The organism is Streptomyces sp. MUSC 14, assembly GCF_001866675.1.
Taxonomy (GTDB): Bacteria; Actinomycetota; Actinomycetes; order Streptomycetales; family Streptomycetaceae; genus Streptomyces.
Window position 1 is genome coordinate 1 of the sequence record NZ_MLYN01000064.1, and the last position, 52454, is coordinate 52454.

The window sequence follows — 52454 nt, forward strand, 5'->3', positions numbered from 1 at the left end:
GCTTGTCCGGGCGAGGCGCTCGATCCCGGTGATCGTCTCGGCCAGGGCGTCCCGGGTCCAGGCATCCATGTGACCGAGGTTCGTGAGGTACGAGGTGGCGCAGGCGTCGAGGCGGGCGTGCAGGTCGGTCAGCTGCCGTACCTGGTCGTCATGGCAGAAGCGCTCGTCGGGGAAGGGGGAACGCCGGAACTCCGTGTGGCGGTTCGCGACGGCGGCGACGAGTCCGAGACGAGAAGGCCGTCCGGCTGGGCCGGCGAGGTCCCGGCGCGTGCGCCTCGTCGACCCGGCGCGGGGTCCGCCGGCCGGCCGCCTTCTCCGCGCGGCGCCGGACGGCGAAGGCGCCGGCCTCGTCGAGCCGGAGCGCCCGGCTGGCTTCCAACGTCTCCAGCGCGCGCAGCAGCGCCGCCGGATCTCCGCGGAGATCCGGGGACGGGCATGCCGTCGCGGCGAGATACGCCCAGGTCGCGTGGAACCCCAGCGGACAGTAGCGCCCGACGGCACACCTCAGGGCGGCGTACCGTCGGACGAGCGGCAACTGTGCGTCACGCACCCGGCGTGCGTAGCCCCTGAACCCCACCTGGCGCCCTCAGCTTTCGGCGTTCGCGACATGGACGGGGCAGGAGAGGCCGGCCGCTACGAGGGTGTACCCGTGTGACCCACGACGAACTCCGCGGCAGCGCACGGCACTTCGCGTACGACGCGAGCGGCGATCTACTGCCGGATCAGCCAGGACCGGGGCGGCCCCGGCCTCGGGCTCGCGCGTCAGGAAGAGGACTGCCGGGCATTGCACACTCGCTCGGATCGGGACGTCGTAGCCGTAGCCGTGTACCCGGACGACGACGTCAACGCCTACTCGGGGGCCCCGCGGCCGAAGTGGCAAGAGGTGCCGGCGGACATCCAGCGGGGCGAGGTTGACGCGATCGCGACTTGGCACGCGGACAGGCTGACACGATCACCGCGCGAGCTGGAAGACGTCATCGATCTCGCCGGCCGCCAGGGTGTCGAGCTCGCCACGAGGCGGAGCACAGGGCCGAGCGGCAGAAGAGGCAGCGGCGGCCGGCTGCCGACGCTCGCGCCCGCCCGGACCGACTCCGCCGCACGCATGGGGGGGATCGAAGGTCCCGTCTGCGCCGGCCTATCGAGGACCTCGGCTCGGGAAGCTGCGAGCATTCGGAAGCGGTTCGGGCGCTGAACTGGGTGAACGGGCGGTTCGTGACCGCGTCAGGCTGGGCCGCCTTCACCGTGGTTCCCCGCTGTGCCCCGCTCGATCTGGTGCGGTTGTGGTGCGACGTGCTCAACGACGGAGGTCGGGTGCCGGCTCGATGACGTCAGCCCAGACACGGTCGCTCCACGGGTTGCCTTCCACTCCGAGGCGTGCCGCGACGACGTCATCGAGGAAATATGCCCGAGCTGCCGTGACGGCTTCGTCGGGCCACCACAGGGAGTCGCACTCGGCGCACAACAGGAAGGACGTCCCGTCGGCCTTGAAACGGTACGGGCGGGCCCAGTCCTGTTCACAGCGGGGGCAGAGGAGTTGGGCTGGCATGACCAGCACAGTATCCCGGCACTGGGGCGGCTGCCGTCGACCACCGCTTCAGGAGTTCGATCCGGGTCCGCTCTGGCCGTCGTCGACTGGTGCGACAGCCGGACAGAGTCACTGGCGTCTGCCCCCGTCTGGCGTTGTTGATGTCAGCCGTGGATGTCAGAACCTTCTGGTCCGTAGCCCGACAGAGATCGGTCATTGAGGGTCACACAGGCTGCCGGGAAGCCCGTGGTGGCTGGCGTGGGGCGCTGCCGGCTGCTGGGGTGGCTGTACGTCGCTGCTGTACCGCAGACCTCGTGCTACACGCCCGAGCCAGCTGAACGGCTGGGATGCCGCAGTCCCACACGTTCAGCTGGCGACAAATCATCTGTGAACACACATACCGTCCTCTCAGAACGCGTCGGTCATCCCCGCAACTCCACCGACGAGCGCGCTGAGCAGCATCACAGCGCTCAGCGAGCCGAGCAGTACCAGCCGCGAGCGAGGTACTCGACGCTCACCGGCCTTGCTGCAGGCGGCCAGAATCCCTATGAGCAGCACCATCAGGCCGAGCAAGGAAATCGCCAGCCACCCGCACGAGGGCGCGATGCCTGTCTGCGCGTATCCGCCGGAGGCCGTCAGCTGCAACGCGACCGTGCTGCCGACGGGCAGGCGTGTGTCGATCGTGGCCTCAGGTTTCACGACGGTCCCGTCAGAGGAGCGGAAGATGCCGCTGCAGTGCGGATACCGGTGGCCCCCGACGTGCTCCCAGACGCATGCGTCGACCCGGAGATGACCCGGCGTGCCCGCCAGGCCCGTGGCGTAGGCAAGATGTGCTCCCGCGAACCAGGTCAGGGTGGCGCCTGCGGCAAGCAGACCGACGATCAGAAGCACCGGACGGCCTGCCCGGAGCCGACCGTAGCGATTCATCCGTTCCCCCCCCGAGCGAGTCCGACCAGGACACTAGCTCGGGTCCGGCGCAACATCACTCATGGTGCGGCAAAGGGCAGGGCCCGCTGCGCACCTTCCAGCGCACCCGGAGGGCCTTCGAGGTCCGCGGTCAGGGTGGGTGTAACGGTCCCCGGGAGCCACCCCGGGACTGTGTTTCAGGCCTCAGGCCCGCCCCCCTCTCCGCCACATACAGGGCGGCCGGGGCCGTGGCGGTGTACAGGGTGTTCTGGTGGTGAACCACGTGATGCACGTCGCTCAGCGCCCGCGACCGTACGCCCTCATCCACGTGGGTAAGCCCAGTCAGCATCTCGGGGACGTCGTCGGCCGGCCCATAGGCATGCTCCAGGGCACCCCAGTGCGTCGCGGCCAGTACTTCGGCGGGATCGATAGGCTCGGCGAGCTCCTGGTCGAGGGTCAGGCGGCTCGAAGCACCGGCCGCAGCCAACACCGCAGCCACCTCCTCCTCGCTCACCCCCGCCAGCGCCTCAATCAACCGATCGAGTGCCTCGCACACAACAGTGCGCGTGACCACTCGAAGCCGGCGCCGGACCTGCGTTCTTGACCGTCAGGGGCAACAACTTCTTGCCGGTCGGGCCGATTTGTATGGACGTGTCCATCTGCGGACAGGTCGCCACCCACACGTGCCCCGGGCCTGCTGCAGGGTTTGGTGACAGGCTGACCTGCCCCACCTCTCAAGTTCCAGTTCTGGTGGCCAACTTCGGTCAGGGGCAACGGTTCGACTGCTCCGCTCGAACGACTGGGCATGATCCTCTGCTCCTGTACCCTGACGGCCTGACTGATCCGCTTCTGGGAGACGTGCAGACGCCGGGCAGTGCGCCCGAAGCCCTGTTCCTCGGCCAACGCGAGAAAGTTCTCGATGCTCCTCAGCTCCAGGCACACCTCCCGGCGATCGGTGATACCGGACAGCTTGTCGATCCATGCGAACCTTGACCTTGATCACCAACTGTCATGCGGCCAAGGTGGGCTGGTCGATCGGCAAGTCGGTGACATCGCTCCAGGTGCGGGCCATGACGGACACCGGCGGCTTCAGGCACGAACATCTCGGTGCCGGGAAAGGACTTGGGGCGACGCGCAGCGCCGTGCGTGGGCCTGGGACTGTCCGGCGGATCAGGCCGGACTCGGTCGGCCGCACGTGATCGGTGCCGCTGAGCGGGGCCGGTGCGTCGAGAGGCGAGGCGGGGAAGGGCGTCAACGCGGAGCGTTGACAACCGACGACAACCCCGCAGGTCGGCGTGGCGGACCCCGCGACCCGACAAGATTCGCCGGACAGCCCCCAGCGGTGACGCCGGCTTGAGCGCGGCTACGACTCCGGCGTTTCGACCCCCGTAGCATCAAGCGATCTTGTTCGCACAGACAAGCACTGTTTATCAAGCTCACCAAAGGAAAGGCGATTCAAGTTGACCATCAGGAATCTCGGGCGTATTCGGCACCGTGCCACCGCGATCGCAGTGACGGGCTTGGGTGTCGCTGCCACGGTGCTTTTTTCGTCGGGGGCTGCGCAGGCTGCGACCCTGACGGAGCAGGCGTGGACCTCGACCAGCAAATGCCTGGCTAACCTCTACAACATCAACGGAAACTACATCGGCGAAACCAACAGCAATTACTACGCCCAGGCGGGTGTCTACCAAAGCACTCGCGATTCTGGTTACGGTTGTGAAGGCTGGCTGCAGCGGTCGACCGACGGCGGTGCAACCTGGAGCACGATATCCGGCAAAACCTTCACCACCGGCCCTGGAGACCAGAAATTCACCGGCTGGTACTACGACGGCCCGGGCTACAAGGCCAGGGCTTGCGCGTGGGATGCCGACACGGGCATCACAGCCTGCACAAAATCCTTCTAGTTCGTTGTGGGGCGGAGTTCCTGGAAGTGGAAACCCGCCCCATCTCGCCTGCGCTCATTGTGTGCGGACTACCCCTCGGTGACGTCCGGTGCCGGACCGATGCCCGTGGGGCAGGAGGCCCCAGTTCGTCTCGAACGGGGTACTCAGCTTGACGCCTGTCCCGGCGAGCCTGTGCTGCCGTGTGACCCGTGGGCCGGAGCCGGCAGCCGGGTGGACCGGCCCGTCATCCGCGGAGGTGGCCAAGGAGTTCGTCTTCGACGGGGTAGGGGCGTTCTCGGGGCAACAGCCGGGCGGCGGAGGCCAGATCGCCGCTGTTGACCAGGGCGTGGATCTCGTGGGCGAGTGGGGTCACGTCGCGGATGGCGACTGTCCACTCGTCCGCGTAGCGTCGTGCGGCCTCACCGCAGAGGCCGAGTTGCAGGGACCGGTGCGCCAGGGGTTGCAGGTGCAGATCCCGCTCGGGGTCCCACTGCACGCGAGCGGGCGCGCGTTTCAACTGGCGCTGCCATGCGGCCCGGTCCGGGTGTACTCCGCGAACGTAGCTCGACAGGCACGCGTGTCGCAGCGCCCACTCGAAGCCGTCACGGCTGATCTCGACCGCGAGAACGGTCTCCTGTCCTTCCTTGGCGCCCCAGCCGCATCGGTACATCATCCACAGGAACGACGGCTTGATCCACGTCATCCTGTCGCGCTTCCACGCGGCGGGGAAACGGCTTTCCTGGACGGCGGGCAGACCGATTTCCGGGGCGTACGCCTGGTAGACGGTGATCGTGGAGTCCGCGTAGGCCGCGCGGATCTCGCGTTGGGGTCGTGCCATGGCGTACAGCGTGGAGTCAGCCGGTTCAGGCGGCCACTGATTTTCGACTGCCGTTCACTGTGACGGAGAGCGTCGGCCGCAGCACCATGCCGAATCGCCGGTGGCACGGCGCCCGCTTCAGTGCCTGTCGCACTACCGGCTACTCGTCCGTGACCGCCGGCGCCGGAGCGACACCCGTCGGGCAGGACGCCCCCCAGTTCGTCTCGAAGGGGTCACTCAGCTTGACCCCCGTCCCGCCGAGCCCGCAGTAGCCGGCCGGGTTCTTGTCCAGGTACTGCTGGTGGTACGCCTCCGCCGGGTAGAAGGGGCGGCCTTCGGAGGGGAGGAGTTCCGTGGTGATCGTGCCGTGGCCGGAGGAGGAGAGGACCTTCTGGTAGGCGATGCGGGAGGCTTCGGCGGTGGTGGCCTGGTCGGGGGTGTGGGTGTAGATCGCCGAGCGGTACTGCGTGCCCACGTCGTTGCCCTGGCGGAAGCCCTGGGTCGGGTTGTGTGACTCCCAGAACGTCTTCAGCAGACGCTCGTAGGCCACGGCCTTCGGGTCGTAGACCACGCGGACCACCTCCGTGTGGCCGGTCAGGCCCGAGCAGACCTCCTCGTAGGTGGGGTACTCGGTGTAGCCGCCCTGATAGCCCACTAGTGTCGTGTACACGCCCGCCGGGAGCTGCCAGAACCTGCGCTCGGCACCCCAGAAGCAGCCCATCCCGAAGTCGGCGACCTCCAGACCCTCGGGGTAGGGACCGAGGAGCGGGGTGTCGAGGACGGTGTGGCGGTCGGGGACCGCGTAGGGGAGTGAGGGGCGGCCCGTGAGTGCCTGCTCGGGGGTGGGCAGCTGCGGGATGCGGCCGAAGAGCATGGGGTCTCCCTGTCGGTCGGGACGGGGCCGGCCCCGGTGAGCGGGCCGGCACGACGGAGGAACGTCCGGCGGCGTGGGTGCATTCCGGTCATGCCCTCGACGTCAGCGTTGCGTCATATCTCCCTCGGACCCGGCCCGTCCGCTCAGCCCGGCAGGCTCGCGGGGCTGCCGCCGTTGGCCTCGTACCCCGCCACCGCGAGTGCGCGGTAGACGGCGAACTCGGCGGCCGGGTCGGCGGACAGGGACCAGGGCAGCGCACCGACGTGCCCGTCGACGTGTATCAGCTGCTGCATGGCCTCGGCCCAGCGCTCCGCGCGCACCAGGAAGAAGATCAGCAGATGGCGGACGTGGGCCAGCATCGGGTCGTCGGAGCGGGCCGAGTGCACCGTGTGCAGGGCGCCGTGCATCGCCTTGGTGACGACCTCGCTCTGGTAGAAGCCCGCCACCAGGTTCACCTCGGGGAGGTGCTCGAAGACCGCGAAGAGCGGCAGCGCGGCGAGCAGCGAGCCCTGCGGGGCGCGGGCCGCCGCCGCCTCGGCGAAGGAGTACGCCAGCTGCCGCGAGCCGTGCCACTTCTCGCACCAGTAGTGCAGCGCCGCCAGATGCGCGCCCATGTGATGCGGCGCGCGGTCGAGGATCTTCAGCCAGAGCTGCTCGAACTCGGCCTGCGGACAGGCCAGTCCACGGGCGACGGACAGTTCGACGATGTACGGCACCGGGTCGCCGGGCGCCAGCAGCGCCGCCTGCCCGCACGCCTCCCGGGCCTCCTCCATGATGATCCGGAAGTCGTCGGTGCCCGGCGTCGACGTGCGCCACGCCTGCTGCACCAGGAACTCCGCGTGCACGGCGGCACCGCCCGCGTCCTTGGGCTGCTCGGCCCGCCACACCCGCAGCCACTGGCCGCCCGGCGTCTCGTGCACCCCGCCGGGCCGCTGCTGCAGCTCCAGTGCGGCGGCGCCCGCGAAGGCCTGCACCCGCTGCCAGCGCAGCTCGCCCTCCTTCTCGGTGCCGGCCAGCAGCTGGGCCGCCGCGCGGTAGTCCTGCGTGCGCTGCACCAGCTCCAGCACGTCCAGCAGGTCCTGGTCCGCGCCGGGCATCCGTATGTCCAGCTCCTCCTGGCGCACGAAGCCGTAGGCCGCCGGGTCGGCGGCGTCCGGGTGTTCCGGGGGGACCTGCTCGATCACTCCGCGCCTGCGCCGCATGAACGGGAGCAGGACGAAGCTCAGCATGAGCAGCGCCATCAGCAGCCAGAGAATCGCCATGCCTCAAGCGAACCAGACACCGCCGACAAAGTGCCAACCCCCGCCGCAAGCTGTGGATAACTCCCGTCGAGGGCATGACAGACGTGCGGCTGTCCGGCGGGGCCGCCGACACAGGGAAATCCCTTCTTCCCGCGCTCCTCGCACTGCTCCTCGGGCCCGGCGGGCGACGGCATCCGGTAAGGCGCATTACGCTCGGTGCACATGAGCGACAGGCACATCAGTCAGCACTTCGAGACCCTCGCGATCCACGCCGGCAACACCGCGGATCCCCTTACCGGCGCGGTCGTCCCGCCGATCTACCAGGTGTCGACCTACAAGCAGGACGGCGTCGGCGGGCTGCGCGGCGGCTACGAGTACAGCCGCAGCGCCAACCCCACCCGTACCGCCCTGGAGGAGAACCTCGCCGCGCTGGAGGGCGGTCGCCGCGGCCTCGCGTTCGCGTCCGGCCTCGCGGCCGAGGACACCCTGCTGCGCACGCTGCTCACCCCGGGCGACCACGTCGTCATTCCCAACGACGCCTACGGCGGCACCTTCCGGCTCTTCGCCAAGGTCGCCACCCGCTGGGGCGTGGAGTGGTCCGTCGCCGACACCAGCGACCCGGCCTCCGTGCGCGCCGCGATCACCCCGAAGACCAAGGCCGTCTGGGTGGAGACCCCCTCCAACCCGCTGCTCGGCATCACCGACATCGCCGCCGTGGCCCAGGTCGCCCACGACGCGGGCGCGAAGCTCGTCGTCGACAACACCTTCGCCACGCCGTACCTCCAGCAGCCGCTGGCGCTCGGGGCCGACGTCGTCGTGCACTCGCTCACCAAGTACATGGGCGGTCACTCGGACGTGGTCGGTGGCGCGCTGATCGTCTCGGACCAGGCGCTCGGTGAGGAACTGGCCTACCACCAGAACGCGATGGGCGCCGTCGCCGGCCCCTTCGACTCCTGGCTGGTGCTGCGCGGCACCAAGACCCTCGCGGTGCGCATGGACCGGCACAGCGAGAACGCCACGAAGATCGCCGACATGCTGACCCGGCACGCGCGCGTGACGCAGGTGCTGTACCCGGGCCTGCCCGAGCACCCCGGTCACGAGACCGCCGCCAAGCAGATGCGGGCGTTCGGCGGCATGGTGTCCTTCCGTGTCGAGGGCGGCGAGGAGGCCGCCGTCGAGGTGTGCAACCGTGCCAAGGTGTTCACCCTCGGCGAGTCCCTCGGTGGTGTGGAGTCCCTGATCGAGCACCCCGGCCGGATGACGCACGCCTCCGCGGCGGGCTCCGCGCTGGAGGTCCCCGCCGACCTGGTGCGTCTGTCGGTCGGCATCGAGAACGTCGACGACCTGCTCCAGGACCTTCAGCAGGCCCTGGGCTAGGCCGGATCCGCCCGGACCCGCACGCCCGTCCCGGCACCTGCGTCCCCGCACCTCCGCCGTACCCGCCCGGCACGCGTCCACGGACGCGTGCCCGGCGGCGGGCTCACCAGCCGGTGAGCGGCGGTGTCGTCCGGGAGGGCGGCTGCGTCCACGGGTGCACACGGGCCGCCCACACACTGAACGCGACGGCGGCGGCGCACGCCAGCAGCCACAGCACCCGGCGGACCACCTGCCTGCGCCGCAGCAGGCGCTCGCCGTGGCGCACCGCCTCCGCGCGCAGGTCCGGCGGCACCGGCGCCGAGGCCCGCTCCATGATCTGCCGTACGGCGGCCTCCCGCTCGGTCCGGTTCACGGTGCCCGCCACGCACGCGTGGGACCCACCGCGGCACCGTACGTCTCACGGCGAACGCCCCGCCTCATGACGGTGCCACCTTCGTGCCCACCGCGCGCGGGGCGGTCGGGCGGGCGGGGTGCAGCATGGTGGCCGTCGCGCGGTCGCAGACGGTGTGCACGCGCTCGATGGGCAGCCCCAGCAGGGCCGCCGTCTGCTGCTCGGCGACGCCTTCGTAGAGCCGCAGCACCAGGATCAGCCGTTCCTGCGGGGCGAGGGCGGCGAGCGGGCTGCGCGGATCCGTCCGGGCGCGGCCGAAGGCGCCGTACTGGTGCCAGGTCGCGCGCGCGAAGCGGCCGGCGAGGAACTGGCGGGCGCAGTCGTACGGGTCCTCGCCGTGCAGGCGGTCCCAGCGCGCGTAGGTATGGGCGAGCGCGTGCGTCAGCAGGCGCCGCGCGCGCGGGTTGGCGTCCGGCGCCTCCGCCGTGAGTAGCGTGGCGGCATGCAGCAGGCGCCCGGCGGCGCCCGCGACGAACGCCTCGAACTCCCGGGCCCGGCGGGCCTGTCGGGCCGCCAGCCGATCGGACACCGTTCCTCCCCCCAAAAAAACGAAGGGGCCCTGTCCGGTACGGGACAGGTGAACCGCGTACGACGCAGGACCCGGTCTCATATGAGGACAGCGGCGGCCCCCGGTCAAGAGGCCGGAACCGACCGGTGGTGCCGACGGCGGCCGGGCGTGCCCGCGGTCAGGAGGCCGGCGGCTGCTCCGCCGGTACGGACCCCGGGGTCATCCGCGCGGAGAGGGCGCGGTTGAAACGGGTGAGCAGCGTGCAGAACTGCTCGCGGTCCGCCGGCTCCCAGCCCTCGGTCAGCTCGGCCATCAGCTGACGCCTGGAGTCGCGCACCTCCTCCAGCCGGGCCGCCCCGCGCGGGGACAGCTGCAGCACCACGGCCCGCCCGTCCTCGGGGTGCGAGGTGCGCTTGACGAGCCCCGTGTCGACCAGCGGGGCCACCTGCCGGGTGACCGTGGAGGAGTCGATGCCCATGCTCGCCGCGAGCGCCTTGACGCCCATCGGGCCTTCCCGGTCAAGGCGGTTGAGCAGCAGGTACGCCGCGCGGTCCATGGTGTTGCGCACCTGCCCGACCCCTCCGAGCCGGGTCTGTTCGGCACGGCGCGCGAACACCGCCACCTCGTGCTGGAGGGTGTCGAGAAGACCGGTGTCACCGACGGTCGTCATGTCCATCGACATTTCAGGTGTTGTGGGCATGGCCGGAGGCTCGCTTCATGAAGGACTGCTGGGTTGGGGGACAGGGTACGCGGCCCGGGCACGGACCGTACCGGCGCTGCGCAAACCGGTCTCGGTGCTTGGTCACACCCGCCGGGTACGACCGTGAACTGCGATGCTGGAGTCATGAGCTACGGCACGGCTGACTCCTTGCGTTCCGTCACCCTCGACGACGTGCGCGGCGCCCAGAAGATGCTCTCGGGCGTGGCGCGGGTGACCGCGATGGAGGGCAGCCGGCATCTGTCGCAGCTGGTCGGTGCGCCGGTGCACCTCAAGTGCGAGAACCTCCAGCGGACCGGCTCGTTCAAGCTGCGCGGCGCCTACGTGCGGATCGCCGGGCTGCTGCCGGAGGAGCGGGCGGCCGGGGTGGTGGCCGCGAGCGCCGGGAACCACGCGCAGGGCGTCGCGCTGGCCTCCGCGCTGCTGGGCGTGCACGCCACGGTGTTCATGCCGAAGGGCGCGCCACTGCCGAAGATCAGCGCCACCCGGGAGTACGGCGCGGAGGTGCGTCTGCACGGTCAGGTGGTCGACGAGACGCTGGCCGCCGCCGAGGAGTACGCGGCGCAGACGGGCGCGGTGTTCATCCACCCCTTCGACCACCCGGACGTCATCGCCGGTCAGGGCACGGTCGGCCTGGAGATCCTGGAGCAGTGCCCGGAGGCGCGCACGATCGTCGTGGGCATGGGCGGCGGCGGGCTCGCGGCGGGCATCGCGGTCGCGGTGAAGGCGATACGGCCGGACGTCAGGATCGTCGGCGTGCAGGCTGCGGGCGCGGCGGCCTATCCGCCCTCGCTGGCCGCCGGGCACCCGGTGTCGGTGCGGAACCCGGCGACGATGGCCGACGGCATCAAGGTGGGGCGGCCGGGCGTGGTGCCGTTCGGGATCGTCAAGGACCTGGTCGACGAGGTGCGCACGGTCGGCGAGGACGACCTGTCGGCGGCCCTGCTGCTGTGCCTGGAGCGGGCCAAGCTGGTCGTGGAGCCGGCCGGGGCGAGCCCGGTGGCGGCGCTGCTGGCCGCGCCGGACACCTTCGAGGGCCCGGTCGTCGCGGTGCTCTCCGGTGGCAACGTCGACCCGGTGCTGATGCAGCGCGTACTGCGGCACGGCATGGCCGCGCAGGGCCGCTACCTGGCCGTTCGGCTGCGGCTTACGGACCGTCCGGGCGCTCTGGCCACGCTTCTCGGCGTGTTGTCGGCGGTCGACGCCAACGTCCTCGACGTGAGCCACGTCCGCACCGACCCCCGGCTCGGGCTCACCGAGGCAGAGGTCGAGTTGCACCTGGAGACGAAGGGCCCGGTGCACTGCGCCGAGGTCGGCCGGGCCCTGCGCGACGCGGGCTACACGGTCATGGACTGAAGCCCACCCCCCACGGTCACTCGTTCGAGTAAGCCCTCGCGAACCCTCTTGAGAGACGCGATACATCGCGATACGGTATGTCGTGCGGTCGCCGGACCGCCTGCCCCATCCCCGACGACGTGGAGACAGACATGCCAGGCGCCATCTATGCCGAAGGCCTGGTGAAGACCTTCGGCGACGTAAGGGCTCTGGACGGCGTCGACCTCGATGTGCCCGAGGGCACGGTGCTCGGCCTGCTCGGGCCGAACGGCGCCGGCAAGACGACGACCGTGCGCTGCCTGACGACCCTGCTGCGCCCCGACAGCGGCAAGGCGGTCGTCGCGGGTGTGGACGTGCTCAGGCACCCCGACACCGTGCGCCGCTCCATCGGCCTGTCCGGTCAGTTCGCGGCGGTCGACGAGTACCTGACCGGCCGGGAGAACCTCCAGATGGTCGGCCGGCTCTATCAGCTCCGGTCGAAGGCGGCCAAGGCGCGTGCGGCGGAGCTGCTGGAGCAGTTCCATCTCGCGGACGCCGCCGACCGGCCCGCCAAGACCTACTCCGGAGGCATGCGCCGCCGGCTCGACCTCGCCGCGGCCCTGGTGGTCTCACCGCCGGTGATGTTCATGGACGAGCCGACGACCGGCCTCGACCCGCGCAACCGCCAGCAGCTGTGGGAGGTCATCAAGCAACTCGTCTCGGGTGGTACGACCCTGCTGCTCACCACGCAGTATCTGGAGGAGGCCGACCATCTCGCGCACGACATCGCGGTGGTCGACCACGGCCGGGTCATCGCCCAGGGCACCTCCGACCAGCTCAAGGCCCGCACCGGCGGCGAGCGCGTCGAGGTCGTGGTGCACGAGCGCGAGCACATCGCGACCGCCGCGCAGGTGCTGCGGGGCCTCGGCAAGGGCGACACCACCGTCGAGGAGCACACCCGCAAGCTCACGGTCCCGGTCACCGGCGGCGCGAAGCTGCTCGCCGAGATCATCCGGGAGCTGGACGGCCGCGGGATCGAGATAGACGACATCGGGCTGCGCCGCCCCACTCTCGACGACGTCTTCCTGTCGCTGACGGGACACGTCGCCGAAGCGGCCGGCCCGGACGCCCGGGACGAGAACGAGGACGAGAGCCGCCCGCAGGGCGGCAAGGAGGCCGTGAAGTGAGTGCCGTCACCGATGCCGTGCGGGTGGCACCGCCGGGAAACCCCCTCATACAGTCCGTCCGCGACTCGATGGTCGTGGCGCAGCGGAACCTGATCCGCATGTCCAGGATCCCGGAGATGATCATCTACGGGCTGATCCAGCCGATCATGTTCGTGGTGCTGTTCACCTACGTCTTCGGCGGCTCCATGCAGATCGGCGGCAGCACCAGCGCCGTCGACTACAAGAACTTCCTCATGGCCGGCATCTTCGCGCAGACGGTCACCTTCGCGACGGCCAGCTCGGGCGCCGGTATCGCCGACGACATGCACAAGGGGCTCATCGACCGATTCCGCTCGCTGCCGATGGCGCGCGGCGCGGTGCTGACCGGGCGTACGCTCGCCGACCTGGTGCAGACGGCCGTCACCCTGGTCGTGCTCGCCGTGGTCGCCCTGCTGGTCGGCTGGCGCGTCGGGTCCCACGGCGACACCAATGTCGCCAAGGTCCTCGCCGCCTTCGGCCTGCTGCTCCTGCTCGGCTACGCGTTCACCTGGATCGGCGCGCTGATCGGCATGTCCGTCCGCACCCCCGAGGCGGCCACGTCCAGCGGACTGATCTGGCTCTTCCCGGTCACGTTCATCTCCAACGCCTTCGTGGACCCCGGGCACATGACCCCGTGGCTGCGGCACGTCGCCGAGTGGAACCCCTTCAGCGCCACCGCGCAGGCCTGCCGCGTGCTCTTCGCCGACCCCGGGCAGTCCACCTCGCACGCCTGGCCCATGGAGCACCCGGTCTGGGCCTCGCTGATCTACTCCATATTGATCATCGCCGTCTTCCGCACCCTCGCGGTCCGCAAGTACCGCTCGGCCACCGCCTGACGGCTCCGGGTACGGCGAAGCCCCCGGTGTCCACGGGATCCGGCGGACAGCGGGGGCTCGACGCCAGGAAGGGCCGGCTCGGTCAGCCCGAGTACGGCTCGGCCTTCAGGATGCGCACCGAGGCCTTCTTGCCGTTCGGCAGCTCGTACTCCGCGTCCTCGCCGACCTTGTGGCCGAGGACACCGGCGCCGAGCGGCGACTGCGGCGAGTACGTCTCGATGTCGGCGCTCGCGTACTCACGGGACGCGAGCAGGAACGCCAGAGTGTCGTCCTCGTCGCCGTCGAAGGCGATCGTGACGACCATGCCCGGCGCGACGGCGCCGTCGGCGGAGGTCTGGGCCTCGCCCACCTGAGCGCTCTCGAGAAGCTGGGTCAGCTGCCGCACACGCAGCTCCTGCTTGCCCTGCTCCTCCTTGGCCGCGTGGTACCCGCCGTTCTCGCGCAGGTCGCCCTCCTCGCGCGCGGCCGCGATCTTGGCGGCGATCTCCGTGCGCGCAGGACCAGTAAGGTACTCAAGCTCGGCCTTGAGCTTGTTGTACGCCTCCTGGGTCAGCCAGGTGACGTTCTCGCTGGTCTGGGTCACAGGGTGCTCCTCGTCGGTACTGGGAATACAAAGCATCGCCCTACCCAGAAGAATGTTCCCTCTTGGATGGGCGAAACCACGAGCCTAACAATTCACGGGCCAAAGGGGGAGGACATAAGCCATCAGAATCACATCAAAGCAGGTCAGCGTGTGCCTGCTCCGGGTTGGATCAACCCGTGTGACAGCCGAGCAGCTCGGCCGTGGTGCCCTTCGCCGTCGTACGGAGCGTGACGACCTTGTCGATCCGCGTGGCCTTGCCGTCGAAGCGGAAGTCCGCGCGCCCCACCTCGGAGCCGTCCGCCGCCTGGGAGCGCAGGGTGCAGTAGCCGTCGGTGCCGGAGTCCTTGTGGACCTCCAGATGGACCTGGACCGCGTTGCCGGAGGCCTCGAAGGTGATCACCTGGGCGCTGATCTTGGTCTCGACGACGTAGTGATAGGCGAAGTAGCCGACGAGGGAGAGCAGGAGGGCGCCCAGCACCACGGCGGCGACCCGGAGCTTGCGGTCGGCACGCTCGTCCGAGGAGCGGCCGTAGCGGCCCTCGGGCAGCCGCGCACTCGCCGTACTCATGATCGTCCTCTCCGCGGAATTATTCGCCCCCCGATTCGGTCACTATAGAAGCCGCCGAACGCACCCCAAGCCGCGGGGGCGCCGACTTAACCAAGGATTGAGTCTTGACTGACCAGCTGCGACTGATGGCCGTACACGCGCACCCCGACGACGAGTCCAGCAAGGGCGCGGCCACCATGGCGAAGTACGTGTCCGAAGGGGTGGACGTCCTGGTGGTGACCTGCACCGGGGGAGAGCGCGGGTCCATCCTCAACCCCAAGCTCCAGGGCGACGCGTACATCGAGGAGCACATCCACGAGGTGCGCAAGAAGGAGATGGACGAGGCCCGCGAGATCCTCGGCGTCGGGCAGGAGTGGCTCGGCTTCGTCGACTCCGGCCTGCCCGAGGGCGACCCGCTGCCCCCGCTGCCCGAGGGCTGCTTCGCCCTGGAGGACATCGACAAGGCGGCCGGCGAGCTGGTCCGTAAGATCCGCGCCTTCCGCCCGCAGGTGATCACCACCTACGACGAGAACGGCGGCTACCCGCACCCCGACCACATCATGACCCACAAGATCTCGATGGTGGCGTTCGAGGGCGCGGCGGACACCGAGAAGTACCCCGAGAGCGAGTACGGCCCGGCCCACCAGCCGCAGAAGCTCTACTACAACCAGGGCTTCAACCGCCCCCGCACCGAGGCGCTGCACCAGGCGATGCTCGACCGCGGCCTGGAGTCGCCGTACGGGGAGTGGCTCAAGCGCTGGAGCGAGATGGAGCGCGTCGAGCGCACGCTGACCACGCACATCCCGTGCGCGGAGTTCTTCGAGATCCGGGACAAGGCGCTGATCGCGCACGCCACGCAGATCGACCCGGACGGCGGCTGGTTCAAGGTGCCGATGGAGCTCCAGAAGGAGGTCTGGCCCACGGAGGAGTACGAGCTGGCGAAGTCCCTCGTCGATACGTCCCTCCCCGAGGACGACCTCTTCGCGGGCATCCGCGACAATGCCTGACATGAGCGCAAGCGTGAGCCTGGCAGTGACGCACCTCGTCCCCCTCGCCAAGGAGGTGGACGAGAACAAGGTCACCCCCGGTGTCCTCGGCTTCATCGTCTTCGCGGTGATGGCCCTGGCCGTATGGGGCCTGATGAAGTCGATGAGCAAGCACATGGGCAAGGTCGACTTCAAGGAGGCCTCCGACCCGAAGGCCGAGCAGAAGGCCGACCCCGCCGCACACCAGGGCTGACCCAGGGCGTCAGCGCCCGGCCGGAACCGCCACTCCCATCACCTCCCGGGCGTGGCGGTCCGGTGTCATGCGCAGACGCCATGCCTGCCAGCCCGCCTCCAGGCTGACGCCCCGCTCCAGCAGCACGGCGTACGCCGCGAGGCCCTCGGCCAGCTTCTCGTCCCGCAGGGGATGCGAGGCGCGGGCCAGCTGGGCCAGTTCCTCCTGGGCGACGGCCGTGCCCACCTCCATGCCGCCCGGTGCCGCGTACGGCAGCAGGGTGCAGCGCAGGAAGCGGGCCCAGTCCTCGCCGCGCAGGTCGCCGTAGGAGGCGAACAGGTCCCGCGCCTCGTCGCACAGGGCCAGCGCCGGTTGCGTGCGCGCGTTGCCCGCGTCGACCACGGCCAGTTCCAGGCAGGTCCACGCCTCGCCGTGGGCGACACCGATGCGCTGGAAGTCGGCGCGGGCGTCCACGAGGAGCTGGCGGGCGAAGCCGGAGTTGCGCAGCGAACCGGTCTGCGCCGCCCGCTGGTCCCGGGTGACCCGGGCCGAGTGGTGCCGGGCGCAGGCCAGGCCGTAGACGTCCCGCATGCGGGAGAACATGGTGCGGGACCGCTCCAGGTCGCGCACCGCCTGGTCCAGGTCGCCGGACTCCTCCAGCGCCTGGCCCAGGTAGTACAGCGTCCACGCCTCGCCGCGCGCGTCCTCGTTCTCCCGGTGCCGGGCGCCCGCCTGCCGCAGGCCCTCGACGGCCGGCGCGGCGTCGCCGTCCACCAGGCGGGCCCGGGCCAACTGGGTCAGCGCCCAGGCCTCGCCGCGCGCGTCGCGCGTCTGTCCGTAGCGCTCCAGAGCGGTGCGCAGCTCGGTCTCCGCACGCGGTACGTCCCCCATCCGCAGGGCCAGCTGGCCGAGCTGGAAGTGAGCCCAGGCCTCGCCGTGCACCGAGCCGCCCTCGCGGTGCAGGACCAGGGAGCGGGTGAGCAGCTCCAGCGCCTCCGACAGCCGGGCCCGGTCGCGCTGGACGGCCGCGAGGGCGTGCATCGTCCAGGCCCGGTCGGTCGCCAGCTCCGGCGCCGCCTGCAGGTCCAGCGCCTCCTGGAGCCTCGCGGCGGCCTCGGTGAGGTTGCCCTGGTGGTGCAGGGTGATGCCGAGCGAGCACAGGGCACGGGCCGCGCCGGCGTCGTGATGCGCCTCCCGGTACAGGTCGACCACCGAGGTGAGCGTCGTGCGCGCCTTGTCCAGCTCGCCCAGCTGCCGGGCCGCGATGCCGGTGCGCCACTGCACCGAGCGCATCAGCAGCCCCTCGTCCACGGCCTGCGCCAGCTCGCTGATCTCACCGAGCCGGTACAGGTCGCCGCGCAGCAGGCAGTAGTCGCACAGCGCGCCCAGCAGGTTCAGCACCGCGGCCTGGTTCACGCCCTCCGCCTGGCGCAACGCCGCCGTGATGAAGCTGGACTCGTCGTCCAGCCAGCGCAGCGCCTCGTCGAGCGAGGTGAAGCCGTGCGGGCCGAACTGGTGCGAGCGCGTCGACATGTTCCCGTCGACCAGGCGCAGCACCGAGTCCGCCAGCTCCGCGTAGTTCACGATCAGCCGTTCCTGCGCCGCCGTGCGCTCGGCCGGGTCCTCCTCGTCCAGCAGCCGGGCCTGGGCGAAGGCGCGCACCACGTCGTGCAGCCGGTAGCGGTCGCCCCGCACATGATCGAGCAGTCCGGCCCGGGCGAGGGCGGTGAGCCGGCGGGTGGCCTCGGCCCCGTCCGTGGCGAGCAGCGCGGCGGCCGCCGCGGCGCCGAGCGAGGCACGCCCCGCGAGCGCGAGCCGGCGCAGCAGCCGGCGCTCGGGATCCGGCTGGTCGGTGTAGCGCAGCCACAGGGCACGCTCCGCCGGCTCCACCGGGCCGTACGCGCTCAGGTCCGCCGCCAGTTGCCGGGGCGAGCGAGGGCCGAGCGCGGAGCCCGCGACGCGCAGCGCAAGCGGCAGACCGCCGGTCAGGTCCCGGATCCGGTCGGCGGAATCGGCGTCGTAGGGGCCCGACGCGTCCTCGGCGGCGGCGTTCAGCAACTCCTCGGCGCCCGCCGCGTCCAGTGCCTCGACCGGCAGGTGGTGCACCCAGGCCGGCAGGTCCGCGGGCAGCTCCAGGTCCGTGCGCGCGGTGACCAGGACCAGGCTGTCGGAGCGCTCCGGCACCAGGGCCCGCACCTGCTCCGGGTCGCGGGCGTCGTCCAGCACGATCGTCACCGGCAGGCCGGTCAGGTGCTGGTGGTACAGCTCGGCGAGCCGTTTGAGCTGCTGGTCGGGGGACGAGCGCTCCCGGAACAGCAGCTGTTCGCGGGGTGCGCCGAGCCGGTTGAGCAGGTGCAGCAGGGCGTCGCGGGTGGGCAGCGGCGCCTGCTCCTGGCCGCCGCCGCGCAGGTCCACGACCACGGCGCCGCGGAAGTGGTCCCGCAGATCGTGCGCCGCGCGCACCGCGAGCGTGGTCCGGCCGGAGCCGGGCTCGCCGTGCAGGACGACCACCGTCGGCCGGGTCTCGGTGGCCGCGCGGGCCGCCTGCGCCCACTGGCGGATCCGCCCCAGCTCCGCCCTGCGGCCCGCGAACCGGCCGTCCGGCTCGGGGAGTTGGCCGAACGACTGCTCCAGCACGGTGCGCCTGCGGGCCGCCGCGCTCTTGTCCGCGCCGCGCAGGGCGGGGCTCGTGGTCTTCTTCGGGCCCGTGGAGGCGCTGAGCATCCGCTGCTGGTCGAGGAACGGGCGGATGCCCCGCACCTCCAGCGCGGTCAGCCACTGCAACCGCAACTGCTCCGGCCCGCCCGGCTGCCCCGTCGCTCCGGCGTGGTGGTGGGCGGCCGGCAGATGGGAGCCTGCCACCTTCACCACGGAGGCGGCGGCACCGGCCACGCCCGCGGCGACGCCCGCGCCGACGGCCGTACCGGTGCCGGTGCCCAGGGACACGTCGGCCACCGCCGCGGCGACCGCGGCAACGGCCGCCACCAGTAAGGCGGTTCCGGCGCCCGCGCGGCCGTAGCGCTGGGCGAAGGTCAGCCGTCCGGCCTCGGCCTCGTCGAGCGCGTGGGTGTACGCCGCGTACTCCTCACCGGCCGCCCCCGCCATCGCCTCCAGCCCGCCGCGCGCCCGCGACAGCAGTACCGGCCCGTCGATCCGCCCGCCCGAGCGCCGTACCTCCTCCTCCACGGCCCGCACCAGCAGCCGTTCGGCCTCCGCCCGATGGTTCTCCCGCATGTTCCGTCCCCTCCGGCGGCAATGTCCTTGCCCACGAGTGTCCTTCGGGCGGGCCGCGATGGCGAGGGTGCGACGATCACCGGGAGGGTGAGGATTTCGTGCCGGCCGAGTCCGGCACCGCCCTCCACCGGCGCGCCCGGTGATGACGCGTCTCCACGCCCTCCCCGGGCCCGTGGGAGAGTGGAACGGTGAACCGACTGGCGCATGAGACCTCCCCGTATCTCCTCCAGCACGCCGACAACCCCGTCGACTGGTGGCCCTGGTCGGCCGAGGCCTTCGACGAGGCCCGCAAGACGAACAAACCCCTGCTGCTGAGCGTCGGATACAGCAGCTGCCACTGGTGTCACGTCATGGCCCACGAATCGTTCGAGGACCGGGCCACCGCCGAGTACCTCAACGAACACTTCGTCAGCGTCAAGGTCGACCGCGAGGAGCGGCCCGACGTCGACGCGGTCTACATGGAGGCCGTGCAGGCCGCCACCGGGCAGGGCGGCTGGCCCATGACCGTGTTCCTCACGCCGGACGCCGAACCCTTCTACTTCGGCACGTACTTCCCGCCCGCGCCCCGGCACGGCATGCCCTCCTTCCGGCAGGTGCTGGAAGGGGTCCGGCAGGCCTGGGACACGCGCAGGGACGAGGTCGGCGAGATCGCCGGGAAGATCGTGCGCGACCTCGCCCAGCGGGAGATCAGCCACCAGGGCGACCGGGTGCCCGGCGAGGAGGAGCTGGCGCAGGCGCTGCTCGGGCTGACCCGGGAGTACGACCCGCAGCGCGGCGGATTCGGCGGGGCGCCGAAGTTCCCGCCGTCCATGGTGCTGGAGTTCCTGCTGCGCCACCACGCGCGGACCGGCGCCGAGGGTGCGCTGCAGATGGCGCAGGACACCTGCGAGCGCATGGCCCGGGGCGGGATCTACGACCAGTTGGGCGGCGGCTTCGCGCGGTACTCCGTCGACCGCGACTGGGTCGTGCCCCACTTCGAGAAGATGCTCTACGACAACGCGCTGCTCTGCCGCGTGTACGCGCACCTGTGGCGGGCCACGGGCTCGGACCTCGCCCGGCGGGTCGCCCTGGAGACCGCCGACTTCATCGTCCGTGAACTGCGCACCGAGCAGGGCGGGTTCGCCTCGGCGCTCGACGCCGACAGCGACGACGGCAGCGGACGGCACGTCGAGGGGGCGTACTACGTCTGGACGCCGGAGCGGCTGCGCGCCGTCCTCGGGGACGCGGACGGCGACCTCGCCGCCCAGTACTTCGGCGTGACCGAGGAGGGCACCTTCGAGCACGGGCAGTCCGTCCTCCAGCTTCCCGAGCAGGACACCCTCGTCGACGCCGGGAAGATCGCCTCCGTCAGGGAACGGCTGCTGGACGAGCGTCGCCGGCGGCCCGCGCCCGGCCGGGACGACAAGGTCGTCGCCGCCTGGAACGGGCTCGCGATCGCCGCGCTCGCCGAGACCGGCGCCTACTTCGAGCGGCCCGATCTCGTCGAGGCCGCGGTCGGTGCCGCCGACCTCCTGGTGCGCGTGCACCTCGACGAGCACGCCCGGCTCACCCGGACCAGCAGGGACGGCCGCGCCGGCACCAACGCCGGGGTGCTGGAGGACTACGGTGACGTCGCCGAGGGCTTCCTCGCGCTCGCCTCCGTGACGGGGGAGGGCGTCTGGCTCGACTTCGCCGGGCTGCTCCTCGACCATGTGCTCACGCGTTTCGCCGACCCGGACACCGGCGCGCTGTACGACACGGCCGCCGACGCCGAGCGGCTCATCCGCCGCCCGCAGGACCCCACCGACAACGCCACCCCCTCCGGCTGGACCGCCGCGGCGGGCGCGCTGCTCGGCTATGCCGCGCACACCGGCTCCGAGCCCCATCGGGCCGCCGCCGAACGGGCGTCGGGAGTCGTCACGACGCTCGGGCCGCGGGTGCCGCGGTTCATCGGCTGGGGGCTCGCCGTCGCCGAGGCCCTGCGCGACGGGCCGCGGGAGATCGCCGTCGTCGGCCCCGGCACGACCGCCGACGAGAGCACGACCGCCCTGCACCGCACCGCACTTCTGGGTACCGCCCCCGGTGCGGTCGTCGCCGTCGGCGCCGCGGGGAGCGACGAGTTCCCGCTGCTCGCGGACCGCCCGCTCGTCGCCGGCAAGCCCGCGGCCTACGTCTGCCGCAACTTCACGTGCGAGGCGCCGACGACCGACCCGGAGCGGCTGCGCACGGCCCTGACGGAGCACTGAGAAGCGAAGGGGGACGTCCGCCGCGGGACGGGGGTCGTCAGGCGCCGTTGAGGATCATCGCGCCGAGAGTGAGCTGAGCACCCCACTGCAGCCACACGGCCCCGGCCCTGGCGCTCCGCCACCGGGCCCGGGGCCACACCAGCGCCCCCACACCCGTGGCGAGCGCCAGCCAGAAGACGGTGTAGAGGGCCGAGCCGGGGATGGCCGAGCACTGTTCGCCGTACTCCAGGCACCTGCTCCCGCGCTCGCCCGAGAGCACGACCAGCCAGGCGAGGACGACGATCGGCAGGAGCGACAACAGACCGACCACGGCCCACACGGTGATGAAGCGGTCCTTCTGCTGCGGGGTGAGCGTGTACTGCTGATCGGTGGTGGTGTCCATGACCCCATCCCACCGCGCCGGCCCGGCCGCGCGGATCGGCGCCCGTACTCAGTCCTTGTGGGTACGCACGCTCAACGCCCGCTCCACGATCGCCTCCAGCTGGTCGTGGTGCGCGCCCTTCCAGTACGCCCGGCCGCAGGACGTGCACTGGGCGAAGACGTCGTACGAGCGCTGGGTGCCGGATTCGAGCCGGTCGGCCAGTTCGTCCTTCGTGGCCTGCTTCAGCAGGCCGTTGCAGGCCGTGCAGCGGGTCCAGGGGTGCAGGTCGGGGGCGAAGCGGTCGAGGATGTCGTGGAGTTGGTCGTCGGGGCGGGTGCTGTAGACGAAGGCGCCGGCCCACAGTTCGCGGCGGCGCAGCAGGCCCCGGTCGCGGCTGAGTATCACGCGCTTCTCGGCCGCCGAGCGGGTGGCGAGGGCGGGGTCGCCGATGTCCGTCGACTCGTACGCCGTGTCCACGCCGAGGAGGCGGAGGCGGCGGGCCAGGGTGCCCAGGTGGACGTCGAGGAGGAAGCGGAGCGGGGCGCCGGGGATCCGCTGGGGGCGCTCGACGGGGCGCACGCGCACCTGCTCGCCCGCCCGCGGAATGTGCGACACCGGCACCTCGCGGCCGTCCACGACCAGCGCGCCGACCTCGGTCAGCGGGACGCCCAGGGACTCGATGACATGGCCGAGGGTGGAGACGCCGTCCGTGGCCAGCACCGTCGCACCGGCGCGCCGGGACTGCGGTACGAACACATGGAGCGCGGGGGCGACTTCGACGTGGATCTCGGCTGCGTTCACCTCGTCAGCATCGCATGCCGGGGCGGGGCGCCCTCAGGGGTTTTCGCGGGGCAGGCCCCGGTCCAGGACGGTCAGGGCCCGCTCCATGAGGTCGCCCAGCTCGCCCCGGAAGTCGTTCTCCGCCCAGTACATGGAGACCTCCATCAGGCCACCGACGAGGGACATCGCGTAGACGCGGACCTCCAGGCCGTCGGGGTCCAGGCCGTAGCGTTCGGCGAGGGCGCCGCGGAGCAGGCGGCCGGTCTCCGACATGCTCTCGAACATCCGGGAGCGGACGGCGGGGACCTGTACCCCGAGGTGGGTGCGCAGACGGACCACCTCGGGGTCCTCGCCCGTGTTGGCCTCCAGGGCCTTGTGCATGACGTGCCGCATCGACTCCATCCACGGCTCGTCGGCGGGCCGGGCGCGCAACTCCTCCACGATCAGCGCGTCGTACTCGTCCGTGAGGACGATGTCCTCCTTCGTCGGGAAGTACCGGAAGACGGTCGACGGCGACACCTCGGCCCGCTCGGCGATCTGCTCGACCGTCGTGGCGTCGTACCCCTGCTCCCTGATCAGCGCGTACGTCGCCGTGCGGATCGCCTCGCGGGTCTTGATCTTCTTGCGCTCGCGCAGGCCCAGCTGGGGGCGCTCGGCGGGGGTGAGAGGGGAACGTGCGGCCGTCATACGGTTCATTGTCAGGCATCCTCCGAGGCGACGACCATGGCGGCGCCGCCGCTTTCCGCCTCCCGCGCGGGTGATGCCGTCCTCGGCAGGAGGACCGCTGCCGGCAGTGCGGCGACCAGCGCGGCGATCCCGCACACCAGCAGGACCACGCCCATGCCGTGGACGTAGGCGTCGTTCGCGGAGGCGGCGAGGCGGGCCGCGCTCCCGGGGCTCGTCTTCTGGGCGATCAGGTGCGCGGCGACCACCGAGTCGCCGGCGGTGTGCGCGGCCTGCGGGGGCAGTCCGGTGACGTCGAGCCGGTCGCGGAAGATCCCGGCGAGCAGGCTGCCCAGCAGGGCGATGCCGACGGCGGCGCCGACCTGGCGCAGTGTCATCAGCAGGCCCGAGCCGCTTCCCGCCCGGTCGCGCGGCAGGGTGCCGAGGGCGCCGTCCATCGCGGGCACGACGGCGAAGCCGAAGCCGATACCGGTGAGCGACAGCCACAGCGCGATGAAGCCGTAGCCGGAGCCCGCCGTCGTACGGCTGCCGAGCAGCGCGGCGAAGGCCAGCACCACCAGCCCGGCGCTCACCACGGCCCGCCCGCCGAACCGGGCGACGACCGGCTGGGCGCCCCGCGCGGCCACCATCAGGCCGCCCATCATCGGCAGCAGCCGCACGCCGGTGCCGAGGGCGTCGTGGCCGAGGACGGCCTGGAGATACGGGGGCAGCACGAACATCAGGCCCGACAGCACGAAGTTCACCAGGGTGGCGGCGAGCGTGTTGAACAGGAAGCCGCGGTGGGCCAGCAGCGTCATGTCGAGCATGGGGCGCTCGGCCCGCCGCTCGCGCAGCACGAGTGCCGTGAGGAGCACCGCGGCCGCCGCGAACATCGTCAGGATCAGCGGGTCGCTCCAGCCCCGGCCGGACGCCTCGATGATCGCGTAGACGAGCGCGCCGAGGCCGGTCGCGGTGAGCGCCGTGGACAGGACGTCGACCCGCGGGGAGGCGGGGTCGCGGGTCTCGGGGAGCAGGAAGACACAGGCCGCGATCCCGATCGCGGCCATCGGGACGTTGACCAGGAAGACCGAGCCCCACCAGAAGTGGTTCAGCAGCCAGCCGCCGATGATCGGGCCGAGCGGCAGGCCGAGCGCGGAGGCCGCGGAGATGATGCCGACGGCCTTGGCGCGCTCGTCGGCGCCGAAGAGCGAGGGCAGCACGGACAGGGCGAGCGGGGTGACGAGCGCGCCGCCGACGCCCATGAACGCCCGGGCCGCGACGACCCAGTTCACGTCGGAGGCCAGCGCGCCCGCCAGCGAGCCGGCGAGGAAGAGGGCGAGCCCGGTGATCAGCATCCGGCGCCGCCCGAACCGGTCGCCGAGGAGGCCGGCGGGGAGCATCAGGGCGGCGAAGACGACGACGTACGCGTCCGCCATCCATTGCTGCCGGCCGGTGCCGGCGCCCAGCTCGGCGGCCATCGTCGGCAGCGCCACGTTGAGGATCGTCATGTCGAAGCCGAGCGTGATCATGCTCGCGACCAGGGCCCCGAGGGCCCACCAGCGTCGAGGGTTCGCAGTGACGGCAACCATGAAAAGAAAGTAACTCTCAAAATGATGAGACTGTCAACAAGGAGACGCTTCCGCATGTCTGCGGGCGCACGAAAGACGGCCACAGCTCGCAGGAGCTGTGGCCGTGGGGGACGGTGCGGGGGTGGGTTATGCGTGCTGGTAGGCCACCAGGGAGATGCCGACGTAGTGCACGACGAACGCGGCCAGGGTGAAGGAGTGGAAGACCTCGTGGAAGCCGAACCAGCGCGGTGACGGGTTCGGCCGCTTGATGCCGTAGACGACGCCGCCGGCGCTGTAGAGCAGGCCGCCGACGATCACGAGGACCAGGACGGCGATGCCGCCCGTGCGCATGAAGTCCGGCAGGAAGAAGACGGCCGCCCAGCCCATCGCGAGGTAGCAGGGCGTGTAGAGCCAGCGGGGGGCGCCGACCCAGAAGACGCGGAAGACGATGCCGGCCGCGGCGGCGGCCCAGATCCCCCACAGCAGCCACTCGCCCTTGCCGCCCGGCAGGAGCAGCAGGGTCAGCGGGGTGTAGGTGCCCGCGATGATCAGGAAGATGTTGGCGTGGTCGAGGCGGCGCAGCACGCCGTCCATCCGCGGGCTCCAGTTGCCCCGGTGGTACAGCGCGCTGACGCCGAAGAGCAGGCAGGCCGTCAGGATGTAGATGCCGCAGGCGATGCGGCCTCTGGTGGAGTCGGCGAGGGCGGTGAGCACCAGCCCCGCGATGAGCACGGCCGGGAACATGCCGAGGTGCAGCCAGCCGCGCAGCTTCGGCTTGACCTGCTGAGGCAGGGAGAGCGCGGCGGGACCGCGGCCGTGGGCCGGCGTGTCCGTGGGCGCGTCGGGGACGGACGCAGTCATGCGCGCATGGTACCTACGACACCGTAAGTCGCCCGTCAACGGCTGATGGTGACCAGGGAAAACGCAAAAGAACTTTCAGCTGAATCCAACATGGACGCAAAGAATCATGGAACTCGTGAAAATCGTGGCATGGGTCACTCCGCTCACCTGTGACACCCCCTGGACAGATGGGCATTCGCATCGGATGATCAAATGAGTGCGGTCGGCACCGGATGAGCGCACGCCTGATCGGCGCAGCGAAGCATCCGGGCCGCGGCCCCCACGGGGCGACCAACCAAAAACCCTCACTTAGGAGCAACCGTGGCGCGCGACAACGCGGCTCCCCTCCCCACCAACCACCAGGAACTGATCTCGTGGGTCAACGAGATCGCCGAACTGACGCAGCCGGACAGCGTGGTCTGGTGCGACGGCTCCGAGGCCGAGTACGAGCGGCTCGCCGACGAACTGGTCGCCAAGGGAACGTTCAGGAAGCTCGACCCGATCAAGCGCCCGCACTCCTACCACGCCGCCTCCGACCCGTCCGACGTCGCGCGCGTCGAGGACCGGACCTTCATCTGCTCCGAGAAGGAGGAGGACGCCGGTCCCACCAACCACTGGAAGGCCCCCGCCGAGATGCGGGAGATCTTCGCCGGTGAGAAGGGGGTCTTCCGCGGCTCGATGCGCGGCCGGACGATGTACGTCGTCCCGTTCTGCATGGGCCCGCTCGGCTCCAAGCTGTCCGCGATCGGCGTGGAGATCACGGACTCCGCCTACGTCGCCGTCTCCATGCGCACGATGACGCGCATGGGCCAGGCCGTCCTCGACGAACTGGGCGACGACGGCTTCTTCGTGAAGGCCGTGCACAGCCTCGGTGCCCCGCTGGAGGAGGGCCAGCAGGACGTTCCGTGGCCGTGCAACTCCACCAAGTACATCTCGCACTTCCCCGAGGACCGCGAGATCTGGTCCTACGGCTCCGGCTACGGCGGCAACGCCCTGCTCGGCAAGAAGTGCTACGCGCTGCGGATCGCCTCCGTCATGGCGCGTGACGAGGGCTGGCTCGCCGAGCACATGCTGATCCTCAAGCTCACCCCGCCGCAGGGCGGGTCCAAGTACGTCGCCGCGGCCTTCCCGAGCGCCTGCGGCAAGACCAACCTCGCCATGCTGGAGCCCACGATCTCCGGCTGGACCGTGGAGACCATCGGCGACGACATCGCCTGGATGCGCTTCGGCGAGGACGGCCGCCTGTACGCGATCAACCCCGAGGCCGGCTTCTTCGGCGTCGCGCCCGGCACCGGTGAGCACACCAACGCCAACGCGATGAAGACCCTGTGGGGCAACGCGGTCTTCACCAACGTCGCGCTCACCGACGACGGCGACGTCTGGTGGGAGGGCATGACGGAGGAGACCCCGGCCCACCTGACCGACTGGAAGGGCCGCGACTGGACCCCGGAGTCGGCCGAGCCCGCCGCGCACCCCAACTCCCGCTTCACGGTCTCCGCCGCCCAGTGCCCGATCATCGCGCCCGAGTGGGAGGACCCCAGGGGCGTGCCGATCTCGGCGATCCTCTTCGGCGGCCGCCGCGCCTCCGCGGTGCCGCTGGTGACCGAGTCCTTCGACTGGAACCACGGCGTCTTCCTCGGCGCCAACGTGGCCTCCGAGAAGACCGCCGCCGCCGAGGGCAAGGTCGGCGAGCTGCGCCGCGACCCGTTCGCCATGCTGCCGTTCTGCGGCTACAACATGGGCGACTACATGGGCCACTGGATCGACGTCGCCAAGGACAAGGACCAGGCCAAGCTGCCGAAGATCTACTACGTCAACTGGTTCCGCAAGAACGACGAGGGCACGTTCGTCTGGCCGGGCTTCGGCGAGAACTCCCGCGTCCTGAAGTGGATCGTGGAGCGCCTGGACGGCAGGGCCGAGGGCGTCGAGACCCCGATCGGCGTGCTCCCCGCGAAGGGCGCGCTGGACACCCACGGTCTCGAACTGTCCGAGTCCGACCTGGACTTCCTGCTCACGGTCGACAAGGAGGTGTGGCGCGAGGAGGCCGCGCTGGTCCCCGAGCACCTGAACACCTTCGGCGACCACACCCCGAAGGAGCTGTGGGACCAGTACCGCGCCCTGGTGGAGCGCCTCGGCTAGTTCCGTGGTTCCGCCCCGGACTCCACGGCCGGTTGGGATGCCCTGACCAGTGATCGTCACGACCGGCCGTGGGACGACCCCGGGTGCCCCGCACAACGGCGTGCGGGGCACCCGTGTCAGCCGCCCCGGTCCTCCAGGTAGCGCGTATGCGCCTCCTGCCGGCGCCCCTCCGTGTCCCGCAGCGCCGAGGCCAGCCGCTCGGCCTCCTCGTGCAGCGCGCCGAGCTGGCGCTCCAGGTGCCGTTCGGGCGGTTCGGTGCCCGGGGTCAGCCGGGTCCACCAGCGGGTGCGGACGAAGGCGTCGACCGCCTCCGGGACGTCCTGCCGTACCGCCCGGGACACCGCGTGCACGCCCTCCGGGTCCTGGGCCAGGGCCTCGGCGACCCAGCCCGGTTCCAGCAGCGCGGCCAGCAGCTCGGTGAGGGCGGCGAGCCGGGCGGTGGCCCCGGACGGCAGGTCGACACCGGCCAGACAGTCCGTCAGCTTCCCGAAGTCGGCCCGGACGGACTCCAGTTGCTCCAGCGGGCCCGGGAAGCCGGGCAGTGCGGGCCGCTCGGGCGGAGCGATCAGCGCGCCCGCGCCGTACAGCCCCGCGACCACGACCGGCCAGTACGGCCCCGCGACCCCGGTGAAGGTCAGCACCAGGCCGACGAGCCCGCCGGCGGCGCCGGTCAGGTTCTTGCGGGACTCCAGGTAGCCGAGGACCCTACTGGTAGCCACGGATCTCCTCGAAGGCGCCGTCCAGCGAGCCGCTGCGGCCGTCGAAGAGGCGCCCGCCGGTCAGGTCGGCGATGTGCTGCAGCTCCGTACGGGAGGAGTCGCCGAACAGGATCGGGAAGACGGGGGTGTCCCGCCCGGTGCCGGTCAGGGAGCGGTAGAAGCCGTCGAAGTCGCCCGCCCCGGCGCCCGCGTTGTTCTCGCCGTCGGTCATCAGCACGATCGAGGTGAACGTGTCCTTGCCGTCGCCGAGCCGGTCGTACGCCTTCTCCAGCGAGGTGTAGATCGCGGTGCCGCCGGCGGCGCTGAGCGCGTCGGTGTCCCGGCGGATCGCGGTCAGCCCGGCCTGCGGGTCCTTCGGGTCGACGACCTCGGTGCGCACGCTCTTCACGCCGGTGCTGAACGACAGCAGTGTCACCTCCTCGCGGTCCCGGAAGTCGCCGGTCAGCCCGGTGAGTGCTCGCTTCAGCGCGGTCAGCCGCTCGCCCGCCATCGAGCCGGAGGTGTCGAGGACGTACACCGTGCGCGAGGGGCGGCGCAGCTCGTTCTCGTACGCGTGCACCAGCCCGTCGGCCACCGACCGGCTGCCGGGGAAGGGCAGTTCGCGGCGCCGGGTGGTGTCGAGACCGGCCGCGGGCGCGACGGAGGCGACGACCGGGCGGCGGTGCGTGGTGTCCGTGATCAGCTTCTGCACGGCGTCGGTGCGCAGGTCGTCGGTGACCCTGCGGACCTCCTCGCGGGTGCGGGCGTCGGAGGCGGCGAGCGAGGAGAGCGGATAGTCGGCGGTGACGACACCGTCGCGGGGGCGGATCACGGTCAGGCCCGGGATGCCCTTGAGGACGGACTCGTAGTTGAGCAGGGCGTCGACCGTGCCGCGCCGCTTGTACGCCGTCGCCAGCCAGCCCGACGACCCGGAGGTCAGCTTCTGTCCCTGGAAGAACTCCTTCAGCCGGGGCGTCGCCTTGGTGACGTCGGCGTCGGTGAGCGCGGACTGGGCGCCGGACAGCGCCGAGGCGACCGAGACCAGCGTGGCGAAACCGGAGTTGGAGCGGGCCGGATCGGTCATGCCGTACGTCAGCCTGCCCTCCTGCACGGCCTGTTCGACCTGCCCCCAGGTGACCTGGTCCGGCTGCCAGCCGAGGGCCTTGACGGTGGCCGGCCTGACGCCGACGGCGACCGGGCTGGACATCACCGGCGTCTCGGAGACCACCTTCCTCGCCGCGTCGGGCCGCAGCCGCAGGTAGTCGTCCGAGGACAGCCACAGCGCGTCGTACCTGCCGTCCGCCCCGCCCCTGGCCAGCAGGTCCACGGCGTCCAGGGTGCCCATGTAGGTGGGCCGGAGCGTGATGCCGGTGTCCTTGCGGACGCGGTCGAGGACGGCCGTCATGTCGCTGAGCTCGCTGGAGGCGAGCACACGCAGGGTGCCGGGCCGCGGGGCGGCGGGATCGTCCTTCGCGTGGTCCTGCGCCGAGGTGCAGCCGCCGAGCAGTACGGCGGCCACCGTGACCAGGGCCGCGGCGTGGCGCCGTCTCATCCGAGCCCACCCCCGTCCGCCGGCGCCCCCTGAGCCCGGCTGCGCTCCAAGTACGCGGTGGCGCTCTGCAGTTCGTCGGTCAGCGAGGCCACCGTCGAGGCCATCACCTCGGTCGCCTGGACCTTGTAGCCGTCGATGGCGTCGAGGGTGCGGTAGATCTGCTGGAACGCGCCGCGCAGTGTCGCCACGCCGACGGCCGGGTCGGCGGCGATGCGCTGGATCTCGCCGCTCTGCGTGGCGAGCATCTCGGCGTTGCCCCGGATCAGCTCCTCGGTCGTGCCCCGCAGGGCGTTGACCTGCTCGACGACCTTCTTCTGGCTGTCGAGTGCGGAGGCCAGCATCACGGAGATCCGCAGCGCCGAGACGGTGGTCGTGGCGGCCCGGTCGACCCCCTTGACCAACTCGTCGTTGCTGCGGCGTACGACGTCCATGGCGAGGTAGCCCTGGGCGCACACCGCGAGCTGGGTCAGCAGGTCCTGGTGCTTCTGCCGGACCGGGAAGAGCACGTCGGCGCGGAGGGAGTCGGCCGCCTCGGGGTCGCCCACGCCCGCGATGTGCTCCTCGACGGCGTTGTCCAGGGCCTGGGTGAGCACGACGTGCTCCTGGAGCTTGCCCATGGTCTCCCACAGGCGCACCCGCTCGGTCTGCAACGCGGCGTTGTCCCGGCGCAGTTCGTCCTGCCCGCCGCGCAGCGCGCCCACGATCCTGTTGAGCGTGGCCTGCGAGGAGGCGTACTTGGCGACGTGGTCGCGCAGCCGGTCGCCGCCGGGCAGCCTGGACAGGAACCTGCGGCCCCTGCTCGCGGGCAGGTCCCGTGGATCCAGGTCCTCCACGACGCGCCGCAGCTCCACGAGCGACCCGGCGACCTTCGCCTGGGCGTCCCCGCCCTTGCCGGGCAGGCTGCGCAGGGTGCGCTCCAGCATGCGGTTGGACTGGGCGGCGGCGGTGCGCATCTCGCCCGAGCCGAGCGCGGTGATCTCGCCGACCCTGCCCGCGAACTCGGGCGAGCGGGCGTCGAGCGCGGCGAGTCCCGCCACGTAGTCGGCGGCCTTGCGCGCCATCTCCTCCCGTACCCCGTCCGCGACGGGCACCAGCCCGCCGGCCTTCTCCCGGGGCACGGGCACCGCCGGTTCGGGTGGTGTGAGGACGAAGTCGCCGTCGTCACCGGTCACTTGAGGGTCCCCCCGTCTGTGCGCTTCATCCCCGGGCCCGGCGGGCCATCTCGTGCAGCACCGCGGAGGTGGGCACGGGCGCCTGCCGGACGCCGGTGAGCTTCTGGTTGAGATAGCCGGTCGCACCGGCGGTGGCCGACAGGAACTCGCTCGCGTCGCCCTGCGGCCGGAACCCGTGCCGGACGGCCAGCAGGCGCAGGGTCGGATCGGTGCTGAGCAGGTCGCCGAGCGCCCGGCCGGCGGCGTCGAGCGGTACGACGGTGTGGTCGCTGTTGACCGTGGTGTCCGGGTAGAGCACCACGAGGTCGTCCACCGTGTGCTGCTGCTGGAGCAGCGCCGCGATCTGGGACTCGTAGACGAGCACCAGCGGGTTCCCGGCGCCGCTGACGAAGTCCCGGAACACCGCGTCCGAACTGGACTGCTGGGCGCCCTGGACGCTGACGAGCTGATGCAGCAGGGGAGCGGTCCGGTCGACGTCGGCGTTGCTCGCGACGACCTTGCCGCCGTCCGCGACGTAGGAGGCGGCGGCGAGGTACAGCGCGCCGGAGTTCGAGGTCTCCGGATCGGTGCTCGTGATGTAGAGCGTCCCGGTCAACTCCCCGTGCGCTGAAGCCCCTTTGAGCTGCTGCCAGGTCCGCCCCTGCCTGGCCGCGTCGAGGTAGGCACCCATTTTCAGGGTGCCCCGGTTCCTGCCGTCGAGCACCGCGAGCCCGCCTGCCGCGAGCACACCGGCCGCGCTGCGGTGGGCCACGACGACGAGCGGCGAGTAGAAGGGCCGGGGCAGCGGCTCCTGGGCGTGGTACTTGGCGGCCAGCGCGTCGGCGGGCGCCTGACTGGAGGGGAACGCGAAGTCGTACCCCTTGAGGTCCAGCCCCTCCATGGCCCAGGAGCCGGAGGACTCGACCTGCACGGTGTAGCCCTTGGCGGCGAGGGCCTTCACCACGTCGGGATCGGCGAAGAAGTCCGCCTTCTCCGAACCGATCACTCCCCGCACGGTCTTCGTTGCCGTGCCCTTGTCGTCCCCATGCCGGCCCGCGACGACGGCAGCCACCACACCGCCGATCAGCAGCACCGCGAGGACGATTCCCGCGATTCGTCTCACGCCGGGGAGCGTGCTCCCGGAATTCCACGTTCCCCGGCGCCGAAGGTGAACGCCCGGTGAACCACCGGTCCCGGATCCCCACGGGCACGGCGGCTCGCCCCGCGGGGGGCCGCGGCCGGGGTCAGTGGGCGGTGCTGAGCTGCTTCGGGTCGGCGATCGCCGCCGCGTGGGCGTCCATGCGCTCCGCCGTCAGGATCGCCACCGCCGTGTCCGCCCGTGACGCGGCGACGACGAGGGCGCGGCCCGCGAGGGTGTGCGCGCGCCGGTGCAGGGCTGCGGGGTCACCGGTGGCGGACGCCGTGGCCCGCAGCGGGGGGCGTCCGCCGCGGAGCCGGGTCACCTGTGCGGCGAGCCGCTCGGCGGCGGTGTCCAGGTCGGCGGACGGGGCCGGCCCGCGCAGTTCGTCGGTGACCGCGAGCAGTGCGGCGAGGTGTCCGGCGAGCTGGATGTCCAGCTCCTCCTCGCGCGACCGGTGGGGGAAGTCGGAGGAGGCGCCGGCCATCGTGCTGTGCACCGACTTGCTGCGGATCGGTTCGTACATGGGGGATGGCCTCCTGTGCGTGACAGGAAGCCATCCTAGCTTAGAATTCGTCTAAAGTTGAGTCGGTTCACGGAACGCGGCCCACCGGCTACGGTCCGCTCGGCTACGCCTGGCTGTATCCGTCCAGGAAGTTCCCGATCCGGGTGATCGCGTCCCGCAGATCGCCGACCGACGGCAGGGTCACCACCCGGAAGTGGTCCGGCTCGGGCCAGTTGAAGCCCGTGCCCTGGACGACCATGATCTTCTCCTGGCGGAGCAGGTCCAGGACCATCTGCCGGTCGTCCTTGATCTTGAAGACCTGCGGGTCGAGGCGCGGGAAGAGGTACAACGCGCCCCTGGGCCGCACGCAGCTCACGCCCGGGATCTGGGTCAGCAGCTCATGGGCGGTGTCGATCTGCTCCTTCAGCCGGCCGCCCGGCAGCACCAGGTCGTTGATCGACTGGCGGCCGCTGAGCGCGGCGACCACGCCGTGCTGTCCCGGCATGTTGGCGCACAGGCGCATGTTCGCCAGGATCGTCAGGCCCTCGATGTAGGAGTCGGCGTGCGCGCGCGGCCCGGAGATCGACATCCAGCCCACCCGGTAGCCGGCCACCCGGTACGCCTTCGACATGCCGTTGAAGGTGAGGGTGAGCAGATCGGGGGCGACCTTCGCGGTCGGGGTGTGCGTGGCGCCGTCGTAGAGGATCTTGTCGTAGATCTCGTCGGAGCAGACCAGCAGGTTGTGCCGGCGGGCGATGTCCGTCAGCCCCTTGAGCACCGCCTCGTCGTAGACCGCGCCCGTGGGGTTGTTCGGGTTGATGATCACGATCGCCTTGGTGCGGTCGGTGACCTTGCGCTCGATGTCGGCGAGGTCCGGCGTCCAGTCCGCCTGCTCGTCGCAGCGGTAGTGCACGGCCGTGCCGCCGGCGAGGGAGACCGCGGCGGTCCACAGCGGGTAGTCCGGCGCCGGTACGAGCACCTCGTCGCCGTCGTCGAGCAGGCCCTGCATGGCCATCACGATCAGCTCGGAGACGCCGTTGCCGATGAAGACGTGTTCGACGTCGGTCTCGATGCCGAGCGTCTGGTTGTGCATGACGACCGCGCGCCGGGCGGCCAGCAGACCCTTGGCGTCGCCGTACCCGTGGGCCGTCGAGACGTTGCGGAGGATGTCCTCCAGGATCTCCGGCGGGCACTCGAAGCCGAAGGCGGCGGGGTTGCCGGTGTTCAGCTTGAGGATGCGATGGCCCGCAGACTCAAGCCGCATCGCCTCCTCGAGCACCGGGCCCCGGATCTCGTAACAGACGTTGGCGAGCTTGGTCGACTGGATCACCTGCATGTCCGTGAGCTTACGACCCGATAACGCCTCATGGGCCGTGTTTCCCGCCACGTGGGACGCGGAGGTTCGTCGCGTCGACGCCGATCACCTCCCCGGGGCTCGGTCGCGGGCCCCGGCAGCGCTGCTTCAGGAGCTGCCGGATCTGGAGGGCGCCGCGGACGGGGGGCCGGTGCCCCCGACGCCGTGCGCGGGCGCGCAGGTGCTCTCGGCGGACGACCGCCCGGGCGACAGCGACCTGGAGGTGCGGCGCCCGGGACGCCGGGCGGGTCCTCGTCGGTAACCGGATCGACCCGCTGCTCCCGGACGTGGGGCGGAGCTGGGACGGCGACGCGGGGTTCGCCGCGCTGCGGGAGGTGCCGGCCGTTCGCGCGGACGGCCGGGCCGCGCACAGGGAAACCCCTATGGCGCCCTCCGCCTTCTTGTTCACACCCCCCTCTCACCTTGAGAATGCGCATGACAAACACGAGGGCGGCCGGAAGATCTCCGGTCGCCCATGTCGTCAGAGGGGACCCCCACATGAACAAGCCTCTCCTTGCCGTGCTCTCCTCCGTGGCCCTGGCCGCCCTGGGTGCGACCCCGGCGGTGGCCGCTCCGCACCCGGCGCAGCCGCACACCGCCAGGACGCCCGCGGCCAAGGCGGTCACGGTCGACTTCGCCGGGACCGTCTCGCTCAGCAACTGCTCCGGCTCGGTCATCCGCTTCCCCGGCTCCGCGGACACCGACCCGGCCCTCGTCCTCACCAACGGCCACTGCCTGGAGACCGGCTTCCCCGGTCCCGGTGAGGTCATCACCGGCCAGTCCTCCAGCCGCACCTTCGGCCTGCTGAACTCCGCCGGCAACAAGATCGCCACCCTGCGCGCCAACCAGGTCGTGTACTCGACCATGACGGACACGGACGTCACGATCTACCGCACGACCACCACGTACGCGGCGATCAAGAAGAGCTACGGCATCAGCCCGCTGACCGTGCAGGACACCCACCCGACCGCCGGCGCCGCGATCAAGGTCGTCTCCGGCTACTGGAAGACGATCTACAGCTGCGACGTCGACGGGTTCGTGTACCGGCTGAAGGAGGGCGACTGGACCTGGAAGGACTCCGTCCGCTACACCTCCGCCTGCAACACCATCGGCGGCACCTCCGGCTCACCGGTGATCGACACCGCCACCGGCAACGTCGTGGCCGTCAACAACACCGGCAACGAGGACGGCGAGCGCTGCACCGAGAACAACCCCTGCGAGGTCGACGAGAGCGGCAACGTCACCGTCCGCCAGGGCATCAACTACGCCGAGGAGACGTACGAGATCCCGGCCTGCTTCACCACCGGGAACAAGCTGAACCTGGACGCCTCCGGCTGCACCCTGCCCAAGCCGTAGGCGGACAGGGTCACTTGGGGGTACGGCGGACGGAGCGGCCCGCGAGCACGTCCGTCCGCCTGCCGTCCTCGATGACGAACCGGCCGTCGACGAGGACGTACGGGATCCCCACGGGCGGCCTGCGCGGCTCGTCGAAGGTGGCGCCCGCCGCCACCGTCGCCGGGTCGAACAGCACCAGGTCGGCCCGGTACCCCTCGCGCACCAGCCCGCGGTCCGCCAGCCTCAGCCGGGCCGCGGGCCGGGACGTCAGATGCGCGACGCACTCCTCCAGGCCCAGCACCCCCAACTCCCGTACGTAATGCCCGAGATAGCGCGGGAACGTGCCGTACGCGCGCGGGTGCGGCTTGGTGCCCTGCAGGATGCCGTCCGAGCCGCCGGTGTGCGCGCGGTGCCGCATGATCGCGCGGACGTTCTCCTCGTGCCCGACGTGCTGGAGGATCGTCGTGCCGAGCCGGTCCGCCAGCAGCAGGTGCCGGGCGGTGTCCCACGGGGACTCGCCGCGCAGCTGTGCCGCCTGACGGACCGTACGGCCCACGAACGCGCTCAGCGCGGGGTCGGTGACGCCGGAGATCTCGATCGTCTCCCACGCCACCGGCACCCCGTGACAGCCGTCCGCGCCGGTCACCTCCAGGCCGTGCCGGATCCGCCCGGCCGTCGCCGGGTCGCCGAGCCGGGCCAGGATCTCCGCCGGCCCGCCCGCGCCCGCCCAGCTCGGCAGCAGCGCGGCCAGCGTGGTGGAGCCGGGCGTGTAGGGATAGGTGTCCAGCGTGATGTCCGCGCCGGCGCCGAGGGCCGCGTCGAGCAGGGCGAGCAACTCGGGCGCCCGGCCCTTGTTCACGCCGAAGTTCATCGTCGCGTGGGCCAGGTGCAGCGGGCAGTCCGCCGCCCGGGTCAGCTCCACCATCTCGGCATAGGCCGCCAGGGCGCCCGCGCCGTAGGAGCGGTGGTGCGGGCAGTAGTAGCCGCCGTACGACGCCACCACCCGGCACAGCTCGGTCAGTTCGGCGTCCGGGGCGTACATGCCGGGCGTGTACGTCAGCCCGGAGGACATGCCGACCGCGCCCTGCTCCATCCCCTCGGCCACCAGCCGCCGCATCCGGTCCAGCTCTTCGGGCGTCGCCGCGCGGTCCTCCCAGCCGACGGCGAGCGCCCGGACCGTGCCCTGGGGGACCAGGTACGCGGCGTTCACGGCGATGCCCCGGTCCAGCCGGTCCAGGTACTCGCCGACCGACCGCCAGTCGAGGTCGAGGTCGTCGCCGTACCCGTTCCACCCGGTGATCGCCCGCCGTACCTCCTGGAGCGTGCGGTCGTCCACCGGCGCGTACGACAGCCCGTCCTGGCCGAGCACCTCCAGTGTGATCCCCTGGGCGGCCTTGGCGCTGTGGTCGGGGTCGCGCAGCAGGGCGAGGTCGGAGTGGGCGTGCATGTCGATGAAGCCGGGGGAGAGGACCAGGCCCTCCGCGTCCAGCTCCCGCACGGCGCGCGGGCGCTGGCAGCCGGCCTGGGCGGCCTCCTTGACGATCGAGACGATCCGACCGCCGTCGATCACCACGTCGGCGCGGTACGACGGTTCGCCGCTGCCGTCCACGACGTCGGCGTCCCGGATGACGAGCTGCTCCACGGCGGTCCCTCCTGCGGATCTAGAAGAAGGTACGGATGTAGTCGACGACCGTCCCGTCCGCCTCCGCCACCGGGATCAGCTGCCACTTGTCGAACGACGTGCACGGGTGCGACAGCCCGAGTCCGACCCAGTCGCCGACCTCGACGTCCGCCTCCGGAGCGGTGCGCAGCCACAGGTGCTGGTCGGACAGGGCGGTCACCTCGATGCCGGTCGCCGGGTGCTCGGTGCCGTCCCGGCGTACCACGTGCGCCACCGGAAGGTCGAGGTCGTAGGAGGCGTCGCGCTTGCCCGCGTTGAGGAAGGCCTGCTCGGCCGAGGGCCGGGAGACGACCTGCGCCCACAGCCGGAAGGCGGGTTCCAGGGCGCCTTCCTCGGGGACCCGGTTGAACGGGGTCAGCCTGCTGTAGTGGACGTCGTCGTGCGAGACGTAGGCACCGGAGCGCAGCAGCTTCAGGACCGGGAGGGACAGTTCCGGGATCCCCGAGAAGACATCGGCGACCGCGTCGAACCACTCACTGCCGCCGGCGCTCACCACGATCTCCTCGGCCCCGGCGAAACGCCCGGCCTTGTCGAGCTCCACGGCGAGCGAGACCAGCCTCTCCAGCCAGGCCCGCACCAGAGCGGGGTCGGCGCCGGGCACCTGGGCCTCGTACCCCGCGACCCCCACGAGCCGCAGCGTGCCGGACGCGTGGCCCACGGCCTCGGCGACGGCCCGCGCGTCCGCCTCCGTGCGCACCCCGGTGCGGGCCCCCTCCCCGGCACCCAGCTCGACGACGACGTCGACGGGCCTGGCGCAGCCCCGCAGCGCGGCGTCCATCAGCTCGACCCCGCGCACGGAGTCGACGTAGGCGACGAACCGGAACCCGGGGTCGGCGGCCAGCTCGCCCGCGATCCACCGGAGGGCGGCGGCGTCGACGAGTTCGTTGGCGAGGAAGATCCGCGGGACCCCGAACTCCCGGGCGACGCGCACCTGGTGGGGCACCGCCAGCGTGATGCCCCAGGCGCCGTGTTCGAGCTGGCGGTGGAAGAGCTGCGGGGCCATGGAGGTCTTGCCGTGCGGGGCGAAGGCCAGCCCGTGCCGGGCGGCGTACGCCTCCATCAGCGCCAGGTTGTGCTCCAGACGCTCGGCGGACAGCGCGAGGACGGGGGTGGCGAAGCCGTCGGCCGCGCGGAAGAGGTTGCGGCGCTGGGCGGCCAGCTCGCCCACGGTCAGCCCGTCGGCGTCGGGCGGGAGACCCTTGAAGCGGTGGTCGACACGTTCCTCGGCCAGCCGGGCGAGCGCTTCGGTGCGCATGGAGCCCCTCTCCTGACCGTTGCAATCTCCGCAACGGTCATTGCATGTATTGCTAACTGGTGTCTAGCATCTCGCCGACACCGGGTCAACGGAGCCGCCGCCCGGGCATCGACAGGAGTCATCATCGACGACGCTGCTTACTCCGCAATCGTTCCGCGCGAGCCCGTGGACGTCGTGGCGCTCGGCGAGTCCATGGTCACCTTCCTGCCCAGCCGCCCGGGCCGCCTCGCGGACGTGCCCTCCTTCGACCGCGCGATCGGCGGCGCCGAGTCCAACGTGGCCTGCGTGCTGGCGGCCGCCGGGCACTCCGCCCGATGGGTGAGCCGGGTGGGGGCGGACGGGTTCGGGCAGCACCTGGTGGAGCGGATCGCCGGGTACGGCGTCGACGTCCGCGCCGTACGCCGGGATCCCGTCCGCCCGACGGGCATCTACTTCCGCACGGCCGGCGACCGCGGCACGGGCGCGCACGAGGTGGCGTACTACCGGACCGGTTCGGCGGCGTCGGCGATGAGCGTGGGCAACGTGGACCTGGCGGCGATACGGGCGGGCCGGGTGCTGCACCTGTCGGGGATCACGGCGGCGCTGTCGCCCGAGTGCCGGGAACTGACGGACGCGCTCACCGCTCCCCGCGCCGGCCGGCCGCTGCTCTCCTTCGACGTGAACCACCGGCCGGGGCTGTGGCGTACGGACGCGGGGCCGCTGGTGCTGCTGGACCTGGCCCGGCGCGCGGACATCGTGTTCGTGGGGGAGGACGAGGCCGAGCAGGCCTGGGGGATCGAGGGCGGCCCCGAGGCCGTCCGCGAAGCGCTGCCCGAGCCGGAGGTGCTGGTGGTGAAGCAGGGCGCGAGGGGCGCGACGGCGTTCGCGGGCCGTCGCCCGCCCGTCCTCGAACCGGCCCTGCACGTGGACGTCGTCGCCACCACCGGCGCCGGCGACGCCTTCGCCGCCGGCTTCCTCTCCGCCACCCTGCGCGGCCTGCCGCTCAGCGTCCGGCTGCGCCACGGCCACCTCTTCGCCGCCGCGGCCCTCACCGCCCCCGGCGACCTCGCCCCGCCGCCCGCCCGCGACCACGCCGACCGCCTGAGCGGCCTCGACAGCGCCGCATGGGGGAGACTTCGACTCGGCCCCGGCTGGACGCAAGCCGACGCGGCCGAACAGGAGGCGAACACCCCATGAGTCAGACCGTCGACCGCGCCCTGAGCATCCTGCCGCTGCTCGCCGAGGGCCCCGCAGACCTCGGGCAGGTCGCCGACCGCCTGGGCGTCCACAAGTCCACGGCACTGCGCCTCCTGCGCACCCTGCACGAACACGGCCTGGTCTACCGCCAGTCCGACCAGCGCTACCGCCTCGGCGCCCGCCTGTTCGCCCTCGCCCAGGAGGCGATGGAGAACCTCGACATCCGGGAGATCGCCCACCCCCACCTCGTCCGCCTCAACGAGGCCTGCGGCCACACCGTGCACCTCGCCGTCTACGAGGAGAACGAGGTTCTCTACATCGACAAGGTGGAGAGCCGCTACCCGGTCCGCATGTACTCCCGGATCGGCAAGCCCGTCGCCATCACGGTCGCGGCCGTCGCCAAACTCCTCCTCGCCGACCTGCCCGAACCCGAGCGCCGCGCCGTCACGGACCAGCTCGACTACCCCATGTACACGCCCCGTTCGACCCCGGACGCCGAGGCCTTCCGCAAGGAACTCGCCACGGTGCGCGAACAGGGCTGGGCCACCGACCTCGGCGGCCACGAGGAGTCCATCAACTGCGTCGCCGCGCCCGTCCGCGGCGCCGACGGCCGGGTGGTCGCCGCGATGTCGGTCTCCGCGCCGAACGTGGTCGTCACCGCCGAGGAACTCCTCACCCTGCTCCCGCTGGTGCGCCGTACGGCGGACGCGATCAGCGGCGAGTACTCCGGCAGAACCCCGATCAAGGAAACCCCCTGATGACCGAGAAGACCGCGCTCACCCCGAAGACCCACACCACCCCGCCCGCGAAGTTCTCGCACGGCGTGAAGAAGGGCAACATCCTCCAGGTCGCCGGCCAGGTCGGCTTCCTGCCCGCCGAGGACGGCAAGCCCCCGACACCGGCCGGTCCCACCCTCGCCGAGCAGACCCTCCAGACCCTCGCCAACGTCAAGGCGATCCTCGCAGAGGGCGGCGCGGGCTGGGACGACGTGATGATGATCCGCGTCTATCTGACGGACGTGGACCACTTCGCCGAGATGAACGAGATCTACAACACCTACTTCGAGGAGCAGGGCCTCACCCAGCCGCCCGCCGCCCGGACCACGGTCTACGTCGGTCTCCCGGCCGGCCTCCTCATCGAGATCGACGCGCTCGCCGTACTCGGCTGAGTCCCTGACGATCCCTCACCACCCGCACGCCCCGCACGGCACGGCGTCCCACACCCCCGGGCCGCCGTGCCGCGCTCCCCCCTACCCAGAAGCACGATGCATTTACGAAGAGGACCCCCGAATGTCCTGTCCGCTCTCCCTCCCCCTGGCCGCGACGACCCCACCCGCCCCACCCCACACCGGAGGCCTGCTCCTCCTCCTGGACGGCACCCCCGGACTCCTCACGGTCGCCGGGATCGGCATAGCCCTCCTGCTCTTCCTGATCATCAAGGTCAGGCTCCAGCCCTTCGTGGCCCTCCTCGCCGTCTCCATAGCCGTGGGCCTGCTGGCCGGCCTCTCGGTCACCGAACTCTTCGGCACCGTCCAGAGCTCCAGCGCCGTCTCCGCCATCGAGTCCGGCATGGGCGGCATCCTCGGCCACGTCGCGATCATCATCGGCCTCGGCACGATGCTCGGCGCGATCCTGGAGGTCAGCGGCGGGGCGGAAGTACTGGCCGCGCGCCTGCTGACCCTGTTCGGCGAGAAGCGTGCCCCACTGGCCATGGGCCTGACGGGCCTGATCTTCGGCATCCCGGTCTTCTTCGACGTGGGCATCTTCGTCCTGGCCCCGCTGGTGTACGCGGCGGCGAAACGAGGCGGCAGGTCGGTCCTCCTCTACTGCCTGCCCCTCCTCGCCGGCCTCTCCATGACCCACGCGTTCCTGCCCCCGCACCCCGGCCCGGTGGCGGCCGCCGCCCTCCTGCACGTCCAGCTCGGCTGGGTCATCCTCATGGGCGTCGTCTGCGGCGTCCCCGCCGTGCTGGCCGCGTGGGCCTTCTCCGCCTGGGTCGGCCGGCGGATCTTCGTCGCCGTGCCGCAGGACATGGTGGAAGCGGCGGAGGAGGCGAAGCGGGCGGTGACGGCGGAGCAGCGCACACAGGGCGTGGAACCACGGGAGAACCCGGTCCCCCTGGGCGTGGTCCTGACGATCATCGGCACGCCCCTGATCCTGATCCTCGCGGCCACCTTCTCCTCGATCGTCCTGGACCCGTCCCCGACCCGCTCGGTCCTCCAGTTCTTCGGCACCCCCATGGTGGCCCTGACGTTCGCCCTGCTCATGGCGTACTACCTGCTGGGCATCCGGCGCGGCTGGACCCGCAAGTCCCTCGAAGCGGTGTCCACTTCGTCGTTGAAGCCGGTCGGCAACATCCTGCTGGTCGTGGGTGCGGGCGGGATCTTCGGCGCGGTGCTGAAGGCGAGCGGAGTGGCCCAGGCCCTGTCCGACACCTTCCACGGCGTGGGCCTCCCGGTGATCGTCCTCGCCTACCTGATCTCGCTCGTCCTGCGGGTGGCGCAGGGCTCGGCGACGGTGGCGATCGTGACGACGGCGGGCATCGTGGCCCCGCTCCTCACCGAGGGCGACCACTCCCAGCCCTTCGTGGCCCTGGTCATCATGGCGATCTCGGCGGGCTCGATCTTCGCCTCACACGTGAACGACGGAGGCTTCTGGATGGTCGCCAAGTACTTCGGCATCAGCGAACGTGACACGCTGCGCACCTGGACCGTCCTGGAGTCCGTGCTCTCGGTGGCCGGTTTCGCGGTGGCGGCGGCGGTGAGCCTGTTCGTCTGAGGGCTCCGGAGGGCCGGAAGGCTCCGAAGGTGACGGATGTTGCCCCTGGGATGAGCGGTCCGACTGGTTCCGGCACAGGGAAGTCGTCCATACTGCCGCCGTGGAGCAGCGCACAGGAGCGAGCAGCAAGCCGTCGAAGGCCGAGCCGTTGAAGACCGAGCCCGTCACGGGCGCCGGTTTCGACCCGGCCTTCATCCCGGGGCTCACGGCTCCGGCCAAGGCGGACACGTCTACGACGAAGGAGGCGCCGGCCGCCGACCCGGAGGAGCCCGAGAAGTCGAACAAGCCGGATGTTTCGGGCGATTCCGAAAACCTGAAGAAGCCCGGGGAGGCCGACGGGACTGACGCGGCTCATGACGCCAAGGCCGACGACACCGCGGACGGCGACGACGCGGCCGACGACGGCCCGGTCTTCGAGGCGGCCGACGACGGCCCGGTCTTCGAGGCGGCCGACCGCCGGGCGCGGATAGTGGCCGACCGCAAGGGTGTCCGCCTCCGCCTCGACGAGGAGTCCTGCGAGTTCCGCTGGGACGAGATCGCGGCCGTCGAGACGGAGTCCCCCCGCTTCGGCAAGCGCTACACGATCACGGTCCACACCCCCGAGCGCCGCTGGTACCCGATCGAGATCGAGGCGGCGTCGAAGTCCCGCTTCAAGGAGTGGGACGAGCAGATCGACGCGGTACTGGACGCGTACTTCGAGGACGGCGAGGAAGCCGAACAGGGCGACTGACGGGTACCGCCTTGAGGGTGAAGGCTCGGGCGGCTCGGGCGGTCGCGCTGGAGCCTCGGGCGGTTGCGCGGGTGCGGCGGCCGGCGACGTCCACATCGGCGTCGTCGGGCGCCGGCCGCAGCCCGGAGGGGGAGCTGTTCCCCGAGGAGTGAAGCGGCCGTCACGCTCCGCCCCCGCTGCATGCGGCGACGCCCGGACCCCGAAGGGCCCGGGCGTCGGCCACTACCGCCGTCTCACCTCACGGCAGCGCATGCACGTGCGCCCCCACCGAGTTCGACCAGGCGTTGCCCGAGGCCGCGTCCCAGTTCGTCGACCAGGTCATGGCGCCCCGGAGGTCGGGGTAGGTCTTGGACGGTTTGAAGGTGCCGCAGTTCGTGCCGGCCGTCAGGCAGTCCAGTGCGTTGTTCACCACGGTCGGTGACACATAGCCGCTGCCCGCCGCGCTCGTCGAGGCGGGGAGGCCGAGGCCCACCTGGGACGGGGAGAGGCCGCCCTGGAGCTGGATGCAGGCGAGGGCGGTCAGGAAGTCGACCGAGCCCTGGCTGTAGACCTTGCCGTCGCAGCCCAGCATGGAACCGCTGTTGTAGTACTGCATGTTGACGACCGTCAGGATGTCCTTCACGTTCAGGGCCGTCTGGAAGTACGCGTTCGACGTCGACTGCATGTCGATCGTCTGCGGGGCCATCGTGAGGACGAGGGACGGGCCCGCCTTGGCGGACAGGGAGCGAAGTGCCTGGGTCATGTAGGTCGCGTCGAGGCCGTTCTCCAGGTCGATGTCGACGCCGTCGAAGCCGTACGTCTGCATCAGCGCATAGACGGAGTTCGCGAAGTTCGTCGCCGACGTCGGGTCGCTGATCGACACCGTGCCGTTCTGGCCGCCGATCGAGATGACGACCTTCTTGCCGGCCGCCTGCTTCGCCTTGATGTCCGCCTTGAACTGGTCGACCGTGTAGCCGCCGAGGCCGGCCGAGTCGAGGTTGAAGGTCACCGCGCCCGGTGTCGTCGTCGCGTCCGCGAAGGCCACCGCGACGATGTCGTAGGAGGAGGGGACGTCGGACAGTTTCTGCACGGTCGCGCCGTTGTTGAAGTTCTGCCAGTAGCCGGTCACCGCGTGCTTCGGCAGCGCGCCCCCGCCTCCTCCGCCACTCGGTCCGGAGGATGTCGTCGCCGTCACCGACGCCGACTTCGTCGACTCGCCCGCCGCGTTCGTCGCCGTCACCTGGAAGGAGTACGAGGTGGAGGCGGACAGGTTCGTCAGCGTCGCCGACGTGCCCGTCACGGCCGTCGCCTTCGTGCCGTCCTGGTAGACGTTGTAGCCCGTCGCGCCCGACACCGGGGACCAGGAGAGGGTGGCCGAGGAGGACGTGGTGGACGCGACCGACAGGCCGGTCGGGGCCGCCGGGACCGTGGGGGGCGGGGTGCCGCCTCCGCCGCCGTCGGGGCCGTAGACCGAGACGTCGTCGGCGTAGTAGGCCGCCTGGCCGTACCACCCGTGCGTGTAGACCGTGACCGAGGTAGTTGACGTGCCCGTGGTGAAGGTCGTCGACAGCTGTTTCCAGGTGGTCGTGTCGGGGGTCCAGGTCGAGACGTCCGTCGTGCCCGTGCCCGTCACGCCCAGGTAGGAGTAGCCGCCCTGCACCCACGCGCTCAGCGTGTACGTCGAGTCGGGCTCGACCGCGACCGCCTGGGTGCACTGGGCGTCGTCCTGGCCGGCCGGGGTCGCCTTCAGTGCCGACGAGCCGCTGTGGACCGGCGACGAGACGGTCGTACCGCTGCCCGCCGTGCACGTCCAGCCGCTCAGGCCCGACTCGAAGCCCGCGTTCGTCGCGTTGTTGACGTCCGCCGCGGCTGCCGGGGCCGCGGTCGCCGTGAGGCCCGCGACCGACAGGGCCAGGGCCGTGACGGCCGACCACAGCAGGGCCGGGCGTCGTCTGCCGTATCCGGATCCGGGTATGCCTGTGCCTGGGGCGCGGTCCACGGGGGCCTCCGAGGGGGAGTTCGGGTGTGCGTACAAGGTGGTCCAGACCAATTCGACTGTCAAGAGGTCCAGACCAAAATGGATTTCGAGACCTTGCTCAACCTGTCCTGTTTTGGCGGGACTTGCGCGGTCCTTGCGCCAAGAGAGTTCCACGCGAGCTTCACAAACGCTGTTCTCCGGCCATACGGCCGTGGATACAGTGCTCAGGTAGTCACGCAGTGAAGTCGTCCCGGCGGCACGGGAGTGGCCCCGGACGGCCGGCGGGTGTGAAGAGCGGGGAGCTGCGCGTGCCAACTGCCATTGCCGTGACCAGTGCCGACATGGCGCTGCCGGCTCAGGACGAACGGACCGTGCCCGCCGTCGTGCTGAGCGGTATCGATCAGAAGCCGCTGGAGCAGGCGGTCGTGGAACTCCACGCCCTGATCGAGCAGTACGGGTACCTCGTCGTCGTCTGTTCCCGCGCCACGCCCGCGACCGTCATGCAGCGGCTGCACACCCTGCGCTCGCTGCTGGAGAGCGACCGCGTCGCCTTCTTCCGGCCCGAACTGCCCCCGCTCGGCATCGCCGTGCTCGCCCGGCAGCTGCGCCAGCTCGCCTCCTGCGACCTGAGCCCGGGGATCCTCGCCTCCGCCGGGCGGCTGCTCACCCACTACCTCCACGCCGGGGCGGTGCTGGGCTCGGTCGCGCGCCTGGACCGGGTGCCGGTCGGGCTCAAGGCCCATGCCAGATCCTGGGTGCCGGGCAGCCAGTTCGCCGTGCTGGCCCACCCCGAGCCGCAGCTCGTCAGGATCGCGCCCGGCGCCGTGCTCAAGGGGCCCGAGTTCAGCACCTGGATGCTCGTCGCCAAGGGCCAGCTGCAGAGCGAGTGGGTCGGCGGACTCGGCGGGCAGTGGAGCGTGCACGGGCTGCGCGAGGTGCCGCTGCCCGCCGAGTCCCGGGACTGGTGGGGCACCGGCCGCGTGATCGAGTTCTGCGGTCATCTCGCCGATCTGTCGGTCCTCTACCAACTGGTCACCTCCGTACGGCAGACCAGCTGTCACTGGTGCGGCCTGGACGTCATCGGCGACCTGTGCGTCTTCTGCTCCGCCACCCCGCCCGCCCACGAACCCGCCGCACCCCGCGCCCTGGAACAGCGCTCGCCCGCCTGACAAGACAACGCAAGACCGGACAACGCAAGACCAGTACGTCCCCGTCCCGCCGGCCGATCCCCCCCAATGAGGTTGCACGGTTCATGAACTCCCGTCAGCGCCGCGGCGTGATACTGCTGATCCTGTCGGTCCTGTGCGCTCTCGGCGCGTTCGCCGGCGTGCTCTCCGTCGTCCACAACGCCGATTCCAAGGTCGGGCCCGAGGTCAGCGCCTACCGGGTCAGGTCCGACGTGAAGCCGTACACCGCCCTGGACACCGGCCAGTTCGAGAAGATCGAGATGCCGAAGCGGTGGCTGTCCGGCAACGCCGTCACCGACCTGCGGCAGATCCAGGGCAAGATCGCCGTCACCACCCTGCGCGCCGGGTCGCTCCTCCAGACCGACATGATCGTCGACCAGCCCGCCCTCCAGCCCGGACAGCAGGAGGTCGCCATCATGATCGACGCGGCGACCGGCGTCGCGGGAAAGATCACTCCGGGGTCCCGGGTGAACGTGTACGCCACCTTCGCCGGGAAGAACAACGGCGATCCCGACCAGTCGAAGATCATCGTCACCAATGCCCGGGTCCTCGACGTCGGCCGCATCACCGCCCTCGACGACTCCACCAAGAACCAGCCCCAGAGCCAGAGTCAGAGCCAGCTCAGCGAGGCCGTCCCGATCACCTTCGCGCTGTCCACCCTCGACGCCCAGCGCATCACCTACGCCGAGTCCTTCGCCCAGCGCGTGCGGCTCGCCCTGGTGGCCCCCGGCAGCGAGACCAGCGTTCCGGACAAGGACCGCACGTACGAACTCGCGACGGACAAGTGAGAGGCGGCCCGCATGCCCAGCAGGATCCTCCCGGCCGGTGCGGACCCCGACGCCGTCCGCTCCCTCGTCACCCTCCTCAGCCAGCTCCCCGACGCCGAACCGCAGCCGCCCGTCGTCGACTCCACCCAGCTCGTCGACACCCTCGCCCGGCTCGCCGCCGAGTCCGTGGAGGAGCTCCCGGAAGTCGTCGTCGTCCATGAACGGGTCGGCCCGGTGCCGGCCCTCGACCTGATCCGCGAGGTCGCGCTCCGCTTCCCGGCCGTCGGCGTCATCCTCGTCACCTCCGACGCGAGCCCCGGGCTGTTCGCCGCCGCCATGGACGCCGGCGCCCGCGGGCTGGTCGCGCTCCCGCTGTCGTACGAGGAACTCGCCGGCCGCGTCCAGGCCGTCGCCCAGTGGTCGACCGGGGTACGGCGCCATCTCGGCCACGGCACCGACGTGCTGGGCGGCGTCGGCGGCACGGTCGTCACGGTCAGCGGCGCCAAGGGGGGAGTGGGCACGACGCTGGCCGCCATCCAGCTCGCCCTCGCCGCGCAGGCCTCCGGCCGGCCCACCGCCCTGGTCGACCTGGACCTCCAGACCGGGGACATCGCCTCCTACCTGGACATCCAGTTCCGCCGGTCCGTCGCCGACCTCGCCTCGATCACCGACATCTCGCCCCGCGTCCTCGCCGACGCCGTCTTCCGCCACGACACCGGGCTCGCCCTGCTCCTCGCCCCGGCCGAGGGAGAACGCGGCGAGGAGGTCGGCGACCGCGCCGCCCGGCAGATCGTCCGCGCCCTGCGCTCGCGCTACGAGGTCGTCGTCGTCGACTGCGGGGCCCAGCTGAGCGGCGCGGGCGCGGCAGCCGTGGAGATGGCGGACACCGCGCTGCTGGTCACGACCCCCGACGTGATCGCCGTACGCGCGGCCAAGCGGACCGTACGGATGTGGGACCGGCTCCAGATCCGCAAGGCCGAGGAGACGACGGCCGTCGTCAACCGGCTGGCGCGCAGCGCGGAGATCCAGCCCGCGCTCGTCAGCCGCATCACGGGTACGGCGCTCGCGCGCACCGCCGTACCCGCCAATTTCAAGGAACTTCAGGCCGTCGTGGACGCGGGGCGGGTCCATGAACTCGACAGCAGGAGCACCGTGAAGCAGGCGCTGTGGGCGCTCGCCGCAGAGCTGGGCCTCGTGAAGGCGGCGGCCGAGGGGGCCCACCGGGGCGGCGGGCGGGGCGCGGTCGGATTCCGGCGGCGGAAGGAGTGAGCGGGCGATGAGAAGGCCCAGTGGGGAGACGGGAAGGCCCGGTGGGGACAGCGGGCAGGTCAGCATCGAGTTCCTCGGGATGACGCCGCTCATCGTGCTGACCCTGGTGCTCGTGTGGCAGGCCGTACTCGTGGGGTACACCTTCGTGCTCGCCGGGAATGCTGCGGACGAGGCGGTACGGGCGGGTACGGCGGCGGCGCCGGGTGGCGCGCGGCAGGCGGCCTGCTCGGCGGCGGGGCTGAAGGACCTGTCGGCGGCGTGGAGGGGGAGTGCCGGCGTGACGTGTGGCGGGAGCGGCTATGTGACGGCCGACGTCAGGCTGCACGTCCCCGTCCTCTTCCCCGGCCTGATCGACTTCCCGGCCACGGTGACCGGCCACGCCGGCGCCGTGGAGGAGGTGAAGGACTGAGATGCCGTACCGCCGTCGCCTCCGTGGGCCCCATGGCCTCTGTCGCCACCGTGACCGGGACAGCGGCCAAGTGGCCATCGAATACCTGGGGTTCATCCCCGTCCTGCTGATCGTCGCGCTGGCCGGGATCCAGATCGGCGTCGTCGCCTACGCCGCCGAGCAGGCCGGTACGGCGGCCCGGGCCGGGGCGCGGGCGGCCTCCCTGCGGCAGGACGCCCAGCAGGCCTGCGCCGGAGCCGTCAGCAGCGGCATCACGGTGAACTGCTCGTCCGGCGACGGCGGCGACGTCGTGACCGTCACGGCCACCGTCCGCATCCCGAAGATCGTCTGGGACTTCGGCGACGCCACCAGGACCGCCACCATGCCCCTCGACCACTGATCCGACCACTGATCCGACCACTGACCCGGGAGAAGCGATTCCATGAGTCTGCGGGCACGCATCGGCACTCCGGAGGACCACGGCAGCCGGGGCGAGGACGGCCATCTGGTCGCCTCCTACCGGGCCAAGCTGCTGGAGGAGATCGACCTCGCGGAGATGAGCTCGCTCGCGGCGGCCGAGCGCCGGGCGCGGCTGGAGCGCGTGCTCGGGCACATCATCAGCCGCGAGGGCCCGGTGCTGTCGACGGTCGAGCGCTCGCAGCTGATCCGCCGGGTGGTGGACGAGGCGCTCGGCCTCGGCATCCTGGAGCCGCTGCTGGAGGACGCGTCGATCACCGAGATCATGGTGAACGGCCCCGACGCGATCTTCGTCGAGCGCGGGGGCCGCGTCGAGCAGCTGCAGCTGCGCTTCGTCTCCGCCGACCAGCTGATGCAGACCATCGAGCGGATCGTGTCCACGGTGAACAGAAGGGTCGACGAGTCGAACCCGATGGTGGACGCCCGCCTGCCCTCCGGCGAGCGCGTGAACGTCATCATCCCGCCGCTGTCCCTGACCGGCCCGATCCTCACCATCCGCCGCTTCCCGCGCTCCTTCACCCTCCAGGAGCTGATCTCCTTCGGCTCGCTGGACGAGCACATGGTGTATCTGCTGGCGGGCCTGGTGCAGGCGAAGTTCAACATCATCGTCTCGGGCGCCACCGGCACCGGCAAGACGACCCTGCTCAACGCCCTGTCCGGGCTCATCCCCTCGCACGAGCGCATCATCACCATCGAGGACTCCGCCGAACTCCAGCTCCAGCAGACGCACGTGGTCCGCCTGGAGTCCCGCCCGCCGAACGTCGAGGGCAAGGGCCAGGTCACCATCCGCGACCTCGTCCGCAACTCCCTCCGTATGCGCCCCGACCGGATCGTGGTCGGCGAGGTCCGCGGCGGCGAGTCCCTCGACATGCTGCAGGCGATGTCCACCGGCCACGACGGCTCGCTCGCGACCGTGCACGCCAACAGCGCCGAGGACGCGCTGACCCGCCTGCAGACCCTCGCCTCCATGTCCGACGTCGAGGTCCCCTTCGTCGCGCTGCACGACCAGATCAACAGCGCCGTCGACGTCATCGTCCAGCTCACCCGGTTCGCCGACGGCGCCCGCCGCATCACCGAGATCGCCCTGCTCGACAGCCACGGCGGGGAGCCGTACCGGCTGGCGACGGTCGCCCGCTTCGACGCCCAGCCGATGACGGCCGACGGCCGGGTGTACGGCAGTTTCCAGTACTTCCCCCTCCCACGCCGCGCCGCCGACCGCCTCTACATGGCGAGCCAGCCCCTCCCGCAGGCCTTCGGCGTGGCCCACACGGCGGCCCAGCTCACCACCCGAGAAGCCAGGTAGGACCAGGACCATGGAACTGCACACCCTCGTCCAGCTCACCACCGGTGTGACGCTGCTGGCCTGCGCCCTGGCGGTCGCCGGGCTGTACGCCTACGCCGCGGGCCGGGCCCAGCGCGCCGCCCTCGTGGACCGGCTCACCCACGCCGGTCCGGAGTCGGCCGGCGGCCGCCGGCGCCGCTTCCGCGACGTGGACCGGCGACTGCGCCGTACCCGCTTCGGCCGCTGGCTGGAACGGCGGCTCGCCGCCACCGGACTGGATGTCACCCCGGGCGAGTTCTTCGTGTACATGCTCGCCGTGGTCGCCGCGCTCTGGCTGATCGGCCAGGCCACCCTGGCCCCCTTCTTCGGCCCGCTGGCCGGCCTGCTCGGCATCGGTGCGGCCGTGCAGTTCCTCAACTGGCAGCGCCAGAAACGCATCGAGCGCTTCATCGGGCAACTCCCCGAACTGGCCCGCATCCTGGCCAACGCCACCCAGGCCGGCCTCGCCCTGCGCACCGCGATCGGCATGGCGGCGGAGGAGCTGGAGGCCCCGGCCGGCGAGGAACTCGCCAAGGTCTCCGACCAGTTGGCGATCGGCCAGTCCCTGGACGACGCGCTGGGCGAGCTGGCCGACCGGCTGCCGTCCCGCGAACTGGGCGTCCTGGTCACGACCCTCGTCCTCTCGAACCGGGCCGGCGGCCAGGTGGTCGGCGCCCTGCGCAACCTGACCGAGACACTGGAGGAGCGCAAGGAGACGAGACGCGAGATCCGCACCCAGCTCTCCCAGGTGACCATGACGTCGTACGCCGTGCCCGTCCTCGGCGTCGGCGCGCTGTTCCTGATGAACGGCGTCAAGGACGGGGCGCTGGACCGCATGACCGGCTCACCGGTCGGCCAGGCCTGCGTGATCGTCGCCTTCGCGATGTACGCCGTCGGCTTCGTCCTCATCCGGCGCCTGAGCCGGATCGACGTATGAGGGGGCGGACGATCCGGTGGGGGGTCCGACAGTGAGTCCGATGACGGGAATCCTGCTCGCGCTGCTGATGGCGCTCGGCGTCTGGGGCGTCTTCGCGGGCCTGCGCATGTACCGCGCGGACGCCAGACTCCCCGGCGACCTCGCCGTGGCCCTGGAGGTCGGCGCCACCCGCACCGGCGCGGTCGGCTCGGTCATCGACCGCATGGGCATGCGCTACGCCCCCGCCGTGCTGCGCCTGATGGGCCCGCGCCTGGTCGCCCGCTACCGCCGCAAGATCGACCTCGCGGGCAACCCCGGCGGCCTGACGATAGACCGCTACGCGGCCCGGCGGGCGGTCTACGGCGCGCTCGGCCTCGTCGGCTTCCTGGTCTTCCTCCTGCGCGGCCAGTGGTTCGTCGCCGTACTGCTGCTGCTCTTCGGCGCGTTCTGGACGGAGGTCGGCATCTGGTCGGCGATCCGGGTCCGCAAGGACGTCATCGAGCGCACCCTGCCCGACTTCCTCGACGTGCTCGCGGTCGTGGTCAGCGCCGGACTCGGCTTCCGCCAGGCCCTGGACCGCGTCGCCTCCCACTACGAGGGCCCCTGGGCGGACGAACTGCGCATCACCCTGCGCCAGATGGACCTCGGCATGAGCCGCCGCCAGGCCTTCGCGGAGCTGCGCCGGCGCAACGACTCCGAGCAGGTGGCGATGTTCGTGACGGCACTCCAGCAGGGCGAGGAACTGGGCGCGCCGATCGTCGACACGCTCGTCTCGCTGGCCAAGGACATGCGCCGCACCGACGCCCAGAACGCCCGCCGCAAGGCCGCCCGCGCGGTGCCGAAGGCCACGCTGATGATCACCACGTTCATGGTCCCGGCGACGATGCTCCTGCTGGGCGCCGGCCTGATCCTGGGCTCCGGCGTGGACTTCGGCTCCCTCACGGGGAAGTGAGCCGCAGATGACGGCGGCGACCGGGCCGACGGAGCGGAGCGGAGGGCCTGTGCGCGAGTGGCCGAGGGGGGGTGGTGCCGGAGGCCGGTCCGGGGGGCGGGCGCGGGTGGTCGGG

General features: G+C 71.4%; 50 protein-coding genes and 1 pseudogene. 24 read left to right on the forward strand and 27 right to left on the reverse strand.

Going from position 1 to position 52454, the window contains the following annotated elements; translation table 11 throughout:
- Nucleotides 1–721: 721 nt before the first annotated feature.
- Entirely contained in the window at nt 722–1192 is a 471-nt protein-coding gene (locus tag BIV25_RS36795) for a recombinase family protein (protein WP_256257036.1), read from the forward strand.
- A gap of 102 nt (nt 1193–1294) precedes the next feature.
- On the opposite strand, the gene BIV25_RS50540 is transcribed toward BIV25_RS36795, so the two are convergent.
- From BIV25_RS50540 to BIV25_RS54715, 4 genes and pseudogenes are all read right to left on the reverse strand, one after another.
- On the reverse strand, nt 1295–1546 hold the full coding sequence (locus BIV25_RS50540; RefSeq protein WP_143076755.1) for a hypothetical protein: 252 nt from the start codon (nt 1544–1546) through the stop codon (nt 1295–1297).
- 387 nt (nt 1547–1933) lie between these two features.
- On the reverse strand, nt 1934–2416 hold the full coding sequence (locus BIV25_RS36805) for a hypothetical protein (RefSeq protein WP_071376882.1): 483 nt from the start codon (nt 2414–2416) through the stop codon (nt 1934–1936).
- 166 nt (nt 2417–2582) lie between these two features.
- Nucleotides 2583–2945 (reverse strand): hypothetical protein, encoded by a 363-nt coding sequence (locus BIV25_RS36810; RefSeq protein ID WP_143076756.1) that lies wholly within the window; start codon nt 2943–2945, stop codon nt 2583–2585.
- Between the two features lie 353 nt (nt 2946–3298).
- Nucleotides 3299–3373, reverse strand: a pseudogene (locus BIV25_RS54715) (hypothetical protein); the annotation flags it as partial.
- A gap of 518 nt (nt 3374–3891) precedes the next feature.
- Here BIV25_RS54715 and BIV25_RS50545 point away from each other — a divergent pair.
- Nucleotides 3892–4335: a hypothetical protein gene (locus BIV25_RS50545; protein WP_143076757.1), complete on the forward strand. Its 444-nt coding sequence runs from the start codon at nt 3892–3894 to the stop codon at nt 4333–4335.
- Between the two features lie 223 nt (nt 4336–4558).
- Here the strand turns inward: BIV25_RS50545 and BIV25_RS36815 are convergent, their stop codons facing one another.
- The 3 genes from BIV25_RS36815 to BIV25_RS36825 all read right to left on the reverse strand — a co-directional run bounded on the left by BIV25_RS36815 (nt 4559) and on the right by BIV25_RS36825 (nt 7267).
- On the reverse strand, nt 4559–5152 hold the full coding sequence (locus BIV25_RS36815; RefSeq protein ID WP_071376884.1) for a DUF4291 domain-containing protein: 594 nt from the start codon (nt 5150–5152) through the stop codon (nt 4559–4561).
- A 139-nt stretch (nt 5153–5291) separates the two neighbouring features.
- Complete coding sequence (gene msrA, locus BIV25_RS36820) at nt 5292–6005, reverse strand: peptide-methionine (S)-S-oxide reductase MsrA (protein ID WP_071376885.1); 714 nt, start codon at nt 6003–6005, stop codon at nt 5292–5294.
- A gap of 143 nt (nt 6006–6148) precedes the next feature.
- Nucleotides 6149–7267 (reverse strand): hypothetical protein, encoded by a 1119-nt coding sequence (locus BIV25_RS36825; RefSeq protein ID WP_071376886.1) that lies wholly within the window; start codon nt 7265–7267, stop codon nt 6149–6151.
- 201 nt (nt 7268–7468) lie between these two features.
- Here BIV25_RS36825 and BIV25_RS36830 point away from each other — a divergent pair, with 201 nt between their 5' ends.
- Nucleotides 7469–8623 carry a cystathionine gamma-synthase gene (locus tag BIV25_RS36830; RefSeq protein ID WP_071376887.1) on the forward strand — a complete coding sequence of 385 codons (1155 nt, stop codon included), beginning with the start codon at nt 7469–7471 and terminating at the stop codon, nt 8621–8623.
- A 103-nt stretch (nt 8624–8726) separates the two neighbouring features.
- Here BIV25_RS36830 and BIV25_RS36835 read toward each other — a convergent pair whose 3' ends face one another.
- From BIV25_RS36835 to BIV25_RS36845, 3 genes are all read right to left on the reverse strand, one after another.
- On the reverse strand, nt 8727–8975 hold the full coding sequence (locus BIV25_RS36835; RefSeq protein WP_071376927.1) for a hypothetical protein: 249 nt from the start codon (nt 8973–8975) through the stop codon (nt 8727–8729).
- Between the two features lie 64 nt (nt 8976–9039).
- A complete protein-coding gene (locus tag BIV25_RS36840) occupies nt 9040–9543 on the reverse strand; it encodes a sigma factor-like helix-turn-helix DNA-binding protein (protein ID WP_071376888.1) in 504 nt (167 codons plus the stop codon).
- Between the two features lie 157 nt (nt 9544–9700).
- The gene (locus BIV25_RS36845) at nt 9701–10204 is read right to left on the reverse strand and encodes a MarR family winged helix-turn-helix transcriptional regulator (RefSeq protein ID WP_177235543.1); all 504 of its coding nucleotides are present in this window, start codon (nt 10202–10204) and stop codon (nt 9701–9703) included.
- 162 nt (nt 10205–10366) lie between these two features.
- Between BIV25_RS36845 and ilvA the strand changes: the two genes are divergently transcribed.
- From ilvA to BIV25_RS36860, 3 genes are all read left to right on the forward strand, one after another.
- Nucleotides 10367–11596 carry a threonine ammonia-lyase gene (gene ilvA, locus BIV25_RS36850; RefSeq protein ID WP_071376890.1) on the forward strand — a complete coding sequence of 410 codons (1230 nt, stop codon included), beginning with the start codon at nt 10367–10369 and terminating at the stop codon, nt 11594–11596.
- A 131-nt stretch (nt 11597–11727) separates the two neighbouring features.
- Nucleotides 11728–12741 (forward strand): ATP-binding cassette domain-containing protein, encoded by a 1014-nt coding sequence (locus BIV25_RS36855; RefSeq protein WP_071376891.1) that lies wholly within the window; start codon nt 11728–11730, stop codon nt 12739–12741.
- Nucleotides 12738–13595, forward strand: coding sequence for an ABC transporter permease (locus BIV25_RS36860; protein WP_071376892.1), 858 nt, complete (start codon nt 12738–12740; stop codon nt 13593–13595). The genes BIV25_RS36855 and BIV25_RS36860 overlap by 4 nt, the downstream gene beginning before the upstream one ends.
- 82 nt (nt 13596–13677) lie before the next feature.
- Here BIV25_RS36860 and greA read toward each other — a convergent pair whose 3' ends face one another.
- Nucleotides 13678–14178, reverse strand: a complete 501-nt coding sequence (gene greA / locus BIV25_RS36865; RefSeq protein WP_071376893.1) for a transcription elongation factor GreA — start codon at nt 14176–14178, stop codon at nt 13678–13680.
- Nucleotides 14179–14347: 169 nt separating this feature from the next.
- The gene (locus tag BIV25_RS36870; RefSeq protein WP_071376894.1) at nt 14348–14746 is read right to left on the reverse strand and encodes a DUF4307 domain-containing protein; all 399 of its coding nucleotides are present in this window, start codon (nt 14744–14746) and stop codon (nt 14348–14350) included.
- 125 nt (nt 14747–14871) lie between these two features.
- Here BIV25_RS36870 and mca point away from each other — a divergent pair, with 125 nt between their 5' ends.
- Both mca and BIV25_RS36880 read left to right on the forward strand, forming a co-directional pair.
- Nucleotides 14872–15732: a mycothiol conjugate amidase Mca gene (gene mca, locus BIV25_RS36875; RefSeq protein ID WP_071376895.1), complete on the forward strand. Its 861-nt coding sequence runs from the start codon at nt 14872–14874 to the stop codon at nt 15730–15732.
- On the forward strand, nt 15725–15964 hold the full coding sequence (locus BIV25_RS36880) for a hypothetical protein (RefSeq protein WP_071376896.1): 240 nt from the start codon (nt 15725–15727) through the stop codon (nt 15962–15964). The genes mca and BIV25_RS36880 overlap by 8 nt, the downstream gene beginning before the upstream one ends.
- A 9-nt stretch (nt 15965–15973) precedes the next feature.
- On the opposite strand, the gene BIV25_RS36885 is transcribed toward BIV25_RS36880, so the two are convergent.
- Nucleotides 15974–19177, reverse strand: coding sequence for a tetratricopeptide repeat protein (locus tag BIV25_RS36885; RefSeq protein WP_071376897.1), 3204 nt, complete (start codon nt 19175–19177; stop codon nt 15974–15976).
- 188 nt (nt 19178–19365) lie between these two features.
- Here BIV25_RS36885 and BIV25_RS36890 point away from each other — a divergent pair, with 188 nt between their 5' ends.
- The gene (locus tag BIV25_RS36890) at nt 19366–21402 is read left to right on the forward strand and encodes a thioredoxin domain-containing protein (protein ID WP_071376898.1); all 2037 of its coding nucleotides are present in this window, start codon (nt 19366–19368) and stop codon (nt 21400–21402) included.
- Between the two features lie 37 nt (nt 21403–21439).
- Here BIV25_RS36890 and BIV25_RS36895 read toward each other — a convergent pair whose 3' ends face one another.
- The 5 genes from BIV25_RS36895 to BIV25_RS36915 all read right to left on the reverse strand — a co-directional run bounded on the left by BIV25_RS36895 (nt 21440) and on the right by BIV25_RS36915 (nt 25635).
- Nucleotides 21440–21784 carry a hypothetical protein gene (locus tag BIV25_RS36895; RefSeq protein WP_071376899.1) on the reverse strand — a complete coding sequence of 115 codons (345 nt, stop codon included), beginning with the start codon at nt 21782–21784 and terminating at the stop codon, nt 21440–21442.
- Nucleotides 21785–21832: 48 nt separating this feature from the next.
- Entirely contained in the window at nt 21833–22564 is a 732-nt protein-coding gene (locus BIV25_RS36900; protein WP_071376900.1) for a Mut7-C RNAse domain-containing protein, read from the reverse strand.
- 33 nt (nt 22565–22597) lie between these two features.
- Entirely contained in the window at nt 22598–23239 is a 642-nt protein-coding gene (locus BIV25_RS36905) for a TetR/AcrR family transcriptional regulator (RefSeq protein ID WP_071376901.1), read from the reverse strand.
- 2 nt (nt 23240–23241) lie between these two features.
- Nucleotides 23242–24795 carry an MFS transporter gene (locus BIV25_RS36910; protein ID WP_071376902.1) on the reverse strand — a complete coding sequence of 518 codons (1554 nt, stop codon included), beginning with the start codon at nt 24793–24795 and terminating at the stop codon, nt 23242–23244.
- Between the two features lie 126 nt (nt 24796–24921).
- Entirely contained in the window at nt 24922–25635 is a 714-nt protein-coding gene (locus BIV25_RS36915; protein WP_071376903.1) for a hemolysin III family protein, read from the reverse strand.
- A gap of 300 nt (nt 25636–25935) precedes the next feature.
- On the opposite strand from BIV25_RS36915, the gene BIV25_RS36920 reads away from it, so the two are divergent.
- Nucleotides 25936–27753 carry a phosphoenolpyruvate carboxykinase (GTP) gene (locus BIV25_RS36920; RefSeq protein ID WP_071376904.1) on the forward strand — a complete coding sequence of 606 codons (1818 nt, stop codon included), beginning with the start codon at nt 25936–25938 and terminating at the stop codon, nt 27751–27753.
- Between the two features lie 116 nt (nt 27754–27869).
- On the opposite strand, the gene BIV25_RS36925 is transcribed toward BIV25_RS36920, so the two are convergent.
- From BIV25_RS36925 to BIV25_RS36950, 6 genes are all read right to left on the reverse strand, one after another.
- A complete protein-coding gene (locus tag BIV25_RS36925) occupies nt 27870–28472 on the reverse strand; it encodes a hypothetical protein (protein WP_071376905.1) in 603 nt (200 codons plus the stop codon).
- Nucleotides 28459–30003 carry a substrate-binding and VWA domain-containing protein gene (locus BIV25_RS36930; RefSeq protein ID WP_071376906.1) on the reverse strand — a complete coding sequence of 515 codons (1545 nt, stop codon included), beginning with the start codon at nt 30001–30003 and terminating at the stop codon, nt 28459–28461. The genes BIV25_RS36925 and BIV25_RS36930 overlap by 14 nt, the downstream gene beginning before the upstream one ends.
- Complete coding sequence (locus BIV25_RS36935; RefSeq protein ID WP_071376907.1) at nt 30000–31175, reverse strand: toxic anion resistance protein; 1176 nt, start codon at nt 31173–31175, stop codon at nt 30000–30002. The genes BIV25_RS36930 and BIV25_RS36935 overlap by 4 nt, the downstream gene beginning before the upstream one ends.
- Nucleotides 31176–31200: 25 nt before the next feature.
- The gene (locus BIV25_RS36940; RefSeq protein ID WP_071376908.1) at nt 31201–32277 is read right to left on the reverse strand and encodes a substrate-binding domain-containing protein; all 1077 of its coding nucleotides are present in this window, start codon (nt 32275–32277) and stop codon (nt 31201–31203) included.
- Nucleotides 32278–32398: 121 nt separating this feature from the next.
- Complete coding sequence (locus tag BIV25_RS36945) at nt 32399–32818, reverse strand: hypothetical protein (RefSeq protein ID WP_071376909.1); 420 nt, start codon at nt 32816–32818, stop codon at nt 32399–32401.
- A gap of 103 nt (nt 32819–32921) precedes the next feature.
- Entirely contained in the window at nt 32922–34133 is a 1212-nt protein-coding gene (locus BIV25_RS36950; protein WP_071376910.1) for a pyridoxal phosphate-dependent aminotransferase, read from the reverse strand.
- Nucleotides 34134–34649: 516 nt separating this feature from the next.
- On the opposite strand from BIV25_RS36950, the gene BIV25_RS36960 reads away from it, so the two are divergent.
- The gene (locus BIV25_RS36960) at nt 34650–35507 is read left to right on the forward strand and encodes a serine protease (RefSeq protein ID WP_071376912.1); all 858 of its coding nucleotides are present in this window, start codon (nt 34650–34652) and stop codon (nt 35505–35507) included.
- Between the two features lie 10 nt (nt 35508–35517).
- Here BIV25_RS36960 and BIV25_RS36965 read toward each other — a convergent pair whose 3' ends face one another.
- Nucleotides 35518–37128: an amidohydrolase family protein gene (locus BIV25_RS36965; protein ID WP_071376913.1), complete on the reverse strand. Its 1611-nt coding sequence runs from the start codon at nt 37126–37128 to the stop codon at nt 35518–35520.
- A 19-nt stretch (nt 37129–37147) separates the two neighbouring features.
- Entirely contained in the window at nt 37148–38422 is a 1275-nt protein-coding gene (locus BIV25_RS36970; RefSeq protein WP_071376914.1) for an amino acid deaminase, read from the reverse strand.
- Nucleotides 38423–38587: 165 nt separating this feature from the next.
- Between BIV25_RS36970 and BIV25_RS36975 the strand changes: the two genes are divergently transcribed.
- The 5 genes from BIV25_RS36975 (at nt 38588) to BIV25_RS36995 (ending at nt 43105) form a co-directional block, all read left to right on the forward strand.
- A complete protein-coding gene (locus BIV25_RS36975) occupies nt 38588–39598 on the forward strand; it encodes a sugar kinase (RefSeq protein WP_079177112.1) in 1011 nt (336 codons plus the stop codon).
- Nucleotides 39595–40356 (forward strand): IclR family transcriptional regulator, encoded by a 762-nt coding sequence (locus BIV25_RS36980; RefSeq protein ID WP_071376915.1) that lies wholly within the window; start codon nt 39595–39597, stop codon nt 40354–40356. The genes BIV25_RS36975 and BIV25_RS36980 overlap by 4 nt, the downstream gene beginning before the upstream one ends.
- A complete protein-coding gene (locus BIV25_RS36985) occupies nt 40356–40766 on the forward strand; it encodes a RidA family protein (RefSeq protein ID WP_071376916.1) in 411 nt (136 codons plus the stop codon). The genes BIV25_RS36980 and BIV25_RS36985 overlap by 1 nt, the downstream gene beginning before the upstream one ends.
- A gap of 121 nt (nt 40767–40887) precedes the next feature.
- On the forward strand, nt 40888–42375 hold the full coding sequence (locus BIV25_RS36990; RefSeq protein WP_071376917.1) for a GntP family permease: 1488 nt from the start codon (nt 40888–40890) through the stop codon (nt 42373–42375).
- Nucleotides 42376–42475: 100 nt separating this feature from the next.
- Nucleotides 42476–43105 (forward strand): hypothetical protein, encoded by a 630-nt coding sequence (locus tag BIV25_RS36995; protein WP_071376918.1) that lies wholly within the window; start codon nt 42476–42478, stop codon nt 43103–43105.
- A gap of 238 nt (nt 43106–43343) precedes the next feature.
- Here BIV25_RS36995 and BIV25_RS37000 read toward each other — a convergent pair whose 3' ends face one another.
- Entirely contained in the window at nt 43344–45083 is a 1740-nt protein-coding gene (locus tag BIV25_RS37000) for a chitinase (protein WP_071376929.1), read from the reverse strand.
- 320 nt (nt 45084–45403) lie between these two features.
- Here BIV25_RS37000 and BIV25_RS37005 point away from each other — a divergent pair, with 320 nt between their 5' ends.
- From BIV25_RS37005 to BIV25_RS37040, 8 genes are all read left to right on the forward strand, one after another.
- Nucleotides 45404–46231 (forward strand): hypothetical protein, encoded by an 828-nt coding sequence (locus BIV25_RS37005; RefSeq protein WP_371273113.1) that lies wholly within the window; start codon nt 45404–45406, stop codon nt 46229–46231.
- 83 nt (nt 46232–46314) lie between these two features.
- On the forward strand, nt 46315–47037 hold the full coding sequence (gene cpaB, locus BIV25_RS37010) for a Flp pilus assembly protein CpaB (RefSeq protein ID WP_071376920.1): 723 nt from the start codon (nt 46315–46317) through the stop codon (nt 47035–47037).
- A 12-nt stretch (nt 47038–47049) separates the two neighbouring features.
- Entirely contained in the window at nt 47050–48285 is a 1236-nt protein-coding gene (locus BIV25_RS37015) for an AAA family ATPase (protein WP_071376921.1), read from the forward strand.
- A 7-nt stretch (nt 48286–48292) separates the two neighbouring features.
- The gene (locus BIV25_RS37020; protein ID WP_071376922.1) at nt 48293–48694 is read left to right on the forward strand and encodes a pilus assembly protein; all 402 of its coding nucleotides are present in this window, start codon (nt 48293–48295) and stop codon (nt 48692–48694) included.
- Between the two features lies 1 nt (nt 48695).
- Nucleotides 48696–49073 (forward strand): TadE/TadG family type IV pilus assembly protein, encoded by a 378-nt coding sequence (locus BIV25_RS37025; RefSeq protein WP_071376923.1) that lies wholly within the window; start codon nt 48696–48698, stop codon nt 49071–49073.
- A 42-nt stretch (nt 49074–49115) separates the two neighbouring features.
- Complete coding sequence (locus BIV25_RS37030; protein ID WP_071376924.1) at nt 49116–50453, forward strand: CpaF family protein; 1338 nt, start codon at nt 49116–49118, stop codon at nt 50451–50453.
- Nucleotides 50454–50463: 10 nt separating this feature from the next.
- Nucleotides 50464–51408: a type II secretion system F family protein gene (locus tag BIV25_RS37035; RefSeq protein WP_071376925.1), complete on the forward strand. Its 945-nt coding sequence runs from the start codon at nt 50464–50466 to the stop codon at nt 51406–51408.
- Between the two features lie 40 nt (nt 51409–51448).
- Complete coding sequence (locus BIV25_RS37040; RefSeq protein WP_071376926.1) at nt 51449–52339, forward strand: DUF5936 domain-containing protein; 891 nt, start codon at nt 51449–51451, stop codon at nt 52337–52339.
- Nucleotides 52340–52454 lie beyond the last annotated feature (115 nt).

Coding starts and splice junctions, on each gene's coding strand:
- BIV25_RS36915 (WP_071376903.1), bottom strand. CDS start 25,635: ATGACTGCGTCCGTCCCCGACGCGCCCACGGACACGCCGGCCCACGGC.
- BIV25_RS36885 (WP_071376897.1), bottom strand. CDS start 19,177: ATGCGGGAGAACCATCGGGCGGAGGCCGAACGGCTGCTGGTGCGGGCC.
- BIV25_RS37030 (WP_071376924.1), top strand. CDS start 49,116: ATGAGTCTGCGGGCACGCATCGGCACTCCGGAGGACCACGGCAGCCGG.
- BIV25_RS36845 (WP_177235543.1), bottom strand. CDS start 10,204: ATGTCGATGGACATGACGACCGTCGGTGACACCGGTCTTCTCGACACC.
- BIV25_RS36945 (WP_071376909.1), bottom strand. CDS start 32,818: ATGTACGAACCGATCCGCAGCAAGTCGGTGCACAGCACGATGGCCGGC.
- BIV25_RS36815 (WP_071376884.1), bottom strand. CDS start 5,152: ATGGCACGACCCCAACGCGAGATCCGCGCGGCCTACGCGGACTCCACG.
- BIV25_RS36825 (WP_071376886.1), bottom strand. CDS start 7,267: ATGGCGATTCTCTGGCTGCTGATGGCGCTGCTCATGCTGAGCTTCGTC.
- BIV25_RS37035 (WP_071376925.1), top strand. CDS start 50,464: ATGGAACTGCACACCCTCGTCCAGCTCACCACCGGTGTGACGCTGCTG.
- BIV25_RS36980 (WP_071376915.1), top strand. CDS start 39,595: ATGAGTCAGACCGTCGACCGCGCCCTGAGCATCCTGCCGCTGCTCGCC.
- BIV25_RS36895 (WP_071376899.1), bottom strand. CDS start 21,784: ATGGACACCACCACCGATCAGCAGTACACGCTCACCCCGCAGCAGAAG.
- BIV25_RS36970 (WP_071376914.1), bottom strand. CDS start 38,422: ATGCGCACCGAAGCGCTCGCCCGGCTGGCCGAGGAACGTGTCGACCAC.
- BIV25_RS36985 (WP_071376916.1), top strand. CDS start 40,356: ATGACCGAGAAGACCGCGCTCACCCCGAAGACCCACACCACCCCGCCC.
- BIV25_RS37025 (WP_071376923.1), top strand. CDS start 48,696: ATGCCGTACCGCCGTCGCCTCCGTGGGCCCCATGGCCTCTGTCGCCAC.
- BIV25_RS37015 (WP_071376921.1), top strand. CDS start 47,050: ATGCCCAGCAGGATCCTCCCGGCCGGTGCGGACCCCGACGCCGTCCGC.
- mca (WP_071376895.1), top strand. CDS start 14,872: ATGGCCGTACACGCGCACCCCGACGACGAGTCCAGCAAGGGCGCGGCC.
- BIV25_RS36960 (WP_071376912.1), top strand. CDS start 34,650: ATGAACAAGCCTCTCCTTGCCGTGCTCTCCTCCGTGGCCCTGGCCGCC.
- BIV25_RS37020 (WP_071376922.1), top strand. CDS start 48,293: ATGAGAAGGCCCAGTGGGGAGACGGGAAGGCCCGGTGGGGACAGCGGG.
- BIV25_RS36950 (WP_071376910.1), bottom strand. CDS start 34,133: ATGCAGGTGATCCAGTCGACCAAGCTCGCCAACGTCTGTTACGAGATC.
- BIV25_RS36830 (WP_071376887.1), top strand. CDS start 7,469: ATGAGCGACAGGCACATCAGTCAGCACTTCGAGACCCTCGCGATCCAC.
- cpaB (WP_071376920.1), top strand. CDS start 46,315: ATGAACTCCCGTCAGCGCCGCGGCGTGATACTGCTGATCCTGTCGGTC.
- BIV25_RS37040 (WP_071376926.1), top strand. CDS start 51,449: ATGACGGGAATCCTGCTCGCGCTGCTGATGGCGCTCGGCGTCTGGGGC.
- BIV25_RS50540 (WP_143076755.1), bottom strand. CDS start 1,546: ATGCCAGCCCAACTCCTCTGCCCCCGCTGTGAACAGGACTGGGCCCGC.
- ilvA (WP_071376890.1), top strand. CDS start 10,367: ATGAGCTACGGCACGGCTGACTCCTTGCGTTCCGTCACCCTCGACGAC.
- BIV25_RS36870 (WP_071376894.1), bottom strand. CDS start 14,746: ATGAGTACGGCGAGTGCGCGGCTGCCCGAGGGCCGCTACGGCCGCTCC.
- msrA (WP_071376885.1), bottom strand. CDS start 6,005: ATGCTCTTCGGCCGCATCCCGCAGCTGCCCACCCCCGAGCAGGCACTC.
- BIV25_RS36855 (WP_071376891.1), top strand. CDS start 11,728: ATGCCAGGCGCCATCTATGCCGAAGGCCTGGTGAAGACCTTCGGCGAC.
- BIV25_RS36990 (WP_071376917.1), top strand. CDS start 40,888: ATGTCCTGTCCGCTCTCCCTCCCCCTGGCCGCGACGACCCCACCCGCC.
- BIV25_RS36880 (WP_071376896.1), top strand. CDS start 15,725: ATGCCTGACATGAGCGCAAGCGTGAGCCTGGCAGTGACGCACCTCGTC.
- BIV25_RS36905 (WP_071376901.1), bottom strand. CDS start 23,239: ATGAACCGTATGACGGCCGCACGTTCCCCTCTCACCCCCGCCGAGCGC.
- BIV25_RS36910 (WP_071376902.1), bottom strand. CDS start 24,795: ATGGTTGCCGTCACTGCGAACCCTCGACGCTGGTGGGCCCTCGGGGCC.
- BIV25_RS37005 (WP_371273113.1), top strand. CDS start 45,404: ATGGCGCTGCCGGCTCAGGACGAACGGACCGTGCCCGCCGTCGTGCTG.
- BIV25_RS36930 (WP_071376906.1), bottom strand. CDS start 30,003: ATGAGACGGCGCCACGCCGCGGCCCTGGTCACGGTGGCCGCCGTACTG.